This is a genomic window from Sphingomonas panaciterrae, from assembly GCF_036890205.1.
GTDB classification, from domain to species: Bacteria; Pseudomonadota; Alphaproteobacteria; order Sphingomonadales; family Sphingomonadaceae; genus Sphingomonas; species Sphingomonas panaciterrae.
This window is the reverse complement of the sequence record NZ_JAKNQR010000013.1, coordinates 1-41,716: the sequence shown is the minus strand read 5'-3', so window position 1 is coordinate 41,716 and position 41,716 is coordinate 1. Positions and strand designations below refer to the sequence as shown.

At 64.1% G+C, this 41,716-nt stretch carries 46 protein-coding genes and 2 pseudogenes; 21 read left to right on the top strand and 27 right to left on the bottom strand.

The window, feature by feature from the left end:
* From L8F96_RS17300 to L8F96_RS17285, 4 genes are all read right to left on the bottom strand, one after another.
* A partial coding sequence (locus L8F96_RS17300; RefSeq protein ID WP_046407408.1) for a YHS domain-containing protein occupies positions 1–239 on the bottom strand: 239 nt, incomplete at its 3' end.
* Positions 240–280: 41 nt separating this feature from the next.
* Positions 281–2,047, bottom strand: a complete 1,767-nt coding sequence (locus L8F96_RS17295; protein WP_035219816.1) for an oleate hydratase — start codon at positions 2,045–2,047, stop codon at positions 281–283.
* 27 nt (positions 2,048–2,074) lie between these two features.
* Positions 2,075–2,941: a 3-hydroxyacyl-CoA dehydrogenase gene (locus L8F96_RS17290; RefSeq protein ID WP_046407406.1), complete on the bottom strand. Its 867-nt coding sequence runs from the start codon at positions 2,939–2,941 to the stop codon at positions 2,075–2,077.
* Positions 2,938–3,315, bottom strand: coding sequence for an acyl-CoA thioesterase (locus tag L8F96_RS17285; RefSeq protein ID WP_231621840.1), 378 nt, complete (start codon positions 3,313–3,315; stop codon positions 2,938–2,940). Before L8F96_RS17285 ends, L8F96_RS17290 begins: the two co-directional genes overlap by 4 nt.
* Here L8F96_RS17285 and L8F96_RS17280 point away from each other — a divergent pair.
* Positions 3,298–3,420 (top strand): hypothetical protein, encoded by a 123-nt coding sequence (locus L8F96_RS17280; protein WP_267903939.1) that lies wholly within the window; start codon positions 3,298–3,300, stop codon positions 3,418–3,420. The genes L8F96_RS17285 and L8F96_RS17280 overlap by 18 nt on opposite strands.
* Positions 3,421–3,431: 11 nt before the next feature.
* Here L8F96_RS17280 and L8F96_RS17275 read toward each other — a convergent pair whose 3' ends face one another.
* On the bottom strand, positions 3,432–4,055 hold the full coding sequence (locus L8F96_RS17275; protein ID WP_334656809.1) for a TetR/AcrR family transcriptional regulator: 624 nt from the start codon (positions 4,053–4,055) through the stop codon (positions 3,432–3,434).
* Between the two features lie 29 nt (positions 4,056–4,084).
* On the opposite strand from L8F96_RS17275, the gene L8F96_RS17270 reads away from it, so the two are divergent.
* A complete protein-coding gene (locus L8F96_RS17270; protein ID WP_334656808.1) occupies positions 4,085–4,819 on the top strand; it encodes a catalase family protein in 735 nt (244 codons plus the stop codon).
* Positions 4,820–4,990: 171 nt separating this feature from the next.
* Here the strand turns inward: L8F96_RS17270 and L8F96_RS17265 are convergent, their stop codons facing one another.
* From L8F96_RS17265 to L8F96_RS17255, 3 genes are read right to left on the bottom strand one after another with little or no spacing between them, the layout of a single operon-like run.
* Positions 4,991–5,488: a hypothetical protein gene (locus L8F96_RS17265; RefSeq protein ID WP_037447094.1), complete on the bottom strand. Its 498-nt coding sequence runs from the start codon at positions 5,486–5,488 to the stop codon at positions 4,991–4,993.
* A 34-nt stretch (positions 5,489–5,522) separates the two neighbouring features.
* On the bottom strand, positions 5,523–6,158 hold the full coding sequence (locus tag L8F96_RS17260; RefSeq protein ID WP_334656807.1) for a zinc metalloprotease: 636 nt from the start codon (positions 6,156–6,158) through the stop codon (positions 5,523–5,525).
* Between the two features lie 12 nt (positions 6,159–6,170).
* Positions 6,171–6,992: a hypothetical protein gene (locus tag L8F96_RS17255; RefSeq protein WP_334656806.1), complete on the bottom strand. Its 822-nt coding sequence runs from the start codon at positions 6,990–6,992 to the stop codon at positions 6,171–6,173.
* 290 nt (positions 6,993–7,282) lie between these two features.
* Between L8F96_RS17255 and L8F96_RS17250 the strand changes: the two genes are divergently transcribed.
* The 5 genes from L8F96_RS17250 (at position 7,283) to L8F96_RS17230 (ending at position 11,430) form a co-directional block, all read left to right on the top strand.
* Entirely contained in the window at positions 7,283–7,879 is a 597-nt protein-coding gene (locus L8F96_RS17250) for a recombinase family protein (protein WP_062127319.1), read from the top strand.
* Positions 7,879–9,525 carry an IS481 family transposase gene (locus L8F96_RS17245; RefSeq protein WP_334656810.1) on the top strand — a complete coding sequence of 549 codons (1,647 nt, stop codon included), beginning with the start codon at positions 7,879–7,881 and terminating at the stop codon, positions 9,523–9,525. Before L8F96_RS17250 ends, L8F96_RS17245 begins: the two co-directional genes overlap by 1 nt.
* On the top strand, positions 9,525–10,505 hold the full coding sequence (locus L8F96_RS17240; protein WP_334656805.1) for an ExeA family protein: 981 nt from the start codon (positions 9,525–9,527) through the stop codon (positions 10,503–10,505). Before L8F96_RS17245 ends, L8F96_RS17240 begins: the two co-directional genes overlap by 1 nt.
* 280 nt (positions 10,506–10,785) lie before the next feature.
* The gene (locus tag L8F96_RS17235; RefSeq protein WP_093067972.1) at positions 10,786–11,097 is read left to right on the top strand and encodes a flagellar hook-basal body complex protein FliE; all 312 of its coding nucleotides are present in this window, start codon (positions 10,786–10,788) and stop codon (positions 11,095–11,097) included.
* A gap of 39 nt (positions 11,098–11,136) precedes the next feature.
* Positions 11,137–11,430: a GTPase gene (locus L8F96_RS17230; RefSeq protein ID WP_046195646.1), complete on the top strand. Its 294-nt coding sequence runs from the start codon at positions 11,137–11,139 to the stop codon at positions 11,428–11,430.
* On the opposite strand, the gene L8F96_RS17225 is transcribed toward L8F96_RS17230, so the two are convergent.
* Positions 11,427–11,897 (bottom strand): YybH family protein, encoded by a 471-nt coding sequence (locus L8F96_RS17225; protein ID WP_046195645.1) that lies wholly within the window; start codon positions 11,895–11,897, stop codon positions 11,427–11,429. The two genes, L8F96_RS17230 and L8F96_RS17225, sit on opposite strands and share 4 nt — an antisense overlap.
* A 629-nt stretch (positions 11,898–12,526) precedes the next feature.
* Between L8F96_RS17225 and L8F96_RS17220 the strand changes: the two genes are divergently transcribed.
* From L8F96_RS17220 to L8F96_RS17205, 4 genes are all read left to right on the top strand, one after another.
* On the top strand, positions 12,527–13,840 hold the full coding sequence (locus L8F96_RS17220; protein WP_046407118.1) for a hypothetical protein: 1,314 nt from the start codon (positions 12,527–12,529) through the stop codon (positions 13,838–13,840).
* Between the two features lie 64 nt (positions 13,841–13,904).
* Positions 13,905–14,789, top strand: coding sequence for a DUF4396 domain-containing protein (locus L8F96_RS17215; RefSeq protein WP_046407119.1), 885 nt, complete (start codon positions 13,905–13,907; stop codon positions 14,787–14,789).
* Positions 14,790–14,951: 162 nt separating this feature from the next.
* Positions 14,952–15,269 carry an RNA polymerase sigma factor gene (locus tag L8F96_RS17210; RefSeq protein ID WP_334656804.1) on the top strand — a complete coding sequence of 106 codons (318 nt, stop codon included), beginning with the start codon at positions 14,952–14,954 and terminating at the stop codon, positions 15,267–15,269.
* A 77-nt stretch (positions 15,270–15,346) separates the two neighbouring features.
* Positions 15,347–16,552: an acyltransferase family protein gene (locus L8F96_RS17205; RefSeq protein ID WP_046407121.1), complete on the top strand. Its 1,206-nt coding sequence runs from the start codon at positions 15,347–15,349 to the stop codon at positions 16,550–16,552.
* A gap of 91 nt (positions 16,553–16,643) precedes the next feature.
* On the opposite strand, the gene tnpC is transcribed toward L8F96_RS17205, so the two are convergent.
* From tnpC to tnpA, 3 genes are read right to left on the bottom strand one after another with little or no spacing between them, the layout of a single operon-like run.
* Positions 16,644–18,167 carry an IS66 family transposase gene (gene tnpC / locus L8F96_RS17200; protein WP_334656803.1) on the bottom strand — a complete coding sequence of 508 codons (1,524 nt, stop codon included), beginning with the start codon at positions 18,165–18,167 and terminating at the stop codon, positions 16,644–16,646.
* Positions 18,168–18,198: 31 nt separating this feature from the next.
* Positions 18,199–18,555 (bottom strand): IS66 family insertion sequence element accessory protein TnpB, encoded by a 357-nt coding sequence (gene tnpB, locus L8F96_RS17195; protein ID WP_334656802.1) that lies wholly within the window; start codon positions 18,553–18,555, stop codon positions 18,199–18,201.
* Positions 18,552–18,935: an IS66-like element accessory protein TnpA gene (gene tnpA, locus L8F96_RS17190; RefSeq protein WP_334656801.1), complete on the bottom strand. Its 384-nt coding sequence runs from the start codon at positions 18,933–18,935 to the stop codon at positions 18,552–18,554. Before tnpA ends, tnpB begins: the two co-directional genes overlap by 4 nt.
* Positions 18,936–19,153: 218 nt before the next feature.
* Here tnpA and L8F96_RS17185 point away from each other — a divergent pair, with 218 nt between their 5' ends.
* From L8F96_RS17185 to L8F96_RS17165, 5 genes and pseudogenes are all read left to right on the top strand, one after another.
* A complete protein-coding gene (locus L8F96_RS17185) occupies positions 19,154–19,600 on the top strand; it encodes a DUF305 domain-containing protein (RefSeq protein WP_081796470.1) in 447 nt (148 codons plus the stop codon).
* Positions 19,601–19,683: 83 nt separating this feature from the next.
* Entirely contained in the window at positions 19,684–20,088 is a 405-nt protein-coding gene (locus tag L8F96_RS17180; protein WP_007406997.1) for a DUF305 domain-containing protein, read from the top strand.
* Positions 20,089–20,178: 90 nt separating this feature from the next.
* Positions 20,179–20,702 (top strand): annotated as a pseudogene (locus L8F96_RS17175) (hypothetical protein); the annotation flags it as partial.
* 130 nt (positions 20,703–20,832) lie between these two features.
* The gene (locus tag L8F96_RS17170; RefSeq protein ID WP_205499316.1) at positions 20,833–20,979 is read left to right on the top strand and encodes a hypothetical protein; all 147 of its coding nucleotides are present in this window, start codon (positions 20,833–20,835) and stop codon (positions 20,977–20,979) included.
* 39 nt (positions 20,980–21,018) lie between these two features.
* On the top strand, positions 21,019–21,171 hold the full coding sequence (locus tag L8F96_RS17165; protein ID WP_007407005.1) for a DUF6118 family protein: 153 nt from the start codon (positions 21,019–21,021) through the stop codon (positions 21,169–21,171).
* Between the two features lie 146 nt (positions 21,172–21,317).
* On the opposite strand, the gene L8F96_RS17160 is transcribed toward L8F96_RS17165, so the two are convergent.
* Positions 21,318–21,512: a heavy-metal-associated domain-containing protein gene (locus L8F96_RS17160; protein ID WP_007407007.1), complete on the bottom strand. Its 195-nt coding sequence runs from the start codon at positions 21,510–21,512 to the stop codon at positions 21,318–21,320.
* A gap of 134 nt (positions 21,513–21,646) precedes the next feature.
* On the opposite strand from L8F96_RS17160, the gene L8F96_RS17155 reads away from it, so the two are divergent.
* The 3 genes from L8F96_RS17155 (at position 21,647) to L8F96_RS18680 (ending at position 24,985) form a co-directional block, all read left to right on the top strand.
* Positions 21,647–24,100, top strand: a complete 2,454-nt coding sequence (locus L8F96_RS17155) for a heavy metal translocating P-type ATPase (RefSeq protein ID WP_334656800.1) — start codon at positions 21,647–21,649, stop codon at positions 24,098–24,100.
* An 11-nt stretch (positions 24,101–24,111) separates the two neighbouring features.
* Entirely contained in the window at positions 24,112–24,540 is a 429-nt protein-coding gene (gene cueR, locus L8F96_RS17150; protein WP_086486002.1) for a Cu(I)-responsive transcriptional regulator, read from the top strand.
* A 97-nt stretch (positions 24,541–24,637) separates the two neighbouring features.
* The gene (locus L8F96_RS18680) at positions 24,638–24,985 is read left to right on the top strand and encodes a four-helix bundle copper-binding protein (RefSeq protein ID WP_465250266.1); all 348 of its coding nucleotides are present in this window, start codon (positions 24,638–24,640) and stop codon (positions 24,983–24,985) included.
* A gap of 127 nt (positions 24,986–25,112) precedes the next feature.
* On the opposite strand, the gene L8F96_RS17140 is transcribed toward L8F96_RS18680, so the two are convergent.
* From L8F96_RS17140 to copC, 6 genes are all read right to left on the bottom strand, one after another.
* The gene (locus tag L8F96_RS17140; protein ID WP_334656798.1) at positions 25,113–27,065 is read right to left on the bottom strand and encodes a cytochrome c/FTR1 family iron permease; all 1,953 of its coding nucleotides are present in this window, start codon (positions 27,063–27,065) and stop codon (positions 25,113–25,115) included.
* 551 nt (positions 27,066–27,616) lie between these two features.
* Complete coding sequence (gene ygiD, locus L8F96_RS17135; protein ID WP_300397218.1) at positions 27,617–28,477, bottom strand: 4,5-DOPA-extradiol-dioxygenase; 861 nt, start codon at positions 28,475–28,477, stop codon at positions 27,617–27,619.
* Complete coding sequence (locus tag L8F96_RS17130) at positions 28,474–28,893, bottom strand: DoxX family protein (RefSeq protein ID WP_037487156.1); 420 nt, start codon at positions 28,891–28,893, stop codon at positions 28,474–28,476. Before L8F96_RS17130 ends, ygiD begins: the two co-directional genes overlap by 4 nt.
* A gap of 13 nt (positions 28,894–28,906) precedes the next feature.
* Positions 28,907–31,612 carry a vitamin K epoxide reductase family protein gene (locus L8F96_RS17125; protein ID WP_237702559.1) on the bottom strand — a complete coding sequence of 902 codons (2,706 nt, stop codon included), beginning with the start codon at positions 31,610–31,612 and terminating at the stop codon, positions 28,907–28,909.
* 228 nt (positions 31,613–31,840) lie between these two features.
* On the bottom strand, positions 31,841–32,767 hold the full coding sequence (gene copD, locus L8F96_RS17120) for a copper homeostasis membrane protein CopD (protein WP_004212957.1): 927 nt from the start codon (positions 32,765–32,767) through the stop codon (positions 31,841–31,843).
* 4 nt (positions 32,768–32,771) lie between these two features.
* Positions 32,772–33,275 (bottom strand): copper homeostasis periplasmic binding protein CopC, encoded by a 504-nt coding sequence (gene copC / locus L8F96_RS17115; RefSeq protein ID WP_417159007.1) that lies wholly within the window; start codon positions 33,273–33,275, stop codon positions 32,772–32,774.
* Between the two features lie 88 nt (positions 33,276–33,363).
* Here copC and L8F96_RS17110 point away from each other — a divergent pair, with 88 nt between their 5' ends.
* Complete coding sequence (locus L8F96_RS17110; protein ID WP_223308235.1) at positions 33,364–34,347, top strand: NAD(P)/FAD-dependent oxidoreductase; 984 nt, start codon at positions 33,364–33,366, stop codon at positions 34,345–34,347.
* Positions 34,348–34,371: 24 nt separating this feature from the next.
* Positions 34,372–34,497: pseudogene (locus tag L8F96_RS17105) on the top strand (DUF305 domain-containing protein); the annotation flags it as partial.
* A gap of 212 nt (positions 34,498–34,709) precedes the next feature.
* Here the strand turns inward: L8F96_RS17105 and L8F96_RS17100 are convergent.
* From L8F96_RS17100 to L8F96_RS17065, 8 genes are all read right to left on the bottom strand, one after another.
* Positions 34,710–35,210 carry a DUF2231 domain-containing protein gene (locus tag L8F96_RS17100; protein WP_334656797.1) on the bottom strand — a complete coding sequence of 167 codons (501 nt, stop codon included), beginning with the start codon at positions 35,208–35,210 and terminating at the stop codon, positions 34,710–34,712.
* 367 nt (positions 35,211–35,577) lie between these two features.
* Positions 35,578–36,027, bottom strand: a complete 450-nt coding sequence (locus tag L8F96_RS17095; protein ID WP_046407136.1) for a DUF411 domain-containing protein — start codon at positions 36,025–36,027, stop codon at positions 35,578–35,580.
* Positions 36,028–36,088: 61 nt separating this feature from the next.
* Complete coding sequence (locus L8F96_RS17090) at positions 36,089–36,472, bottom strand: DUF305 domain-containing protein (RefSeq protein WP_030541567.1); 384 nt, start codon at positions 36,470–36,472, stop codon at positions 36,089–36,091.
* A gap of 47 nt (positions 36,473–36,519) precedes the next feature.
* Positions 36,520–37,833 carry a copper resistance protein B gene (locus tag L8F96_RS17085; RefSeq protein ID WP_007407010.1) on the bottom strand — a complete coding sequence of 438 codons (1,314 nt, stop codon included), beginning with the start codon at positions 37,831–37,833 and terminating at the stop codon, positions 36,520–36,522.
* Positions 37,823–39,829 carry a copper resistance system multicopper oxidase gene (locus L8F96_RS17080; protein ID WP_030541566.1) on the bottom strand — a complete coding sequence of 669 codons (2,007 nt, stop codon included), beginning with the start codon at positions 39,827–39,829 and terminating at the stop codon, positions 37,823–37,825. Before L8F96_RS17080 ends, L8F96_RS17085 begins: the two co-directional genes overlap by 11 nt.
* Positions 39,830–39,925: 96 nt before the next feature.
* Positions 39,926–40,498: an RNA polymerase sigma factor gene (locus L8F96_RS17075; protein ID WP_046407140.1), complete on the bottom strand. Its 573-nt coding sequence runs from the start codon at positions 40,496–40,498 to the stop codon at positions 39,926–39,928.
* The gene (locus L8F96_RS17070; RefSeq protein WP_046407154.1) at positions 40,495–40,914 is read right to left on the bottom strand and encodes a periplasmic heavy metal sensor; all 420 of its coding nucleotides are present in this window, start codon (positions 40,912–40,914) and stop codon (positions 40,495–40,497) included. The genes L8F96_RS17075 and L8F96_RS17070 overlap by 4 nt, the downstream gene beginning before the upstream one ends.
* A 20-nt stretch (positions 40,915–40,934) precedes the next feature.
* Positions 40,935–41,225 carry a hypothetical protein gene (locus L8F96_RS17065; RefSeq protein ID WP_231729974.1) on the bottom strand — a complete coding sequence of 97 codons (291 nt, stop codon included), beginning with the start codon at positions 41,223–41,225 and terminating at the stop codon, positions 40,935–40,937.
* Between the last annotated feature and the right edge of the window lie 491 nt (positions 41,226–41,716).

Below are 41,716 nucleotides of genomic sequence, written 5' to 3'. Positions count from 1 at the left end.
TACGCCGCGAGTTGTGCCGAATGTTCTGACGACGGACAGCCGGCCGAGCAGAAGACGTAGCGCTCGCCTTCATACTCAGCCTTGTGAGCGGTCCTGGCGGGATCGACCACCATGCCGCAGACCGGATCATGGTCGACGTGACCGGACGGCGTTTCGCCGTCCGGCTCATGATGGTGATGATGGCCGTGCGCCCCAGTCACCTCGGCGGCGCGTTCGCTCTTCTGATCGTCGTCGGCCATTCATCACCTTTCACACGCCGCGCGTGCCTTCCGGTCTTTGTTCACTCCTCGATCAGATGGAACTCTTCGAGCAGCTTGGCGATCTCTGTGCCTTCGAGCTTCTTCATCAGCAGCTTGCGCAGGAAGGCCGGTCCGGGAAGATCGATGCCCTTGCCGTCCCGCAGCGGACCGATCGCAGCAAGAAGTGTACGAATATCATAGGTCGAGTTGAAGACCTCCGGCACGCCGCGCTCGACATTCATCAGCGTGTAGACGGCCTCCATCGGGGTTCTCACCGAATATTCCGTGGTGAAGATGCAGTCCCGCTGCTTCGATTCCGCGAACTGGCCGATGAAGGCGAAGTTGACCGCGCCCTCCGGCACCACGTCCGGCCGGTCACCCGCCTGGCGCGGCATGAAGAAGGCGGTAATATAGGGCATCATCGTGGGAACGGTGCTGGCGCCGGATGCCGCGAGTTCGGGAATGTCCTCGACCGGCACGCCGAGGTGATAGAGCCATTCCTGGGTGATCTCCTCACCGGTGCATTCCTGCATCGGCTTCTTCACGAAGTCGCCGGGGCAATCGACAAAGAGCGCGTAGAACCAGGCGATCATCTGATCTTTGGGCTGCTTCTTGAAATGCGGCTGGCGATGAACCGTCCAGCTCAGCAGCCACGCCGAGTCCTTCACCGTGACGATACCGGCGGAGACGATCTTGCCGGTAAAGGGGTTCCGCTTGGTGATCTTCTCGACATAGGCCGGAATGCGGGCGTCGAGGGCAGTGATGGAGGCGGAGGCCCATTTCGTCTCCGGGATATGGGCGCCGAACACGTCGGGGCGGCCGAAGGCCGGATCCTTCGCGGCGATGCGGCGCCACAGGTCCCAGGCCGGCGCCGGTCCTTCATTGAGCTTCGCCGGCGTCCTGTGGTCGCCATTGTCGGAATTCTCGGTCAGCGAGCCGATCGTGATGAAGACGAGATCGTCTGGCCCGAGATCGACGCCGCCTTCGACGCCGCGCTCTTTCCAGTGAATGCGGGTCGCTTGCTTGCGGCCGGGCTGGATGTCGAAATCGACATCGGTGACCTCGACGCCGTAGCGGAACGTGACGCCGTGATCGGTCAGCCACTTCACCAGCGGCAGGACCATCGATTCATACTGGTTATAGCGGTTGAACTTGAGCGAGGAGAAGTCGGCGAGACTGCCGATATGATGGATGAAGCGGTGCAGGTAGAGCTTCATCTCCAGCGCGGAATGCCATTCCTCGAAGGCGAACATGGTGCGCCAGTAGAGCCAGAAATTGCTTTTGAGGAAGTCTTCGCCGAAGACCTCGTTGATACGCTTGTTCTCCATCTCCTCGCGCGTCGCGAGGAAGACCGAGAGCAGGTCCTTCTGGGCCTTGTCGTTTAGCGTCAACAGCGCTTTGTCGGGCACGTCCTGGCCCTGGTTCTGCGTCGTGCGCTGGAGCGAAAAGTTGGGATCGTCCTTGTTGAGCCGGTAGAACTCGTCGAGCACGCTGGCGTCCTCGATCTCCAGCGAGGGGATCGAGCGATAAAGGTCCCACAGGCACTCGAAATGTTCTTCCATTTCGCGGCCGCCGCGAATGACGAAGCCCTTTTCGGGCACGTCCAGACCATCGAGCGCGCCACCAGGGATTTCCAGCTCTTCAAGGATGGTGATGCGGTCGCCGGAAACGCCGCCGTCGCGGATCAGGAAGGCCGCGCCGGCAAGCCCCGCCAGCCCCGAACCGACAAACCAGGCCGTCTTCTTGTCGGCGCCCTCGGGCTTGCGGGGACGCACGAAGGCTTCATAGTTTCCGCTGCTATAGTGCATGGCGAACTCCTGTTCTTCTTGTTGGGATCAGTCTGCGGAGGGCTTGTAGCTGTAGAAGCCTTCGCCCGAGGCGATGCCGAGCCTGCCCTTGTCGATGTAGTTTTCCTTCAGCCAGGCGGCGAGCGACTGAGCATGCTCGTCGCCATGCGAGAGGATGTTGTAGGGGGTGTTCAATCCGATGATGTCGTAGATCTGGAACGGCCCCATCGGCGCGCCGGTGGCGATCCGCCAGACCTTGTCGACATCTTCCGGCTCGGCATAGCCGCCGGCCGCCAGATCGGCGGCCGCGTTCAGGAGCGGCACCAAAAGCGAATTGAGGACGTAACCCGCTTTCTCCTTGCGCACCGGGATCGGCACCATGCCGATGGCGGAGGCGAAGGCGATCAGGGCATCGAACACGGCCGGATCGGTGTCGTCCGTGCCCATCACCTCGGCGGTGTTGAACTTCCAGATGCTGTTGGCGAAGTGCAGCGCCAGAAACCGGTCCGGTCGGCCGGTGTAAGCCTTCAGGTCGCTCGGCAGCAGGGTCGAGCTATTGGTGGCGAAGATCGTCCTGTCCGGCGCGAGCCCCGCCAGTTTCTCGTAGAGCGCCTGCTTGATCGAAAGAACCTCCGGAACCGCCTCGATCACGAGGTCCGCGTCCGCGACGGCCGCGCCGAGATCGCTCAGCAGAGCGATCCGCTTGAGCGCCCCGGCCGCCTTGCCGCCAGCCGCGCCCGACACCTCGTTCGTGTAGGTTTCGACGAGCGCCGCCAGCCGTGCGCGCGCCTGTTCGAGCGCTTCCTCGCTGATGTCGTAGGCGACAACATCGAAGCCGCTATAGGCCGTCTGGAAGGCGATCTGGCTCCCGAGGACTCCCGTGCCGAGAACCGCCACTTTCCTGATATCGCTCATCCAATTTCCTTCTGCGCGGTATCGTCACTTAGAAACGGAGCCGCCACCTCCACCGGGACGCGGGCCAGCTTGCCGGTTTCCCGATCGACCAGGGCCCATTGGGTCAGCGAGGCGACGATCGTCCGGCCGTCTTCGGCATGGAATTCGACACATCGTGCATAGCGGGCACCCCGCGGCGCTCGGACGACCCAGGTGATCGCACTGACCTCGTCTCCCGCCCGGACATTGCCGCGATAGTCGACCTCATGGCGCAGCACGACCGCGACGAACCGGTCGCGATCCTGCGGCCGCGCGGCCGTCAGCCAATGCGCCACCGACACATCCTGAATCCAGGTCACCCAGACCGCATTGTTGACATGGCCGAGTTCGTCGATGTCGGCGTCCCGGGCGCGGAAGCGGATATGGAAGCGCCGATGCTCATCCACCTCGCCGACGAGTGGGTGTCCGTGCTCATCGCAGCCGATGCGTCGACGATCTGACACGATCCCGCTCACGAATACGCCTGCTCCTCATGCGACGAACCCAGTCCTGCCATGGCGCGGAAGAAGCCGACGAGCATCTCGTCGCGCGGCATGGCGCCTTCGACATCGCCCTGCACCGCCAGTCCCATCCAGACCGCGTAAAGACCGATACCGGTCTGCATCGGCGGCAAGGCCGGTCGAAGTGCGAAGCGTTGCGTCAGATCGGCGACGAGCTCACCGAACATCCGATAGCAGGCCGCCTTGGCCTCCCGGTGCCGCTCGGCGAAAGCCGGATCGCGCCGGGCATGGAGCTGCAATTCGATCGAGAGCAGTGACCATTGTGCTTCACCGGCCAGCTTCGCGAGCCGGGCGGCCAGCACCTGGAGCGTTGCCTCGATATCATCGCCGGAGCAGTGCGCGACCAGGTCGCGAAGCAGTGTGACCTCATCCTGGATATGGCTCTGCAGGATCTCGACCAGCAGATCGTCCTTGCTGGCGAAGTTCGAGTAGAAGGCACCCTGCGAATGGCCGGCCGCGCTGCAGATGTTGCGGATCGACATGGCGGCGACCCCCTCCTCGATGATCGAGGTATGTGCGGCGGCGATCAGCCGGTCCCGCGTCTGGCGCTGCGTGTCCTTGCGCGTAAGCGGCATGGGTTCGTTCTCCAACCAACGGGCGAGACGTGCGAAACCTTTTCGGCGGTTCCGCGTTCTCAGTAAAAACCAGATATCAACTGATATCCGAAATCAACGGCGATTTCGACCCGAAATCGTCCGCAGTATCGAAATTAAAACGCGAAGGAGTGCCCTTGGCTGAAACCTACATTGGCTATTCCCCGGACGTGGAGGTTCTCGGCGAAGACGAGGAGCGGCTGACCGCCGAAATCCTCGAGATCATGGCGAGCACCAACCGTAAGGCCTTCGAACGCCACCGCCATGCGGTGCGCGACGCCCATGCCAAGAGCCACGGGTTCCTGAAGGGTGAGTTGGTCATCCCGGAACTGCCGGAGCATCTGCGCCAGGGGCTTTTCGCTCGTCCCGCCACCTATTCCGTGGTGATCCGCCTCTCATCAGCGCCCGGAGATATTCACTCCGATACGATACCGGCTCCGCGCGGTATGGCGATCAAGGTCATTGGCGTGGCGGGGGAGCGGCTTCTCCCCGAAGACCAGGGCCACAACCAGGATTTCCTGCTGGTCAATATCCCGACCCTGAGCTTCGGCACGATCGGTAAATATCGCCAGCTCATCGGCCTTCTGGAAAAGAATGCCCAGAACCCGGCCGTTCTCCAGCGCGCCATGGCCGGGGTGGCGCGGGGAGTGGAAGCCGCGGTCGAAGCGGTCGGCGTCGAGCCCGGCGCCACGCTGCGCGGTCTCGCGCGCGACAATGACCATCTGCTTGGCGAGACCTATCTGTAGCTGCTCGCAATCGGACGGGCTCCTGCTCGCAAACGGATCACCTTTCTGCTCGGATTAGCTGACAGTAAGCGCGCGCGCCTGCTCACGCTTTTCGATAATGTGCTCGCGATCTCCCGCGGCTGCTCGCAATCAGCGCGCCGCGCTCACGCTTAGCGCTACTGACGGGAATGGTCAGAATCTGATCCCCTCAACCAACCGAGCTGCGGCCTGGCAGTTCGCGGTGGTGGCGCACCAAGCCCTGACTTCAAGGCCCGGGCTCCGAACACGACGACGTTGCGCCTCCGCATCGAGAGGGACGATAGCGGCGTAGAGGAGATCGGGCTCTTTCTGTCCGGGGCTTGCTGGCCTGAACTTCCGGAGAGTCACCCCATCGATGTTGAGCGTCGAGGGCGCGGCCGCGGAAAGGGGCCGGCGAGCCAGGCCGTTCCCGAACGAAATCTCCACCCGATAACCGTCCCCCTCGACCATGCGGCCGTCCACGTCGCCCTCCAGCTTAGTGGTTCGCGCCTGTCCCACGTCGAACGTGCAGCAGCCGGCGATCAGCAGGCGGTCGCCGGCCACATTGCGGGGGTGGATCGAATACTCGGTTCCGACGGGGCCGGAGAGCTCGGTGGGCCGCGGCTCCTTCTCGGAGCCGCGGTCGCACCCTGCCAGGGCGATGAAGGCCAAAAGCCATCCCACCCCGGTAGAGGCTTTGCCTCGGTCAGCCATAGAACCCGACCAGCAGCGCCCGCTCGTCAGAGCATAGGCTCCGCTTGATCTGCCCAGGGTTGAGATAGGTCGTCATCAAGCATGGCCCTGTCGAACCATCGGTGCGGTGGTCCATTCCTTTCACGTGACCCATCTCATGCGTCATCGCGGACTGCCAGTCGATATGCTGGCCGATGTTGCTCGGCGTGATCGACGAACCGCAGATCAAATCGGTCGATTGCGCCGTGTCGCCCGTGTCGTAGTAGATGCGGTCGGTATTGACGTACACGGTCGCGTCGATCGCCTGCGCAGGCGCTGGCCCGGAATAGCCGTAAATGATGGTCCGCATGATCGCCGACATGCTGGAGCCGTCCTGGATGTTGATGAAATCCGGGTCCTCGGTCGCCGAGTAGTAAGTCGACGTGTAGTTCTGCGTCGTTCCGGTGAGCTGGAACGAGCGCCCTGCGGCGTTGATCGTGTCGACCGCGGCCTTGGTGTTGGCGTCGCAGGCGGCCGGAAGCGCATAGTTGATCTTCACACCCCGCGACCCGTTCGGGAAGTAATAGGGTTGCGGGATCGGCCCGGCGAACGCCGGTGCGGCGTTGGCGAGGGCAAGCACGCAGGCGAGCAGCGCAGATTCCCTGATCATTTTTCCTACTCCTTACTTCGTGGCAGCGGTGAGGGCGTCGAGGGTGGTGGCGGTCGGATATCCGCCGGTCGGAACCAGCGACTGTCCGTTCACCAGAAAGACGGGCACGACCTCGACGACACAGCTGGGGCACCGCGCGCTTCCACCCTGAGGAGCAAGCTCCTTTTCGTAGCGCGAGCGCGACGCGAGCAGGGCAACCGGCGCACCGTTCGCCAACGGATCCTCGTCGCTTGCCGAGAGCCGCCGCCCATCGGGCAGCTTACCGCTCGTCCGCCGAAGCTTGAGCGTGTCGGCCACCTTGGCCTTGCCCCTCAGCACCTGGTCGACGACCACCGACACAGAGGACGACGCACCGTCGTCGAGCTGCTCGGCTTCGTCGGTTCCCGAGACATGACCGATCACCACGGTGTCGGCGAGCAGCGCTTCCTGCCCAACCGTGGCACCACCCCTGATATGTGCCGCCGCGGCTTGAACGAATGCGGTGGACGCCTCAGCCGACCGTCGCAGATCGCCCGCGTGAAGCCCATAGATTGAAAGCGTCTGCGCCACGTCGACGAGGAAAGCGTCGTTCAACGCCGAACGGGCGGCGTCGTCGGTGACGAACCGTGGCGAGGGTGGCGTGAGCCGGGCCGCTTTCACGATTGCGTTCACCTGTCCGAAGTCGGCCAGGTCGCCCAGCTTGCCCGACCGACGCTGTTGGACGTCGCGTTTGTGGGCAAGGAAGGCTTTCGTGCTTTCCTCTTGTGAGCGCCCGCCCTGATCTTGGGCGCTCGCCGCCACTGTGCAGAGCAACAGCGCGGAGCCAAGCATTGTTCGATAGAACCGAGTACGCATCACTCACTCCTTCAAGCGTCAGTTTCAACTTGGTCCGCTCCTTCACCTGAAGCGAACCAGCCCGACTCATCTTGAGCACGGAACAAAGGGTGAACGATTTAGAATCCTACATTGCAAGCCTTTTTTCAGGGTCCCGGCCCAGCTTCTCTGAAACGAGGGTTTCTGACGAGCGCTCGTCGCCAGTCAGGTCCCAACGGGTTTCCGCGGGTCGCACCTTCTCAAAACTGTTCTGGAATCCTGCTTCGCAGAATGCTACGCCCGTGACGGGTTTGTAGAACAATCGAGGGCCGATGCGGGTCGGGTACGCCAGGGTGAGCACGATCGACCAGTCGCCCGAGCTCCAGCTTGAGGCGCTGCGCCGCGCCGGGTGCGAGAAGGTGTTCACCGAAAAGGCGTCCGGGGCCAAGGACGATCGCCCCGAGCTGGCGCGCATCTTCACCGACGTGCTGCGCGCGGGCGATACGCTGGTCGTGTGGAAGCTCGACCGGCTCGCCCGGTCGCTGAAGAAGCTGATCGCGACCGCGGAGGAGCTGGAGCGCGAGAAGATCGGCCTCGTGTCGCTGACCGAGAGCATCGACACGACCACGCCGGGCGGGATGCTCACCTTCCATGTGTTCGGCGCTATCGCCCAATTCGAGCGCGCACTGATCCGGGAGCGCACTACCGCGGGGCTGACCGAGGCCAGGCGGCGTGGCCGGAAGGGCGGACGCCCGCCCTCGATGCGCCCGGCCGACATCGCCGCGGCCAAGGCGCTGATGAAGGAGGGCAGCTTGCCTGTGCGCGACATCGCGCGCCGGCTCAACGTATCCGTCGCTACCCTGTACCGGTATGCCGGCAAGCGCGGGGGGCCTGCGGACGGGGTGGAGGCTGACCGGCTGCGTGCCTGATTGGGGAAAAGCGGCCGCCCGGCGAGGCGCTGGTCGACCTGCGTCGAAGGCTGTCGCTCTTGCCCCCGCGCGACGCGGGGCGCACCGAGATCATCGGTCGCGCCGCTCATGCCTACGGCATCTCGGTCCCGACCATGTACCGCGCGTTGCGCGAGCTCTCCCGCCCCAAGTCGATCCGGCGCGCCGACCACGGCCGGACCCGGGTCGCCCCGCAGGCGGAGATGGAGCGCTACGCCGAGATCGTCGCGGCGATGAAGCTCAGGACCCTCAACGGCAAAGGGCGGCACCTCTCGACCGCAGAGGTGATCCGCCACCTGGAGGAGACGGGCGTCGAAACGCCCGACGGGCTGGTCAGGGCACCGCCCGGGCTGCTCAAGCGGGCGACGATCGACCGGCTTTTGCGCGCGACCGGGCTGGACCTTGCCCGCGCCACACGCCCGACCGCGGCCGTGCGGTTCCAGGCACGGCGTTCAAACGAGCTGTGGCATTTCGACATGAGCCCGTCCGACCTGAAGCAGGTCGCCACCCCGCTCTGGGTCGAGGAAGGCCGCGGAAAGCCGACCCTGATGCTGTTCTCGGTCGTCGACGATCGTTCGGGCGCGACCTACCAGGAATATCGCTGCGTCTATGGCGAGAACGCCGAAGCGGCGCTCCGCTTCCTGTTCAACGCCATGTCGGCGAAGCCGGAACCCGAGCTGCCCATCCAGGGCATCCCGGCGACGCTGCACATGGACAACGGCCCGGTCAGCCGCTCGGCCGTGTTCCAGTCGGTGATGGGCAGCCTGGGCGTGCGCGTGCTCACCCATAGTCCGCCCGACCCGCAGGAGCGCCGCACGGCCGCTCGCGCCAAGGGCAAGGTCGAGCGGCCGTTCCGCACCATCAAGGAGGTGCATGAGACGCTCTATCACTTTCACAAGCCGAAGGACGAGGAAGAGGCTAACCTGTGGCTCAGGCGGGCGCTCGTCACCTACAACAACGGCGGCCATCGCTCCGAACCGCACCCGCGCATCGAGGACTGGCTTCGACACCTGCCCACCGACGGCGTGCGCGCGATGTGCTCCTGGGAGCGGTTTTGCGCATTCGCGCGCGAGCCCGAGCGGCGCACCGTCGCGGGCGACGCGACCGTCTCCGTCGAGGGCGCCTCCTATGAGGTCGAGCCCGAGCTCGCCGGCGAGACCGTGACGCTGCTTTGGGGCCTGTTCGATCAGGAGTTGTTCGTCGAGCATGACGGGAAGCGGTTCGGGCCGTTCCAGCCGTCGCGCGGCGCGGTCCCTCTCTACCGCTACCGCAAGTACCAGAAGAGCAAGGCGGAGGAGCGGCTCGACAAGGTGGTCCGGCTCGCCGACCAGCTCGGGCTGCCCCGCGCCGCGGTGACGGGCGGCGACCGCCCGCTCCCGTCGTTGCCGTTATCAGCCCGCGATCTGGCGGTGCGGACAAGGCCGTTTCCGGAGCCGGTCGTCGAGAAGGCCCATCCGACGGCGCTGGCGGCCCGTCAGGCCATCGCGGCTCAGCTATGCCGGCCGCTCGGATCGCTGCCCGAGGAGGACCGGCGGTTCATCGTGGAATTGCTTTCCGAGACGCTCGACAAGATAACGGTCGCCGACCGCGTTCGCGAGCGGCTTCAGACCCGACGAAGGGAAGGTTGATGCTCGCCGACGTGCAACAGGCTTACGGGCTCGCCAGGCCGTTTCAGGGTGCCGGTAACTTCGAGACCGAACACCAGTCCATGCTCGTACGCGAAGTGTGCGCAGCCGTGCAGACCGGCCGCCTGGTGGTCGTCTCCGGGCTGGTCGGCTCGGGCAAGACGCATCTTCTCCGGCGCATTGAGGACGAGCTCACGCGCGCGGGCAAGGTGACGGTCGCGAAGTCGCTTGCGGTCGACAAGCGGCGCACGTCGCTCACCTCGCTGATCGAGGCCATGTTCTACGACCTCTCACCCGGCGACCGCGCCCAGGTGAAGATCCCCAAGCAGGCCGAGCGTCGCGAGCGCGACCTTCGCGATCTGATGAAGAAGGGCAGGCGCCCGGTCGTACTCGTGGTCGACGAAGCGCACGATCTCCACCACAAGACGCTGACCGGCCTGAAGCGGCTTATGGAGGTGGTCGCCGACGCCGGCGTACTCCTGTCCGTCCTCCTGGTCGGCCATCCTCGCTTGCGGAACGATCTCAGGCGTCCGCAGATGGAGGAGATCGGCTACCGCACCACCATCTTCGACTATGAAGGCGTCGGGGCCGACCAGCGCCGCGACTATGTGGCCTGGCTGCTCGGGGCCTGCGCGGCCGAGGGGGTCAAGGTCGCCGACCTCATGGACGAGGACGCGGTCGACATGCTCGCCGAGCGGCTCCGCACGCCGCTCCAGATCGAGATGCATCTCACGCTCGCGTTCGAGCAGGGGTTCCGGCTCGACGCCAAGCCGGTCACTGCCGACATCGTCGAGCAGGTGCTCAGCCGCGCGATTGACGACCTCGAGCCCACGCTGACCCGCAACGGCTACGACGCGACCGCGATCGCGCAGCAGTTCAACGCCAAGCCGTCGGAAGTGCGCGCGTTCCTGGCGGGCTCGCTCGACCCGGATCGCGGCCGCGAGCTGACCGAGCAGCTCCGGCAGGCGGGCGTGCCGGTGTGAGATACCCCGTGTTGCTCGGGATCATGCAATGTGAGCATGAGGGCACCGATATCGAGCAAGCTACGCTGAATGCGAGCACAGCGTCGTTGAGCGCGAGCACGCGCGGTCGCCCGTTCTCACCAAGCGTGAGCAGGAATCTACGCTGATTGCGAGCAAGACAAGCTAGGAGTGCGAGCGCCTACACGTACTCGACAAGAACGCGGCGCTTCGGAATGTAGCGAGCAACCCGAATTCTGACACCGTTTCTGGGGCTACGAGAGGAGCGGCTTTTGACGCAGCGATGAACACCGCGCTGGGAAAGGCGGATAGCCCGAATTCCGTCTCAGGAGTGAGCGGAGCGGCGGGCGTGTCGCAATCAGGACTCGCGGAGCCAGGCGGCTTCGCCACCACTTTTCAGACGCAGCTTCAAAAAATTAACGCGATCAATGCGCGCGCTGGTGCTTTGACGGTCGCCTACGAACGAGGAGAGGAAACCGACATTGCGAAGGTCATGCTAGCGCGGCAGGAGTCCTCAATCGCCTTCGAGGCGACGTTACAAGTTCGCAATAAAGTGCTTTCGGCCTACAAGGACATCATGAGTATGCCGGTCTAGCACAATCTGCCGAAAGCACATCCCTGGATCGGTAATCCGGTGCTGCGAATTGCCGGCACGACGCGCGATCGGATCGAGGCGCCGGTCGAGCGGGGCGGGCTGGCATGGGTCTTCACAGACACCGCGGGGCGCACCGACACGAGCGATCCGATTGAAGCCATCGGGGTGGAGCGTGCGCGCGAGAGCATGGCAGCCGCCGACCTGGTGCTATGGCTGGGGGATGATCCGCCCCCAGCTTCCGGCATGATCGCCGTCCATGCACGGGCGGACGACCCGGACCGCACGCACGTGCCAAAAACGTTCACGCGACAGTCTCTGCCGGCAATCCGTTAGGTGCCCTTCAGTTTCCGAGCGCTGTTGTGCATGGACACGATCTTCCATCGTCCGTTCATCTTCTTAAGCACGCTTGTGGCGACGCCGAGTCGTTCGGCGGCCTCACCGGTTTTTGGCTCGATCCGGTAACGGTAGGTCTCGGTCGCAAGGGCAACCGACCCTTCGAAGCGGACGTCAACCTTGTAGTCGGAGAAGCGGAACGATTTGAACTGCTTCAGCTCGGGACCGAGATGATGAGCCAGGTAGGTGGCGTAGCTGCCCTCAGATGCTCCTGTCTCGAAAACCCGCGCGTCGGTCGTGAACAGTTGCTCGGTTCCAGCAGCGTCAAGCTTTTCGATCGCGTCCTTATACTGTGACAGCGCCGCCGCCACGGCACGTGTGTCAGTGGTGCGGGCGTCTGACTGCGCCCACGCTGCGGCAGGAAGAGCGATCGACACCGCTATAATCATCTTCACGCAGGTGCTCATTTATCATCTCCCAAAACAAAATTAGCCGACCTTAGGATATCTCCATTTGACGCATCAATATGGAGCAGCGGCTGACGTCAGAACGCGAGATGGTCGAGGCCGCCATGCATGAAAGAACCCCCTAGCCAACCCTGGACGGCGATGGCGATGATCGCGCCTACCGAGCCGACGACCAGCATGACGCGTGCCGTATCTCGGTAAAGGCTTGCGCCGCCAAAGCCCGAGTAGCTCCACTGCGAACGCACCGATGATCAAGGCGATCGGAAAGTGAATCACCACCGTGTGCAGGCAACCGAGCCAGCTTGCTAAGCGCTGTCCGAAGGTCTTGTTTTTGGTTGCGGCCTCATCGTGCCCACGACCCATCGCCATGCCGAGCGCCAGTGCCGCCGCCAGCAAAGTCAGCTTCGAAGTCCGCATGATTCAGCGCTTCCCGCAAATTTGCTTACTTTGGTCAATACGTAGCGGCGGACGTTCCCCTCACGGCTCATCGTGCCACCAAGCGTCTGCACCGTTGCAAAATCGGTACGTTCAGCCCGAGCGAAGTAACGGTCCACTTAACGGAACGGCTCGACGCTGGCCGACCGGCGGCTTAGGTCTCGCTTTAACGAAGGGGGCATCGCAACGACAACATGGCCGCGCAACTTGATCAAATAACTACCAAAGAGGATCACGACGGCCTTGTGCGTCGGCTCATTACCCGTTGGCGTGACGATCCGGGCGCGACCTATCGAAGCTGGTTCCTGTGGGACGAGCGGCTGAAGAATTTTCGTTCGATCCGGCGCGGTATCACCCAGGTCGTCGGCGAGATCGAGCGCGGTTCGTTTGGCGTCGCCTATCGCGGATCGTCGCTCGAAACCGTCGTCCATTCCGTTGCCGAACAGCGCCAAATCTTCAAAGGTGCGGACCATGCGTTCCTCTGGAAACCGAAGCTGCGCATCCCCGACATATACGAGAGCCCCGAGAACCAGCGCGCGTTCGGCCGCCTGCTAGACGCCTGTTCGTGTTGCGACACGGCCGAGGAGATCATCGGCCATATCCACGCGATCGACCGCCTGAAGATCAAGGGGCTTGGGCCTGCTGTCGCCAACCTCCTCTACTTCCTTCACCCGACGCTGGTGCCGCCCTTCAACACCGCGATCGTCAAGGGTTACAACGCGCTGACGGGGGCGAACGTGAAGCTTGGGAGCTGGGAGCATTTCCTAGCGATGCGAACCGGCATCCTCGACCTCAACGACCGCTTCCGCGACCTTTTATCGAACGACTTGGGCGCGATCGGCGGCTTGCTGTTCGACATCGGCTCCGATCGCTACCCGGCCCCGCCGCTCGACGTGAGCGGCGCGGCTCTGGCGAGCTGGGGGCAGCGGCTCGAGGCGGCGCGCGAAGAGGCGCGCACGCTTAGCAAGGCCGCGCAGCGTGAAGGCGAGAACGAGCGCACCCATACCGAAATTCAGGCATGGCTTCGCGATCTAGGCTTGGCACTCGGCTATGACGTATGGATCGCCGCAAACGATCGCAGCCGAGCCTTCAACGGATCGCCCTTGGGCGCAGGGTGCCTTGAGCGCTTGCCCGAGACGATCGCGAGGTCGAAGGGCGCTGATTCCATCCGGCTGATCGACGTGCTGTGGCTTGAAAAGGCCGGCGATCACGTCGCCGCAGCGTTCGAGGTGGAGCATTCGACGTCGATCTATTCGGGCATCGTCAGGATGCTCGACCTGGCCTTGAGCGGTAGCGACCTTCACGCGACCGCGGGACTGTTCCTCGTCGCGCCCGACGCGCGCGAGGCGGACGTTCGTGCGCAATTGCAGCGGCCCGCGTTCAGCCGCGTCGCCGACCTCGACATATCCTACCTCCCTTACGGCGAGCTGGAGAGGAACCGCGAGGCCATCGCGCGGTTCGGATCGGGGCTGAAGGCGATCAAGGCCGTATCCAGCAAGCTCGCCTGACACGCCCCGCGCGAGGGCTGGCGCGGGGAGCCACGTATCCTCTAGCATGTAGAGGAGAGCTGCCATGACGATGCCTTCCCCGGCCCCCTGGCTCGACGCCGTGTTGATCGGATGGTTCGTGCTGACCGCGATATCGGTCGCTTACGTCGCGTGGGATGCCTTCACCCGCAACCCCGAGTTGCGGGTGATGAAATGGGGGTGGCTGCTGGTCACGCTCTACGGCGGCCCGATCATGGCCGCGGCCTATGTCCTGTCCTGCCAGGAACCGGCGAACGAGCGGCACGAGGACTTCGTTCGGCCGCTCTGGAAGCAGGCGTTCGGGTCGGCCATTCATTGCATGGCGGGTGACGCGACCGGCGTCATCGCCGCGGCCGCGATCACCACGGCACTCGGCCTGCCGATGTGGCAGGACGTGATTGCGGAATATGTGTTCGGCTTCGCGTTCGGGCTGCTGATTTTCCAGGCGCTGTTCATGCGCGACATGGCGGGCGGTTCCTATTGGGGGGCGCTTCGCATGTCGTTCATCCCCGAATGGCTTTCGATGAATGCCGTTATGGCCGGCATGATCCCGACGATGGTGGTGTTGATGAGCCGGGACATGGCTGCGATGCACGCCAACTCGCTTCGCTTTTGGGGCGTCATGTCGCTTGCGACGCTTGTCGGCTTCGCCGTTGCCTACCCTATCAACCTTTGGCTTGTCGGCGTCCGGTTGAAGCACGGCATGGGCACGGTGCGCGTACTCGGGCATGGCGGGCACGAGGTCGCCGCGGACCGGCAATCGGCTACGCCGATGCCGGACATGAAGCACGATGCGATGGCAGGGATGAGCGGCATGGGGACGGGCCCGCGCGTGACCGGACCGCAGATCGTCGCGATGACGGCGCTGACGCTCCTAATGCTTGGCGCGGGCATCATAGTTGCAACGCTGTTCGGCCGATGGGCGATGTAGCATCGCCTCGATCGACGGAGATCGCGACAAGGGGTGATTCCGCGGCGCGCGTATCAGGGGCAGGCGGGGACTCACACGGAGGTAGAGAGATGCACCAGATCAACCCCGACATGAAGGCGTGCATGGACGCCCTGCCACGAATGCCATGTGCCCTGCCTTCACATGGCGATGAACCATTGCCTTAAATGGGTGGCCAGCACGCCGTGCGGCAATTTGTCATTGGCGGTGCCAATTGGCAGGGAGGCCGAGGCTGTCCCGGGAGACCGAAACGCGATTGAAGACGCCGTAGCCAATCGACAGGAACTGGACCGGGCGACACGTGCCATCGCCGTGTTGCCAACGACCTTGAAGGAATCGCTGGTCCTCCGGACTATCGAGGGCATCAGCCAAGTCGAAACCGCACTGATGCTCGACATAAGCGAGAAGGCGGCCGAAACGCGTCTCTATCGCGCCCGCCAACGGGCAGCATCGCTGTCGTAACAGCTTGGCCCCACCCTGTTCGGCAAAAAAGAAGGCACGAGTTTGAGGGGTAAGCGATCTGCCGTCGTATCGTATGCATGGGGGATACAACGGATGCGCGCCGCGGAGACGGCTTTTCGACCAAATCTGGGCAAGACATGGAGCGCGGCGACCAGAAGTCGGGTCAGGGCGCTTTTGCGGTTATGGATGCCATGCGCTGTGTCCTGGCAGTCGTAGTCGCGTTCGCACATGCTTGGTATCTCCTCATCGAAGATTATTGCGGGCAAGCCTCGGTCGCGGCTTCGGCCGGCTATTTTTTGGCTGGTTATGCGCATGCAAGCGTCATTCTTTTCTTCGTGCTCAGCGGCTTCTGGATCGCGCGCAGTATCGACAGACGGATCGGGGATTGGCATTGGTCAAGCTACCTGATCGACCGCCTTGCGCGATTGCTGGTCGTGCTAGTGCCGGCATTGGTGATCGGTGGAGCGCTCGACGCGGTGGGCCTCTACGCCCTCGAGTCATCGACCCATCTCGGCACGACCGAGACTTACGTGCTGCGCAAGGATGTCGTCGGCGCGCTCGAGTGGCATGTGCTGCTAGGCAACATTCTCTTCTTGCAGGGCATCGTGGTTGCGCCGTTCGGCACTAACGGACCACTTTGGAGCCTCGCTTATGAATTCTGGTTTTACATCTGGTTTCCGGCCATTGTCGTCAGTTGGAGGCAACGTCGCCCGTCAATCTTCTTAATTTTTATCGGTCTGGCCTGGATTACGCCATTCATGCTGATCGGCTTTGCTTGTTGGCTTTGTGGTGCTGCGCTTCATGGTATGACCAAAACGCATCTGACCGATTTTCCCCGATCACCGATTGGCCGCACCTGGCTGATCATTGCGAGCAGCATATTACCGGCAATACTTATCGTTGTGCGGGTTGTCGGACTGGAGGGCCTTGAACTGGCACTGGCGGGCGCATTCGCACTTTTTCTATATATATTGCTACGAGCGAATCCGCCAACGCCGCGCTGGTTGCGACCGTTCGCCGGTTATGGAGCAAAAGCCAGCTTTTCACTCTATGCCATGCACTTTCCAATCATGGCATTCGCCGCAGCGTTGTTAGTGGGCTCTGAGCGCTTACCACCAACGGCGGGCAACATCGCACTTGTTGGCGCTACGCTCGCACTTGCAGTTTTTGCCTGTGGTCTGTTTGCGACTCTCACCGAACGGCACACCGCGCGGGTACGCACCTTCTTCTACGCCAAGCTGTTGACCGTCCAGAAAGCGTGCGCGGGCCGTTTGGTATCCTAGAACTGCAGCAAGGCTTGTCGAATCGGTGAGGGGTGGATGGATTACGCACGTATCATCCACTGACTGTTATGGATGCGCGTAAGCGCTGTGCTCAGGCCACGGCGGTCCAAGGCATGAGTTCACCGACGGCGTTGGCCGGATGACCCGCTGCGAGCCTGGAGAGGGTCTCGGCGAGCCAGGCATGCGGGTTGATGCCTGAGATCTTGCAGTTCTCGATCAGCGTGGCGATGACCGCCCAGTTGTCGCCGCCTTCGTCAGAGCCTGCAAAGAGCGCGTTTTTGCGGTTGAGGGCCAGCGGACGGATTGATCGCTCGACGGTGTTGGAATCCAGCTCGACGCGGCCGTCATCGAGGAACAGCGACAGCCCGGACCAGCGGGTGAGCGCGTAGCGGATGGCATCGGCGAGCTTGCTCTTGGCGCTAGCCTGACGAAGTCGTGCCTCGAGGTAGATGTGCAGGTCATCCACGATGACGCGGGCCTGTTCGGCGCGCACGGTGCGGCGCTGCTCCGCCGAAGTGCCGCGAACCTCTTCCTCGATCGCGTAGAGCATTGCGATCCGGCGCAGCACCTCGGTCGCGACCGGCGAGCTGTCGGCCAGTTCGTAGAACTTGCGCCGCACGTGCGCCCAGCAGAAGGCCAGGCTCACTTGCTGTCGGCGCTTGGCCAGAGCAGCGTAGCCGCCAAAGCCATCGACCTGCAGGATGCCGACGAAGTCACCGAGATGGGCTTCGGCCCGCTCACCCTTGCGGTCAGCGGCATAGACGTAGGCCATCATCGGCGGATCTTCGCCTCCCCATGGTCGATCGTCGCGAACATAGGCCCAGAGCTGGCCCGTCTTGGTCCGACCACGGCCTGGATCGAGCACCGGTGCCGTGGTTTCATCGGCGAACAGCCGCCCGGATCGTCGCAATCGCTCGAGGATGTGATCGCGCAAGGGGCGCAGATACCAGGCTGCCCGGCCGACCCAGTCCGCCAGGGTCGAGCGGTCGAGCTGGACACCTTGCCGCGCGTAGATCTGGGCCTGCCGGTATAACGGCAGATGATCGGCGTACTTGGCGACCAGCACCTGCGCGATCAGCGCCTCGGTGGGGATGCCGCCCTCGACGATCCGCGCCGGAGCCGGTGCCTGGACGATCGCGCCCTCGCATGACCGGCAGCCATAGCGCGGACGGCGCGTGACCAGGACGCGGAAGGTGGTGGGCACCACGTCAAGACGCTCAGCCACGTCTTCACCGATCTGGTGGAGCGCGCCGCCGCAGCAGGGGCAGGCCTTATCCTCGACATCGACGACCTGCTCGATCCGCTCGAGATGGGCCGGCAACGAGCCGCGGTTGACCTTGCGCGGGCGATCCGCCGATGCCCGGCTCGCATTGTCCACGGCGTGCTGGGCCTGGGCCAAGGCCATCTCGACCTCTTCCAGGGCAAGCTCGAACTGATCGGGGTCGAGTTGCTCGGAACGGCGGCCAAACCGGTGCCGCTGCAGGGCCTCGATGATCGCCTTCAGGCGTTCAACCTCGGCCTGGAAAACCTTCAGAACATCAAGCTCACGGGCCTGCTCGAGGACGAGCGCGCGGAGCGCTTCGACGTCGTTGGGGAGATCCGCTTCCATGAGCATGGAAGGAGTGAATCAGTAGGAGGAGCCATCGTCAACCGGCAATCTGCGGGGCGATCGGGCGGCGTCCGCCATGCACACGGCGCCAGTCCAGACCCTCGAGCAAGGCGCCCAACTGCGCCGCCGTCAGGCGCATCACGCCGTCCTGGATGGCCGGCCACTTGAACCCGCTGGATTCCAGCCTCTTGGCCATCAGACACAGCCCTGTGCCATCCCACCAGACGAGCTTGATCCGATCACTGCGCTTGGCCCGGAACACGTAGATTACGCCAGAATAAGGATCACCGCCGTACTCGACACCGACCAGCGCGGCCAACGCGTCGGGTCCCTTGCGGAAATCGACCGGGTCCGTGGCCACCATGACCTTGGCACCTGCGCCGGGTCCGATCATCGGGTAACCCGGAGCGCTTCGATCACCGCGGCAATCACCCCGGCATCGGCGCCGCGGCTGATCTTCACCGCAACGCCGTCGATCTCCAGTTCCACTGCGCTCGCCTTCGAGCGCCGTCGCTTCTTCGGCCGCTGGATCGCAGGCGTGAACTCCTCCGCGGCAACGGCATCGACGACGGCGGGAACAAAAGCCGGCACAGCCGCGCCCTGACTCTCCAACTGCTTGCGGAGCTGCCGGCGCCAGGTGAACAGCTGCGACGGGCTCATACCATGCCGCCGCGCAACCGAGCAGACCGTCTCCTGCCCGGAAAAGCTCTCGGCCAGGATCGAAGCCTTGACCTCTGGCGGCCAATCCCGCCGCCGCCCCACGCCAGTGAACACTTCGAAGCGGGTTACCCGGCTAGTGCCAGCATCATCACATGGCATCGTCATAGCACCAGCGCCCTCCATCCGATCAGGGCGCTGAGACTCGGCGCTGTGCTTCAGCCCCGCAAGGTGGGGGGGCGGCCTCGCTTACGGATGCGCTAGCCTGTCCGGCGACGCGCGACACGGCGCGGCGCACTTATGCGGGCGGGCGGCATCAACACGGGAGAGTAGCGATGATGAAGAACGCATATGTGAGCTTGGCGGTGCAGACCGTCGTCAGCGGCATCATCATGTATTTCGTTATGTTCGTGATGATCGACAGTTTAGGCAGCTTCTACAACAACCTGAATATGTTCTATATGACGCTGATGATGGTCGCGCCGATGGTAGTCGCGATGATCCTCGCCATGCGCCATATGTTTCCTTCCAGGGCGGCGAACAGCGCACTAATTATCGGCTCGATCGCGGTCTTCCTCGGCAGCTACGCGCTGATCCGGACGCAGACGACGATCGGAGACCGGGCGTTCACGCGGTCGATGATTCCGCATCACTCGGGCGCGATCCTGATGTGCCAAGAGGCGTCGCTCCGTGATCCCGAGTTGAAAGCGCTATGCGGCGAAATCATCAAGGGGCAGCGCCGCGAGATCGATCAGATGAAGGCCATTCTTCCCCGGCTTTGAACCGAAGCGCGACTGATAGGACAAGCCACCCAACGATTATCGCTTCGGCGGATGAGGGGGGCGCGCTTCCGGCGCGTAGAAAATTGACACGACCCGAGGAGATCGAGCTGCGTATTGTACCCGTGCTGGCGACCCTTGCCTTGCTCGCTACCCCGGCCCTAGCCCAGCAGGCGGGGCATCAGGGCATGAACCATCAAGGCATGGATCATTCCAAGATGATGCAGCCAACCGCGGCCAACCCCTACGGCCCGGCCGAGATGGACATGCACCAGAAGATGATGGCGGCGAAGGGAGCCGATGCCGGCGAGACGTGGATTCGCAAGATGATCGAGCATCACCGCGGTGCGGTCGCGATGTCGCAGATCGCGCTTCGCAGTTCCCAGAATGCAGAGGTCCGGGGCGAGGCGCAGAAAGCCATCACAAGCCAGAACCGCGAAATCGCGACCCTGAATGCGATGCTCCGCAAAATGGGCAAGCCTGCTCAATAACCGCATGGTCCCGCTCCAATCGGACGGGACCGCCAACGATGCTTCGACCAAGATCTGTATGCGCTACCTGATCGCCGCGCTGGTGCTGGGCGTTCGTCGGACGACCTTGGCGGCGACGTGACGGTGAAGGCCGAGCGGGGGACACGCCAGTTCGCGACCGGCGACCGCATCATGTTCCTTCGCAACGAACGGGGCATGGGGGTCAAGAACGGCACGCTCGCCCGATCGAGCGGGTATCGCCCGAGGGCATGGCGGTGCGCCTCGATGACGGGCGCGGTGTCGCGTTCGACACCAAGGATTATGCCCATGTCGATCATGGCTATGCCGCCACCATCCATAAATCGCAGGGGGTGACGGTCGATCGCGCCCCTGTCNGGATTATGCCCATGTCGATCATGGCTATGCCGCCACCATCCATAAATCGCAGGGGGTGACGGTCGATCGCGCCCCTGTCCTCGCCACCCCCGGCATGGACCGGCACAGCGCCTATGTCGGCATGTCGCGGCATCGCGACGACGTGCATCTCCATTACGGCCGCGCGACTTCGCCGACCAGCGCCAGCTCGTCCGCGCCCTGTCGCGCGACCGGGGCAAGGGACATGGCGGGCGACCATGCCCGGCCCGAGCAGGACCAGGCCCGCGCGTTCGACCGGTTGCGTGCCGCGATAGAAGGTCAGGACCGTGAGCTGGCATTGCTACGCCGTGCCGTGGAGGGCTTGGCGGCCGAGCGCGCCGCGCGATCAACGTGCCCGACTACAGCAAGGCGCTTGGCGTGCTTCAGCAGGGCGTGGACACGGCGACCGGCCGCATCGACCATGTTGTCCATATTCTTTCCAAAGCCCCGGTCATGGCGATGACGCCCAAGCAGATGGCGCAGCGCATCGCGGCGTGAACGCTCGGCCTACCACGTTGGGAAGCAGGGCAGCGCCTAATGCAGAGCGCCAGCCCGACCGCGTTCCGTGGGATCGTCGCGGCCGACAGAATCGTGACGGTTAATCGCGAAGCGATTGAAAGGTGCGTAGAAGCTGCTGCGAAAGCCCGTGAGACGGTGCGATGCACCGTCAAGGTCGCGCCCGCCCCATAAAGTAACAACGCGGACTTTTGAGGCTTCAGCCGGTGTCATGACCGTTTCAGGCCGGTGCACTTATGATCGCGAGGCGGGCGCGTGCGGATCAACGCACAATCCTTTTACGCGCCCGCCCCGAAAGCCCTCAGGCAAAATAGGGCTCTCTATTGCGTCACCGCGAAGCCGGCCTTCTCTATGGCCCGCTTGAGTTGCTGTACATCGGCCGTCGAGTTTACCGAAACGGTCTTGCTCGCCAAGTCGACGTTGACGACGGCCTTGGCATCGACGCGCTGAAGCGCGCTGGTCACACCGCGCGCACAGCCTCCGCAGGTCATTCCCTGAACTTTGAAATCGATCATCTTCGTTCTTCCATGAGGTGGATGAAGCAGATGTGGGGTTTGACACTGTGTCAGGGTCAAGGGGTGTATTTAGCTGTTGACCTTGACACGATGTGAGGGACCATAAGGCCGTCGACTCAGTAGTGGAGACGACCATGAGCGCCCCGGCGCAGCTGCCAATGCAGACACAGGCGAGAAGCGAAGACAGGCTGTCGCTGGCCATCGATGGCATGACCTGCGCGACGTGTGTCGGGCGGGTGGAGCGCGCCATCGCCGGGGTGCCGGGCGTCGCCGGCGTCTCGGTCAATCTCGCGACGGAGCGCGCGAATGTCGAGTTCGTCGATGGACGATCCGATGTCGCTGCCGTAGCCGATGCGGTTCTTGCGGCGGGCTACACCCCGTTGACGCAAACGACCGAGTTGACGATCACGGGCATGACCTGCGCCTCATGTGTCGGCCGGGTCGAGAAGGCGCTGCTGAAAGTGCCCGGCGTCCGCTCCGCGAGTGTCAACCTGGCAGCCGAGACGGCGCGGATCGAAACGGTGGGTGGCGTCCCCACTTATGTCTTGGTCGAGGCCGTCGAAAGCGCTGGTTACACCGCATTCGCGCGCACCGGATCGGCGGAGGCGGAACGAAGCGCCGAGGACGCCCGCCGCGACGCAGCCGCAACAAGAGAGCTCCGCCACGTGCTGATCGCCGCGGCGCTGTCGCTGCCGCTGGTCGTTCCGATGCTGCTGGCCCCGTTCGGTATCGAGGTGGCGGTGCCGGGCTGGATCCAGCTGCTGCTCGCGACGCCCGTGCAGTTCTGGCTGGGCGCGCGCTTCTATCGCGCGGGTTGGAAGGCCGCGCGCGCCCGAACCGGCAACATGGACCTGTTGGTCGCGATCGGCACATCGGCCGCCTACGGGCTCAGCCTCTACCAGCTGCTGTTCGCGCCGATGCACGGCATGGACGCGCACTATTACTTCGAGGCTTCGGCCGTCGTCATCACCCTTATCCTGCTCGGCAAGTGGCTCGAAGGCCGCGCCAAGCGCCAGACCGGAGAGGCGATCCGCGCGCTGATGGCGCTGCGACCCGACCAGGCGCGCGTCGTCGGCGCCGACGGCAGCGAACGAGAGGTTGCCCTGGCGGAGGTGCGCTCGGGTGACCGCGTCCGCGTCCGGCCCGGGGAGCGCATCCCTGTCGATGGACGACTGATCGAGGGAGCGACCCATGTCGATGAGTCCATGCTCACCGGAGAAAGCCTTCCGGTCGCCAAGGTCGCTGGGGACCCAGTGACCGGCGGATCGATCAACGCCGACGGCCTCATTCTGGTAGAGACGACGGCGGTGGGGGCTGAGACCACCCTCGCCCGCATCGTGCGCCTGGTCGAAAGCGCGCAAGGTGCCAAGGCACCGATCCAGCGTTTGGTCGACAAAGTCAGCGCCGTGTTCGTCCCAATCGTCCTCGTCATAGCCGCGCTTACCCTCGCCGGATGGCTGATCGCCGGTGCGGGAGTGGAAGTCGCGATCCTGAATGCGGTCGCGGTGCTCGTCATCGCCTGCCCGTGCGCGCTCGGGTTGGCCACGCCGACCGCGATTATGGCCGGCACCGGCGTTGCCGCGCGGGCCGGTGTCCTCATCAAGGATGCCGAGGCGCTGGAGACCGCGCACCGCATCAACGTCGTCGCGTTCGACAAGACCGGCACGCTGACCGAAGGCAAGCCGTCGCTGCTGGCTGGACTGCCCGCTGACGGGGTCGAACGGACCGAACTGATCGAGCTCGCCGCGGCGCTTCAGGCCGGAAGCGAGCATCCGCTCGCGCGGGCCGTCTTGGCGTGGGCCAGCTCGGAAGATGTCAAACCCGCCCGCGCCGACGGCATGCGCGGCCTGCCAGGTCGCGGCGTCGCTGCAGCCGTCAACGGCCGCGACCTGATCCTCGGCAGCACGCGCTTGATGGAAGACGAAGGGATCGCGATGACGCCGCTGGCTACTGAGGCCGCCAGGCTGGAAGCCGAGGGACGGACGGTCTCCTGGGTCGCGGAGCGCGCGCCCGAACGCCGCCTCCTCGGCCTTCTGGCGTTCGGCGACGAGGTGAAGGCTTCCGCCGCGGCTGCCGTGGCGGCGCTGCATGGCCGCGGCATACGCAGCGTGATGCTTACCGGAGACAATGCGGGAAGCGCCCGCGCAGCGGCCGGCAAGCTCGGCATCGACGACTTCGTCGCCAATGTCCTGCCGGAAGGAAAGTCGGATGCAGTGGCGGCGTTGCGGGCCGAGGACCGCACGGTCGCCATGGTCGGCGACGGCGTCAACGACGCTCCTGCCCTGGCTGCAGCGGACGTCGGCATCGCCATGTCGACCGGCACTGATGTCGCCATGCACGCAGCGGGCATCACGCTGATGCGGGGCGATCCACGCCTTGTGGCGGACGCGATCGACATCTCGAAGCGGACCTATGCCAAGATCCGTCAGGGGCTGTTCTGGGCGTTCATCTACAATCTGGTCGGCATTCCGTTGGCAGCGCTCGGATATCTGAGCCCGGTGATCGCGGGCGCGGCGATGGCGCTGTCGAGCGTCAGTGTCGTCGCCAATGCTCTGACGCTTCGCCGTTGGCGTCCAACGGCGGCTTGAGGAGGCGACAAGTGAACATAGGACAGGCCGCGAGCTCTTCGGGGGTCAGCCAGCGGATGATCCGCCATTATGAGGCGATCGGCCTCATCCCCAAGGCCGCGCGGCGTGATTCCGGCTACCGCGATTATGACGAACGCGAGGTGCACATGCTACGCTTCATCGGGCGCGCCCGCGATCTCGGCTTCCCAATTTCCGAGATCGGCCAGCTCGTCGCGCTGTGGCAGGACGGCGACCGGGCGAGTGGTGAGGTCAAGGCCCTCGCGCTTGCACGAGCCGCGGAGATGGAGCGCAAGGAGCAAGAGCTCCGCGCGATGCGCAAGTCGCTAGAAGATCTGGCGCGTCGCTGCGCGGGCGGAGATCGGCCGGATTGCCCGATCCTGGACGATCTTGGGATCGGAGTGGAACATGTGAGTCTCCGTTGTGCGAAAGAAAAGGGTTGACCTTGGACGATGGTCCGAGCCGCAAGGACGATGAAGTCCCGACCCCGGCGAGGGAAAGCGCCAAGAACCGCGTATATACAAGGGGAGGGGGGCGCATATGGAAGGAAAGACAATGCATCAGATCGAACCCGATATGAAGGCGTGCATGGACGCCTGCCACGAATGCCACATCACCTGCCTTCACATGGCGATGAATCACTGCCTGGAGGCAGGCGGCCGGCACGCAGAGCCCCAGCACATGAAGCTGATGCTGGACTGTGCTCAGATTTGCAGTGTCGCGATCGACTTCATGGCGCGCAAGTCCGAGCACCACCGGCATATCTGCCGCGAGTGCGCCGAGATTTGCCGGGCGTGCGCGTCGAGCTGCGAAGGGCTGGACGGCATGGAGGATTGCGTCGCCGCGTGTCGCAAGTGCGCCGACGCTTGCGACAAGATGGCCGCGTAAATGGCCCGAGGGCGGCGCTTTCCCCGCCGCCCTCCCGTTACATTGCGAGCCAAGGCGCGTGAGACGGTGCGATGCACGGTCAGGGTTGGCAGCAACGCTTTAGAGAGGGGCGTCACCTGCCCTGCCGCTAGGCTAGCGGCCCGCCCGTCCGCGGCTTGGCGCGGCGGTTCCAGGCAAACCCGATCACGATCGCGGCAAGCATCAGGAGTTGTGCCAGCACCGACTGCAATGTCGGGAACAGGCCCAACATCGAGATACGTGGCACGCTGGCGAGCGGCATTATGTCGATGATCCCCGCCTCTTGGAGGGCAGCGACTCCCTTACCGGCCAGCACGACCGTCAGAGCGGCCATCAGCCACGAGCTGTAGCGGAAGAACTGCGTAATCGGCAGCGTCCGGCTGTAGCGGAGCATTGCCCAGGCGATGACGGCGAGAAGGCTGATCGCTGCGCCGGCCCCGGCCAGCAGCATCGCGGTGTTACCCTGTGTCGAAAGCGCGGCGTAGAAAAGGATCGTCTCGAATACCTCCCGATAAACCACCAGGAATGCGAGCCCGAACAGGAACCATCCCGACCCGCCCGATAGCGCCCGTGACATTTTCTCACGGATATAGCGTTGCCATTGATCGGCTTGCGCCTTGCCGTGCATCCAGATTCCGACCGAGAGCAGAACCACGGCCGCGAACAGCGAGCCGAACCCTTCCGTCAACTCCCGGCTCGCGCCGCTTATACCGATCGCATAGGTGGCGACCGCCCAGGTAATCCCGCCGGCTACTAGCGCCCCGATCCAACCGCTATGGACATAGCGCAAGGCTTCTGGCCGTTCCGCCTTGCGGAGGAACGCGATCATGGCGACCACGATCAAAAGAGCTTCTAGCCCCTCGCGCAGCAGGATCGTGAAGGCCCCCAAGAAGGTGGACGCCTGCGTCGCGGCGTCGGGCGCGAGCGCCGCCTCGGCATCATCGAACAAGCCGCCCAGCACTGCCACTCGTTCGGCCACATCATCGGCCGACGTGCTGCTCTCCACAGCGGCGCGATATTCTCCCATCGCGCCTTCGATCCTGGACATGAGCGTCGGGTCGCGCGCCGAGAGCGTCGGTTCGATCGGCTCGAACCCGTCGAGATAGGCGGACAGCGCCAGTTCCTTTGCGCCGCGCCGGTCGCCGCGCTGGAACGCGGCGAGGCTTTGCGCAAGCTTGGCGCGCGCCACGGCGAGCGGGCTTGGGGCTTGTTGCATCACCTGATCGGGGTGGCGGCGCAGATAGGCGAGCACTGCGTCGGCTTCCGCCTGCCCGATGCTGCCCGCAAGCGCGGCGGGGGTGAGCGCGACCAGGGTTTTCAGATCGGGAATTTGTGCCCGCAAGCTCGCGTCCGACTTCCACAGGCGTTCGCCTTCGACCGCTTGCGCATCGGTCGAGGCAAAGCTACCGGCGCGGAACGCCAGCGCCCAGCGTTGATCGTTCGGCAAATCGGCAAAGCTCTGCATCGCGGTTCCGTCGATACCTTGGCTTATCACCTGATAGAGCGCGAACACGCTGCGCTGACGCGCTCGCTCGGCATCGGTGAACGCGATCGGCGGGGTGGCGAGCTTGGCGGCATCCGGCCCATGCCCGTCGCCGGTGATCCCGTGGCAAGACGCGCAGCTTTGCGCAAACAACCGCGACCCCGTAGCGAGGTCCGGTGCTTTGCCAAGGGCAAGTGGCACCGGATAGGTTCGGAGCAGATCGGCGGCGAGTCCGTGCGCGAGCGCCGCAACCTCTTTGGGTGAGCCCTTGCGGGCAATCACGCTTTGAAGCTGCGAAGCCTGCTGGATCAGGGATTGCCGCTCAGGTGTCGCAGGGAGCGCGCGCAGGCGGGTGGACACGCCTGCGGCGAACTCGTTCATCTCTGCGTATTCGGACGCGCTTGTGACCGCGCCGTTGGCGACCGCACCGCCATAATCGACCGCCATATAGTCGAGCAGACGCCAAGCAGTTTGAACATCGCGGGTATCGGCCATCGCCGCAGCGGGAATCAACAGCAGCATAAGCGACGCGACCAGCGCGAGTGCTGGCTTAATCAGCGAGACCAGAGGTGACGGCATATGGGTGACCGATTCCAAGCTTCACTCGTCGCGGACTATGCGAACGACTCCCATTAGCAGCGTTGGGCGGCGTGCGCGATCACCAAGGCAGCGGATGATGAACATCGCGTCGGAGAGCTGGCGGCCCGTCGTCGCCGGCGACAAGATCGTGACCGCGAACCGGGACAAGATTGAAGGGTGTAGGAAAGCGGCGACGAAAGCACGCGAGGCGGTGCGGGTTGCGCCCGCCACCGCTATCGACTGCGCTCGGTTGAACCATCGTCAGTTGCGCTGGAAGTCACCTTCGCAACATCCTGGCCTATCTCGACATGCCGACGCTGGGGCAGTCGGAAGCGTTCATTCAGTGGAAGGAGGGTCTGGTCGACGAGGCTGGCAACATCGGTCCGGGAAGCCGCGACTTTCTGCAAGGGTGGATGGACAGGTTCGTCGCTTTGGTCGAGCGCCACGCATGAGCACAGACGAGCGCTCAATTGTCACCAGGCCGCAGGCAACCTCTCGCCGCACGTTCGCCGCTGCCTCGCGAGAAACCGGCACGTCTATAAGTTGAGCGGTCAGATATTCGTCTGATCGGCGGGAACGTCGCGCGGCAGCGTCGCGGCGTCCTCTGCGTCCGTATCGACCGGCAGCTTCGCGCCGAGCGCGTGGCATGTCATGGAAATCGCCCCCATCGAATAGCCGCGCACGATCGCCTCCGGCCGGGCGTCCTCCGCGGCCGCCAGGCCTGCCAGGTAGAGGAGCGGTACGAAGTGGTCGGGCGTAGGCACGGCGCGCGCGTAGTCGGGATGCTCGCGCACCTTCAGTATGTCGCCTGGCGCGTCGGCGAGCTGCGCTACCACGGCGTCGTCGAACCGCTCTGCCCAATCGAATGCGGCGTTAGGCTGGTCCCATTGGACTTGTCGCAGGTTATGGACGACATTGCCGCTGGCGAGGATCGCCACGCCGCTGTCGCGCAACGCGGCGAGCCGCGCGGCGAGGTCCACATGGTATTCGAGCGGGCGCAGCGCGTTGATCGAGAGTTGCACCACGGGCACGTCGGCTTGTGGGTAGAGGTGCGCGAGCACGGACCAGGTACCGTGATCCAGCCCCCACTGGTCGCGATCGAGGCCGACCCACTCCGGCTTGACTACTTCCGCAATCTCTTGCGCCACGTCCGGCGCGCCGGGTGCGGGATAGTCGAAGTCGAAAAGCGCCTGCGGGAAGCCGTAAAAGTCGTGGATTGTCCGCGGCCTCGACATGGCGGTCACGGCCGTCGCGCCGAAGTACCAGTGGGCAGAGACGACCAGCAGCGCGCGGGGGCGGGGCAGCGTGCGCCCGAGGGACTTCCAAGCATCGGTGAAGCCGTTCCGCTCCAGCGTGTTCATCGGGCTGCCGTGGCCGATGAACAGTGCAGGCATCCGCGCCGCGGCCATCATACCCCTTCCCCGCGACGCTGGCGGGAAGCGTCCAGGCTCCAAGGTCCCGGGCCGGCGAAGACGAGATAGAGGAATACGAAGCAGTAGAGGATCGCCGCATCGCCGCCGTTGTTGACTGGAAACGCGTTCTGCGGCGCGTGCGCTATCCAGTAGGCGACGGCCATCGTGCCCGAAGCCAGGAACGCCGCCGGACGGGTAAACAGGCCTAACGCGATCAGGAGCCCGGCCGCCAGCTCGATCAAGCCCGAGTATGCTCCAGGGTTGTCGAAAGCGAGGCCAGTGCCTGCGGCTTGACCGGGCGGGAACGACAGGAACTTCTGCGTTCCGTGCTCAAGGAAAATGAGCCCAGCAACGATCCGTAGGACACTTAGCATTTTCGGTGCCCAGAGGTGCAATCGTTGATCGTTCATGGCCATCACCGCTCCCTATTCAGATCACGTACTTGTCCCAGCTTGCATAATGCTCGGCGCTGCGCTTCCCCCTCGGAAAGCTGAGGCCGATGAGCGCAATGCCCGCTACGACCGAGGCTACGGCACCAAGGTGACCAACGCCGTCCAGGAGGAAAGGCGCTGCCACGAGCCAGGCCCCGAACGCGATGTTGATCAGCCGCAGCGCGCGGGCAACTTCTGCGGTGGCGATGATCGCGACCGTGATGACCAGCGCACCCACAACGTGATCGCTGTTCGCCATACCGCCTTCCGTGCCGAACAGTATTCGGGTCAGCATCAGCAGGACGCCGATGACGATGCTCGCAGTCAGCGTCCATGGCAGGGTCAGTCCCTTCTTTGCGTCCGCCCAGAAGGTGCTTGGCGAGGCCATCGCGTCCGACGCGTCCACCGCTCCCGCCTCTATCGCGTCACCCTGGAAGAAGGTGCGGATCAGCGGTTTGCCTTGCCGGCGCGCCCAGAGAAGGAACTGACCCATCGCAATCACCTCGTCGAGCGCGAAGGGGATCATGATCAGCATGGCGAGCGCGGCGATCAGCGCCAGCGTGCTCCATGTGCCGATGACGATGGGCTGACTGATGATGAAATAGATGCTGATGACGCCGAGCGGGATGACAAGGATGCCGAAGAAGGTCACCATCCACGGCATGGTCCGCCAGCGGTCGCGGGTGCCCATTACCGCCATCAGGATCTCGAGGACATAGCTGACCGTGCCGAGCCCACCATCGGGAATCGGCCAGGCCTTGGACATGTCCGAGGTGATGATCTCCTCGGTGCCGTTGCGTGGATCGCTCAGGGAGCCGGCGAAAAACGGCTCCCAAACGCCGTCAATATGCCCCAGTTGGTAGGCGGTGAGGATGCGCGAGGTGAGAAGGCCGATCAGACCCATGGCGACGATCGGCAGCCGCTGTGCGTCGGTGGATGGCGAATAGGTCCAGCCGGGCGGGATGTTCTTGGGGTCCATCATGCCCGCCATGCTCATGCCCGGCATCATCGGCACGAGCACCGACAGGGCGATCACGGCCGAGCCGATGAGCAGGTTGTTGTTGTACTGAGCGGCGCTCGGGCTCCAGAAGATCAGCGGGGCGAAGAACAGCCAGATGCCGACGAACGCGACCGCCCACTGCGCCCATGTCTTGGTGCGCGGAACGAGCGACAGCGCGCCGAACAGCACGATGGCGAGGCCGCTGACGACATCGCTGATGGCCAGCGCGTTCGCCCGCCACTCGATCGACGGCAGCCCGCGATCAATAGTTACGAAGCGCGCCGCCTCGCCGACACTGTGAGTGGTCACGGAGTCGTAGATAAGCGGGCTGGAGGCGAGCCACAGCCCAAGACCGATGTTTGCGTAAAGAGCCCAGCGCGCACGGCGCTCGTCGCGGTCCATTATGGCCATGTGATCGCCGTGTGCACCGTGACCGGTCATCGCCATGTCCGCCGCGCCAGGTCGGTGCCCCATGGCAGCATGGTCCATGCTGCTATGGTCCGCAGCCCCGTGATCCATGTCGGCCATTCCACCGCCTGCCGCTGCGGGTTGTTGGCCCGGCGCTACAGGTTCGGCCTTTAGCTTATCGTGCCAGGCAACCAGATTCTCGTTAAGCTTGTTGTTCCGATACCAGGCCCGCGGGTGGCGCTTCAGCGCGGCGACGATCGTCGGCAGTGTGTCCCGGAGGCGATGCTTCGGTTCCCAACCGAGCAGCAAGCGGGCGCGTGAAATATCGAGGATATAGTGGTCGTTGCTGCTGTCGATCATCCAGGGCTGGATGAAGTCGTCGCTGCCGAGCGCTTCGTTCTGCAGGATGATCCCGGCTTTCGCGAGCGGCTGCGGAATCCGGATCGTCTTCCAGCCCTCGCCGTGGAGCGCCTCGCCGACGATGTCCTGGATCTCGGCATAGCCGGGTGCGTCGGGCTCGCCGATGAGCAGCGGCAGTTCTGACGGCAGTTCGTGCCGCCGATCGACCAGACGCAGCACGGCGTCAGCCAAGTCGTCGCGGTGCACCGATGACTGCGCCGCACACAGCATGCCGGGATAAAAATGCGAAATCAGGCGGTGCTCGTAAATCTGCGATATCTGCTGCGCGAGAAAAGCCGAGCGTCCGTCGTCGTCGTAAACTCCGGCGGCGCGCATATAAACGACGGGGATGTTTCCGTGGCGCTCATGCAGCAATGTCTCGGCGTCGACCTTGGACTGCGGATAGGCCCAGGACGCGCCGATCGGCGAGTCCTCGTTGATGCGCTCGTCGGGTGTGGGGGTCGGCTTATGAACGAGCATCGTGCTGGCGAAGACGAATTGTCCGACTTCGAACGATTGCAGCCCGTCAATCAGCCGGCGGGTGCCCTGCACGGTGACCTTGTCGTAGAGCGGATTGGGGTCACCCGTGATATCATAATAGGCGGCGAGGTGGATCACCGAGGCGATGCGGTTGCCGTACCGTGCGCGCACCTCGTCAAGCGCAACTCGGACCGCTTCGTCTGACCCGAGGTCTATGTCGATCGCCGCCGCGGGCGGCGGTGGGTCGGGAGGGCCGGCGCGATCAAGGCCGACGACCGTGTAGCGCTCGCCGAGCTGGGCAATCAGCGCTGCGGCGATAAAACCGCTCGCACCCGTGATGAGGACGACTTCGCCACCCTGGCCGCTGCCGGCTTCACTGCGTTTGCCATCGGTCATGACTTTGCCACCCTTGTTCATTCATCTCTGAAAACACTGACAGGCCCACCCGGACCAACCCTCTCGCACGCCCAGCTTTGCAGCGCGACGCGGCCTTCCCGCAAGCGCCTGTGGGCGACTTAGGGCGTCGGACACGTAAGCTCAGTCCAAGCGGGGGGTGTCTTGGGAGGCGAGGGTTAAGCCGCGTAAGTGGGTAAAAGAAGGTGGAAGGCCTGAGCGGCGCTTGCGTGGACGGTTGGTCCATAGCGCTTACATGCCCGACGCGGGTGGCGCGAGGGTGCCTAGCCATGCCACGAGCGCCAGGATGCCGATCACGCAGGCTGTCTCGACCGCAAGGCTGACCCGCAGCGCCGTAAGCGCCCCGCCATGGTCGTTCATGGCAATCGAGCGCTCGAAGGCCGGCGTGAGGCGGAACCGATTGAGCGAAGCGAGCCCCAGCATCGCTGCGAACAAAACCAGCTTGGCGAGCAGCAGCAGGCCGTAGAGCGTCGTCCCCAAGGCCGCGAAATTGGCTGGGCCGACGAGCAGCCAGCTGTTGATCAAGCCGGTGACCACCAGGGTAACAACCACGAGCGTGCCGACGGCGCCGAACCCATGCAGGGCGCGATGGGTCAGCCGAAGGTGCGCGGCATCGATCTCCTCGGTGCGACGCGTCAACAGGAGAAGCAATCCGAACAGCGCGCCGACCCATATACCGCCTCCCAAGAGGTGGAGGATGTCCGCACCGAGGTGAAGCCATCCGGTGCTTCCCTCGTCCATGGCGCCGTGCCCGTTCCACGCGAGTGTCGCCAATGCCGCGGCGGCGGCAATCATGGCGATAGCCAGCCACGATGCTCTGCCTCGCGCCAGCAGGGCTGCACCGACGGCGATGACCAGCGCCACCATACGCACCTTCCAGGCGGTGCCAACCGGTGGCCCCCCGAGCAGCGCGGCCACCGCTGCCTGGTCGATCGGCCAGAATGCAGAACCGGCCATCGCCGAGGCCATAAGGATCAGGCCAACGGCTGAGAGCAGCAACCCGAGCGCTGCGCTTGCCGTGAGCCAAGGCCGCAGCGCGATGGCATCATCGCGCTCGCCAAGACGAAGACCATAGAGGCTGAAGGCCGACAGGCCGAACAGCGCCGCCAGGACCAGGTATAACGCCAAGCGGATGGCGACGGTCGGCCAGTCGAGCATTCGCTCACTTCACCGTGAAGTTGTAGCTGCCGGTGATTTTGTGTGTATCGCTAGAGACGACCTGCCAGCCGACGCTGTAGCGCCCACGCGGGAGGCGCTGCTTCGGGGTGATGGTGAGCGTCCGGCCATCGGCGCCGACTGCGGCGCTGCTGGGCATTTTCATGGCCGCCATGCCCGGCATCGCTGCCATGGTAAGGTCGGCCTTGGAGAAAGCCGGCACGAGTTTCTCGCTGAACTGAAGGCTGATCTTCTCGGGGGTCGCGACGGCCGCGTTGGCGGCGGGGCTGGAGGACACCAGCTTCGGGTGCGCGTTCGCCACGCCGCCTGCGAAGAATAAGGCCGCGGCGGCAGTCGTGATGAACAAGCGACGCATCAGGGTAATCTCCATTTCGATTGGGTTCACCTGTATTACGCAGCCGGGCGGGTCACCCCTCACGATCTTTTTCGTGCCGACGCACCGCTCTCGATGAGGGGCCGGCGGTGGCGGCGCGTATTCAGAAGGGAGCATGGGGCGCTTTTCACCGCGTCTCCTCTCGAGACAAACTGTGGCCGCGGGCCTGGACGGGCGCATGCGCGGGGTAATGATGAGGTTGCGATTGACCGATCAAGGCTGGACGGGCGACCCCGAGGAGGTCATCGACTGTCTGATTGTGGGCGGCGGTCCAGCGGGCCTCATGACCGCGATCTATCTGTCGCGGTTTCTCAGGAGCTGCGTCGTCTATGACGCGGCGGCAGGGCGCGTCGCCTCCATCCCGCACTCGCGCAACCTGCCAGGATTTCCCGGAGGCATTTCCGGCGTCGCGTTTCTTGCGCGATTGCAGGCTCAGCTGCGCGAATATGGCGGTACGGTCCAGAGCGGTGAGATCGACGCAATTGTCGCCTTAGGCGACCACTTCTCGGCAACCTGCGAACTGAACATCTTGCGCGCGCGGACCGTTGTCCTCGCGACCGGTGTCCTCAACCGGCGTCCCGAGATGCCCGATGCGATGCATGACATCGGCGTGGCGCGTGGGCTTCTCCGCTATTGTCCGATCTGCGATGGTTATGAGGCCCGGCGGATGAACGTGGCGGTGCTCGGCGGCAGTGGTCATGGCGCTGAAGAAGCTGAATTCCTGAGGGCTTATGGGGCCAAGGTCACGCTTCTGGCTGAGCGCTCGCTCGATCTCGGGCCGACCGAACTTGCCAAGCTGAACCAGCAGGGCATCGATGTCGCCCCCTCGCCTGTCGAGCAGCTGCGTCTTGGCGACTGTGTCGAGGTGCGGTTGGCCAATGGCCTGGAGCTGCAATTCGACACGCTTTACCCTGCGCTCGGCTCGTCGCCTCGGACGCGGCTTGCCACTTTGCTGGGCGCGAAGCTCAGCAAATTAGGGTGCGTGCTGACCGATGCCCACCAACAAACCTCGGTTGATGGCGTGTACGCAGTCGGCGACGTAGTAGAAGGGCTCGATCAGATCAGCGTCGCAGCCGGGCAAGCGGCAATCGCTGCGACTGCAATCCATAATCTGTTGCGCGACCGCGACAGCGGATTGTGGTCCGCCATCGCCGGGCTGTATCCCGCTCGGAGCGTACCGCCGACGTAGTGGGAGCCACTGGCGGTGCACCGAGCGAAAGCCGCCAACAAAGCGCTGATCGCCGGCTCGCTTGTCATCTTCTTCGGCTGCTTCGCGCTTATTCGTATCCACACGACGATCGGCGACACGGCCTTCCTCCGTTCGATGATCCCGCACCACGATCCCGAGGCTTGCGCGGGAGTGCATCGAGACAGTGTGCTATTACCAGCGTCGGGGGTTGCTCGACACGCCCTAGCGGGGCCGGGCTCGCCGGCGGCATCCGACGCTATGCTTGAAAAGGCCTACGGCACGAAGGTCGGCGCTGCCGCATTTCGTCGCATTCTCCTTCGCAGCGCGCCAACACGCGACCGGCTACTAAGCGTCGGGGCCCCTCAGAACGCCAAGTGGTTTATTCCGCCGTGCATGAAGGTTCCGCCGAGGAACCCCTGGATTGAGATCGCGAGTGTCATCAGGCCAAGCACCGCCCAGTACAACGACCGCGACCGCTCGGGACCCTTGCGGTGGCGCGCTGCCATCCAAGCCAGCGCGACGCCGAAGACCGCGATCGATGTCCCGAGCCAGCGATGCGTCATCAGGATAGGGTTGCGGTCGGTCAGGTAGAACCCGCCTGCGAACCAGCCCAGGAACGCCGCCACGATCGCTCCCAGCGCGCCGACGACCAGCATTATGTGTGCGACATGCTGATAATCCCGGTTGCGGCGCCACAACCCGAACAGCTCCACCCCGAACGCACCGATGAACAGGCCGATGGGAAAATGAATGACCATGGTATGCACCCGCCCCAGCCAGCTCACAAGCCGTTCGCCGAAAGTCTTGTTCTTGTTGGCGGTCTCCTCGTGCATGCCGCCCATGTTCATGTCCACGGTCGACATAGAGCCCATGCCCATGTGGCCGTCGCCAGCGTCCGCCCCATCTGCTTTCTGCGTCTCGGCTGCGCTGCTAGCGGCCGGCCCGGGACCGGCCCCGAGCGCATCGTGATCTTCGTGCGCCGATGCCGACGTGCTTACTGAGATTGCAACCGCAAGGAGTAGAGCGAAAGCCCCGCCTCGTTTACCGCCCATCACCCAACCCCTTGAACCGTGTTGTTTCAATCCAGTTTACGCACGCCGCGCCTTCTTCCCTCACCTGCCCAGCTTCCTTTGTGAAACTTTCCGTCTGCTCTTCAAGACGGACTGGACGCCACAGCTACGCTGGCTGCGGCGACCGCGTCATGCCACTCCGCCAAAAAACATCGGCCGATCAGCTGCCGTGGCGGGCGAACAGGCGGCGGCCGCTGGGACCAAAGGCGACCACGTCATAGGCTTGCGCCTTGACGCCCGGCACTTCCATTCCTGGCGAGCCGAACGGCATGCCGCCGACCGCGAGGCCTCGCACGCCCTTGGGCCGGGTCGAAAGAGCCCGCTTCATGTCGGCGATCGGCACGTGGCCCTCGAAAGCGATGCCATCGGCGATTGCGGTGTGGCAGGACGAGACGTCCGCGGGAACGCCCGCGCGCTTCTGCAGCGCCGGGCGGTTGGGATCATCGACGACGCGCACCTGACGGCCGAGCTGCTGCTGCACCTGCGCCGCCCACTTGGCGCAACAGCCGCAGCCGGGGTCGCGGTGCATAACGATCGGGGTAGCCGCGCTGGCGGCAACCGGAACCAACAAGGCTGCGGCAGTAAGCGCAAATCGCAACGCTGACTTCATGGAAAAATCTCCTTGGTCGTTCCTCCCGTCTCCTCGCTGGGGGCGGGAGGAACGAGGCTTATTACTGAGGACGCTTGCCCATCGACCGGAGCATCGCCTGGAGTTCACCGATGCTCTTGTTCTGCTCGGCAATCGATTTCTGGGCCATTTGCCGGGTCTTCGCATCGGGCGACTCCCGGAGAACGATCTGCGACATGGCGATCGCACCGCGGTGATGCTCGATCATCTTGCGGACCCACGTCTCGCTCGCATTAGCGCCCTTGGCCTTCATCATCTTTTCGTGCATCGCCATTTCGGCGGGCATGAAAGGCGTGTTCATGCCAGGCATGTTGTCGTGGTTCATGCCTTGCATTTTCGAATGGTCCATGCCCTGCATCTGCTGCTGAGCCAAAGCGGGGCTCGCCGACGTCGCGGCCAGAGCCAGAAGTGTTACTGTCTTGAACATCGACTTCTCCTTCTTGACCTCAGCCAACCCGACAAGACTAGTCGGCCTCAAAACCATGTGCGAATGCCCAGAACGAGGCTGGTGGATATCGCATCCTCGCCATCCTCGCGTGCAAAACGAGCAGAACGGCCCACTCTGCGCTCGTACGAAACACCTATATAGGGGGCGAACTCTCGCTTCACCTCGTAGCGCAGCCGCAAGCCAAGCTCGATATCCGACAAGCCCGAACCGATCCGGTCTGCCGGAACGTCCTGCGCCGCAAACTCAGCTTCGACACGAGGCTGGAGAATCAGCCGCTGGGTGATGCGCTGATCGTAATAGCCTTCAACGCGGCCCAGCACGTCTCCCTTGCTAGACAAGAACAGTGCGCCCTCGACATCGAAGAAACCCGGAGCCAGGCTCTCAAAACCGACTGTCGCGTAAACACGCGAGGGATTAGGCTTGAAGTCGTACCGGATCCCTGCCTGAAAATCGGTATAGGGTCCGATTGCCCGTGCGTAGAGCGCCTGCAGCTCCGCCCTTTCCAAGCTTCTCCCAAAGTTCCCTTCGCCCTCGGTTTTAAGAACCAGACGATTAACGTCGCCACCGTACCAGGCGCTGCCATCCCAACGATAAGCATCGCGACCATCCCGGATCTGGACTTCAGCCAGGTTGAATATGACCTGCGAGAAATTCTGCCCGCCGTGCATCGACCGCAGATGCTGCTGCGAATGCGCCATGGCAGCGGCAGAGTAGACCTGGTCCGCGGCACGATCCGTCGGAATGGGGGGCGGCGGAGCGGTGCCGGCCTGCAGGTTGGTGCCGATCATCGCCGCGCCCGTGCCTGAGGGCATGCTTCCCATGTCGTGTCCCGGCATGCCTTGCATCGCGCCCGAACTCTGGCCCATTCCCGGCATCGATCCATGGTCCATGCCTTGCCTGGTGCTTGGCTGGCCGGAGGCGGCACCGCCGGAGGCACTTGGCATGGCCGACATGTCGTGCGCGGTATTGGGGTTGGGGTTGGCTCCAGGCGTATTCATGCCCGGCATGGTCGTCATGTCATGACCGGCGTGAGGATCGGCAACGATCGTTGCAGGGGCCGGAGGCTTGGCGGGCTGATTCGCAGCGGGCTTGGCCCCCGATCCCGTTTTCGCGGGCGGTGTCGATCTAGCGGCGGGCTTTGGGGACGCTTTGCGCGCGACGGGCTTGGTCGCTGCGGGCTTCTTGGCGGCCGGCTTTTTAGCGGCCGGCTTTTTCACCGCTGGCGTATTTGACGGCGGCATCTTCATGCCCGGCATATTGGAATGGTCCATCTGCGCGGCCACCGGACTTGCGAGGCCAAGTGCCGCGCCGCCAGCGATCAAGAGGAACTTAGGCTGCATCGCGGTTCTCCTCGCCCATCGGGCGAACCGTCACGACACGCATCATCCCCGCGGTCATGTGATAAAGATTGTGGCAGTGGAACGCCCAGTCGCCGGGCGCATCGGCCGTTACGTCGAATGTCATCTTACCGCCGGGCGCCACATTCACCGTGTGCTTGCGAGGCGCGAAGTCGCCATGTCCGGTCACCAGCTCGAAGAAGTGGCCGTGCAAATGAATTGGGTGCGGCATCATCGTGTCATTGACCAGGGTGACGCGCGCGCGCTCGTCCTTGCGGAACGGGATGGGGTCGGCAGGGTCGCTCATCTTCTGGCCGTCAAAGCCCCACATGTAGCGCTCCATATTGCCCGTCAGGTGGATCTCCAACTGACGCGACGGGGCGCGAACGTCCGGGTTGCGGTCGAGCGCGACAAGATCGCGATAAGTGAGCACGCGATGATCCGCGTCCTCCAGCCCCTGCGGCGGCTCGCCCGTGCGGTCCTTCGGCATCGGCGAGATGGTCTGCACTCCCGGCCCCATCTTGACGCCGGGCGCGTTCTTGGGGTTGCGCATGTTCATGTCCATGCTGCCGCCTGACCCATGATCCATCCCGGCCATGCCGCCGCTGCTCATCTGACCATGGTCCATGCCCGCCATCCCGGCAGCGCCCGCCGCCATTTGGCTATGGTCCATCCCTGGCATAGCGCCGCTCATCTGGTCGCCCCCCATCCCAGCCATGCCGGCCATCGCAGCGCCTACCGCCTTCGTTCCGTGATCGGTGGGCTCTTTCCACCCGGTGAGCTTCCACAGGTTGCGCGAGGCATTCTGCATCAACGTGGGATCCGGCCCGCGCTTTGCGACCGGGTTCTCGTCCGCCATACCGGACATCCCCTCCATCCCGCTCATGTCCATGCCCATGTCGGTCATGGTCAGCAACGTGCGCGGGCGGAGCGGCGGGACCGGGGCGATCATGCCCTCGCGCGGGGCCAGTGTCGCGCGCCCCATGCCGGATCGGTCGATCGCCTCGGAAACGAAGCTGTAGGCGCGGTCCTCGGGCGTCACGATCACGTCGAAGGTTTCCGCGACGCCGATCTGGAATTCGTCCACGGTTACCGGCCGGACGTTCTGGCCGTCGGCCTGCACCACCGTCATCGGCAAGTCAGGGATGCGCACGTTGAAGTTGGTTTGCGCCGCAGCATTGACGATGCGCAGCCGAACCCGCTCGCCCGGTCGGAAGAGGCCCGTCCAGTTGTCGTAAGGGCCAAAGCCATTGACGAGGAAGGTGTAGGTCGACCCCGTAACATCCGCAATATCGGCCGGGTCCATGCGCATCTTGCCCCATTCCATCCGATCCTTGAGGCGCATCTCGCGGCCGGCGAGCAGCCCGCTCAGCGTCGGGCGCTGATAGTTGAAATAGGCGCCGCCCATCTGCTTGAGCTTGCGGAAAATTTCCTCGCCCGTCATTTCGCTATGGTCGGAGAGGACGATCACATGCTCGCGGTCGAACGCGATCGGGTCGGCACCGGCCGGATCAATCACGATGGGTCCGTAGAGCCCTGCCTGCTCCTGTTCGCCCGAATGGCTGTGATACCAGTAGGTGCCCGACTGCAAGATCGGGAATTCGTATACGAAGGTCGAACGCGCCTTGATGCCAGGGAAGCTGATGCCGGGCACGCCGTCCATTTGGAACGGCAGAATGAGCCCGTGCCAGTGAATCGAGCTATCCTCGTCGAGATTGTTGGTCACTGCGAGACGGACGTTCTGGCCCTCCTGGAGGCGGACGAGCGGTGCGGGCACGGTGCCGTTGACGCCGATTGCCGGCGTCGTGATCCCGTCCATGACGAGCTTCATCCTGTCGATCGTCAGCGCGATGTTTGTGCCCGACACGGTCGGCAGGGGCCTGGCGATGCCGCGCGACACAGGTTGCGCCCAAGCCGGCAGGTAGGCCGACATGGCCAGCGTGCCGCCAAGCATGGCGGTTCCGCGCATTACGTCGCGCCGGTTTAGATTGCGGCTCATGCCTTTCCTTCGCTCCAGTTCAATGCTTGCGGCCGGCGGCGGGGGGGGGAGGGCCGCCGACCTTACCTTTCACTACGCGCGAACCGGCCCATCCCCTCACACTAAGTCGAGATTTTTCGACAATCTTTCACGCGCGCGCCGGAGTCGCATCTCCACGGCCTTGCCGCTGATCCCCAGCGCGGCCGCGGTCTCCCCCTGGGACAGTCCTTCCACGGTCCGCAGCAAAAGCGTCTCCTTGAGCGTGGCCGGCAGCTCGGACACCGCGCGCGAAAGCCGCGCAAGCTCTGCGCGATCGAAGGTTACCGCGTCGGCACCTGGCGCCTCGTCCCGCCCACTCTCCATGGTCTCGGGCGGCAGCGAAGAGGCGAACGATAGTATCTGGCGTATGCGCCGCCGCCTGTGCCAGTCGCGGCTCTTGTTGATCGCCACGCGGGTCAGCCACGCAGCGAGCGGTCGCTCTCCGTCATACTTTCGCAAGTTCTGAAAGGCGGCCACGAAGCATTCCTGAGTGAGGTCAAGCGCCTCTTCGGCGTCGCCGATATGCGAGCGGATCAGGCGGTAGACCGGTTTTTGGTGCCGCCGCATGATCTCAGCGAACGCAGCCTGACGTCCGCCGAGCGTCAAGGCGGCGAGTTCGCCGTCCGTGCAGGCCGCGAGATCGAGGCTCACCGCGCGTCTGCGGTCAGCGCCTTCACCACCGCGCGGTCGAACGCCGTCGTCTGATCCGGCCGCAGGATCTGCCGCATCGCGAACATATGGTTCAACGTCTCCTTTTGGAGCTCACCCATCGCGCCGTGCGAACGATCGACGGCCGCCGCGACCTGCGGCCCGTTACCATGTTCGGCCTCGATGGCGGCGGCGAGCCGGGCGTTGTCGGCTCTGAGCTCCAGCTCCAAGGCACGCCTTCGAACGGCGAAGTGAGACTCCAGCGCCTGGAGCTTAGTCCGTTGAGCTTCGTCTAGCTCGAGCCCGTCGTGGAGCAAGCTGTGAAGCTCAACGCCCGGGCTTGGCGGGGACGGGAACAACTCACGTCCAGCCCAAACGCCTGCGACCGCCGCCACGAACGCGATGATGGCGATCAGCATCGCCCTCCGGGCGCCGCTCGTCACTGGAACGCGAGCAAGGTCGAAGGCGCTAGCGGCATGGCAGGCCCGAAGGGTGTTAGCGTCGGCACCTGCGCAGTCGCCGCTGTGGACGACAATCCGCCGCCCACCACTCCCAAGGCGACTGCGCCTAGCGCTGCCAGCATGCCGGATCGCAGCGCCACTACGCCACCCGCGCGGCGCTCCGCCGCGATCAGTCGCATGACTTCGCCTTCCAGTTCAGCGAGCCGGGGATCAAGCGGTTGCTCGCCAAGGCGGCGCAACGCGCTGTCTAAATCCATGTCCATGGTCATTCCTCCGCCGTCCTCACATCCATTACGCACGGCCGGCGAACACCCCTCCAATCTGAAGTGAACGAATGCCACACGCCCCTCGGCGCGACTGCGCACTCTTCCATTGCGTCCAATCGCTCGCAGCTGGCTACGCAGCCGACAATCCACGCGTCCCGCTGTTCAAATTCCTTGGCAACTCTGTTTGCAGGCCGAGCGCGCCACTGAGCGGACGCCGCGGCGTTAGAAATAGAGGAGCCGGGCGACACCGGTCGGCACGGCTCTTCCGCTGTTTACAAATGAATGTGCTATCTCTTGGAAACCCTCGATTGCGGGAGGATCGCGCCGATCGCGCCCGAAGCGGCGAGAACGGCCTGTTCAGCTTCCGAAAACAGTCTCTTGTTTCCTTCTCCGAAATCCGACTATGGCGAGTCGAGTTTTCGGAGAAAGTCTTTGCTCGTCGGCTATGCGCGCTGTAAACGCTCGCGCTAAGTGGCGGCATTCTGATCGCGCTA

What these genes read in the sequence shown, in the direction of transcription:
- L8F96_RS17260 (WP_334656807.1), bottom strand. Translation starts at nt 6,158, where the DNA reads ATGATCAGGGAATCTGCGCTGCTCGCCTGCGTGCTTGCCCTCGCCAAC.
- L8F96_RS17065 (WP_231729974.1), bottom strand. Translation starts at nt 41,225, where the DNA reads ATGACCATGGACATGGATTTAGACAGCGCGTTGCGCCGCCTTGGCGAG.
- L8F96_RS17255 (WP_334656806.1), bottom strand. Translation starts at nt 6,992, where the DNA reads ATGCGTACTCGGTTCTATCGAACAATGCTTGGCTCCGCGCTGTTGCTC.
- copC (WP_417159007.1), bottom strand. Translation starts at nt 33,275, where the DNA reads ATGCTCCCTTCTGAATACGCGCCGCCACCGCCGGCCCCTCATCGAGAG.
- L8F96_RS17220 (WP_046407118.1), top strand. Translation starts at nt 12,527, where the DNA reads ATGGCCGCGCAACTTGATCAAATAACTACCAAAGAGGATCACGACGGC.
- L8F96_RS17295 (WP_035219816.1), bottom strand. Translation starts at nt 2,047, where the DNA reads ATGCACTATAGCAGCGGAAACTATGAAGCCTTCGTGCGTCCCCGCAAG.
- L8F96_RS17080 (WP_030541566.1), bottom strand. Translation starts at nt 39,829, where the DNA reads ATGAGCCGCAATCTAAACCGGCGCGACGTAATGCGCGGAACCGCCATG.
- L8F96_RS17240 (WP_334656805.1), top strand. Translation starts at nt 9,525, where the DNA reads ATGCTCGCCGACGTGCAACAGGCTTACGGGCTCGCCAGGCCGTTTCAG.
- L8F96_RS17095 (WP_046407136.1), bottom strand. Translation starts at nt 36,027, where the DNA reads ATGAAGTCAGCGTTGCGATTTGCGCTTACTGCCGCAGCCTTGTTGGTT.
- L8F96_RS17140 (WP_334656798.1), bottom strand. Translation starts at nt 27,065, where the DNA reads ATGCCGTCACCTCTGGTCTCGCTGATTAAGCCAGCACTCGCGCTGGTC.
- L8F96_RS17290 (WP_046407406.1), bottom strand. Translation starts at nt 2,941, where the DNA reads ATGAGCGATATCAGGAAAGTGGCGGTTCTCGGCACGGGAGTCCTCGGG.
- L8F96_RS17225 (WP_046195645.1), bottom strand. Translation starts at nt 11,897, where the DNA reads ATGAGCACCTGCGTGAAGATGATTATAGCGGTGTCGATCGCTCTTCCT.
- L8F96_RS17185 (WP_081796470.1), top strand. Translation starts at nt 19,154, where the DNA reads ATGATGAAGAACGCATATGTGAGCTTGGCGGTGCAGACCGTCGTCAGC.
- L8F96_RS17215 (WP_046407119.1), top strand. Translation starts at nt 13,905, where the DNA reads ATGACGATGCCTTCCCCGGCCCCCTGGCTCGACGCCGTGTTGATCGGA.
- L8F96_RS17165 (WP_007407005.1), top strand. Translation starts at nt 21,019, where the DNA reads ATGCAGAGCGCCAGCCCGACCGCGTTCCGTGGGATCGTCGCGGCCGAC.
- tnpB (WP_334656802.1), bottom strand. Translation starts at nt 18,555, where the DNA reads ATGATCGGACCCGGCGCAGGTGCCAAGGTCATGGTGGCCACGGACCCG.
- L8F96_RS17070 (WP_046407154.1), bottom strand. Translation starts at nt 40,914, where the DNA reads ATGCTGATCGCCATCATCGCGTTCGTGGCGGCGGTCGCAGGCGTTTGG.
- L8F96_RS17155 (WP_334656800.1), top strand. Translation starts at nt 21,647, where the DNA reads ATGAGCGCCCCGGCGCAGCTGCCAATGCAGACACAGGCGAGAAGCGAA.
- L8F96_RS17210 (WP_334656804.1), top strand. Translation starts at nt 14,952, where the DNA reads ATGGCGATGAACCATTGCCTTAAATGGGTGGCCAGCACGCCGTGCGGC.
- L8F96_RS18680 (WP_465250266.1), top strand. Translation starts at nt 24,638, where the DNA reads ATGGAAGGAAAGACAATGCATCAGATCGAACCCGATATGAAGGCGTGC.
- L8F96_RS17275 (WP_334656809.1), bottom strand. Translation starts at nt 4,055, where the DNA reads ATGCCGCTTACGCGCAAGGACACGCAGCGCCAGACGCGGGACCGGCTG.
- L8F96_RS17085 (WP_007407010.1), bottom strand. Translation starts at nt 37,833, where the DNA reads ATGCAGCCTAAGTTCCTCTTGATCGCTGGCGGCGCGGCACTTGGCCTC.
- L8F96_RS17160 (WP_007407007.1), bottom strand. Translation starts at nt 21,512, where the DNA reads ATGATCGATTTCAAAGTTCAGGGAATGACCTGCGGAGGCTGTGCGCGC.
- copD (WP_004212957.1), bottom strand. Translation starts at nt 32,767, where the DNA reads ATGCTCGACTGGCCGACCGTCGCCATCCGCTTGGCGTTATACCTGGTC.
- L8F96_RS17235 (WP_093067972.1), top strand. Translation starts at nt 10,786, where the DNA reads ATGAACACCGCGCTGGGAAAGGCGGATAGCCCGAATTCCGTCTCAGGA.
- L8F96_RS17250 (WP_062127319.1), top strand. Translation starts at nt 7,283, where the DNA reads ATGCGGGTCGGGTACGCCAGGGTGAGCACGATCGACCAGTCGCCCGAG.
- L8F96_RS17125 (WP_237702559.1), bottom strand. Translation starts at nt 31,612, where the DNA reads ATGAACAAGGGTGGCAAAGTCATGACCGATGGCAAACGCAGTGAAGCC.
- L8F96_RS17130 (WP_037487156.1), bottom strand. Translation starts at nt 28,893, where the DNA reads ATGGCCATGAACGATCAACGATTGCACCTCTGGGCACCGAAAATGCTA.
- L8F96_RS17205 (WP_046407121.1), top strand. Translation starts at nt 15,347, where the DNA reads ATGGGGGATACAACGGATGCGCGCCGCGGAGACGGCTTTTCGACCAAA.
- L8F96_RS17280 (WP_267903939.1), top strand. Translation starts at nt 3,298, where the DNA reads ATGGCCGAGTTCGTCGATGTCGGCGTCCCGGGCGCGGAAGCGGATATG.
- ygiD (WP_300397218.1), bottom strand. Translation starts at nt 28,477, where the DNA reads ATGATGGCCGCGGCGCGGATGCCTGCACTGTTCATCGGCCACGGCAGC.
- L8F96_RS17090 (WP_030541567.1), bottom strand. Translation starts at nt 36,472, where the DNA reads ATGTTCAAGACAGTAACACTTCTGGCTCTGGCCGCGACGTCGGCGAGC.
- tnpC (WP_334656803.1), bottom strand. Translation starts at nt 18,167, where the DNA reads ATGCTCATGGAAGCGGATCTCCCCAACGACGTCGAAGCGCTCCGCGCG.
- L8F96_RS17100 (WP_334656797.1), bottom strand. Translation starts at nt 35,210, where the DNA reads ATGTCGACCGTGGACATGAACATGGGCGGCATGCACGAGGAGACCGCC.